Annotated in this window: 50 protein-coding genes (2 of these 50 only partly in view); 21 read left to right on the top strand and 29 right to left on the bottom strand. The window is 74.8% G+C overall.

Going from position 1 to position 56,896, the window contains the following annotated elements; all coding sequences use genetic code 11:
* The 6 genes from ACGFSC_RS28440 to ACGFSC_RS28415 form a co-directional block, all read right to left on the bottom strand.
* Positions 1–150, bottom strand: partial view of a GntR family transcriptional regulator gene (locus ACGFSC_RS28440; protein WP_359915373.1) — the beginning only. 690 nt of this gene lie to the left of the window's left edge; the window shows 150 of its 840 coding nt (coding positions 1–150); its start codon is at positions 148–150; its stop codon lies off the left edge, out of view.
* A gap of 267 nt (positions 151–417) precedes the next feature.
* The gene (gene nudC, locus ACGFSC_RS28435; RefSeq protein ID WP_359915374.1) at positions 418–1,359 is read right to left on the bottom strand and encodes an NAD(+) diphosphatase; all 942 of its coding nucleotides are present in this window, start codon (positions 1,357–1,359) and stop codon (positions 418–420) included.
* A gap of 70 nt (positions 1,360–1,429) precedes the next feature.
* On the bottom strand, positions 1,430–2,833 hold the full coding sequence (locus ACGFSC_RS28430; RefSeq protein WP_359915376.1) for a dipeptidase: 1,404 nt from the start codon (positions 2,831–2,833) through the stop codon (positions 1,430–1,432).
* Between the two features lie 218 nt (positions 2,834–3,051).
* Positions 3,052–5,910: an ABC transporter permease gene (locus ACGFSC_RS28425; RefSeq protein ID WP_359903471.1), complete on the bottom strand. Its 2,859-nt coding sequence runs from the start codon at positions 5,908–5,910 to the stop codon at positions 3,052–3,054.
* Entirely contained in the window at positions 5,907–6,671 is a 765-nt protein-coding gene (locus ACGFSC_RS28420) for an ABC transporter ATP-binding protein (protein ID WP_359903474.1), read from the bottom strand. The genes ACGFSC_RS28425 and ACGFSC_RS28420 overlap by 4 nt, the downstream gene beginning before the upstream one ends.
* Before the next feature lie 71 nt (positions 6,672–6,742).
* On the bottom strand, positions 6,743–7,369 hold the full coding sequence (locus tag ACGFSC_RS28415; protein ID WP_359903477.1) for a PadR family transcriptional regulator: 627 nt from the start codon (positions 7,367–7,369) through the stop codon (positions 6,743–6,745).
* Positions 7,370–7,448: 79 nt separating this feature from the next.
* Between ACGFSC_RS28415 and ACGFSC_RS28410 the strand changes: the two genes are divergently transcribed.
* Entirely contained in the window at positions 7,449–8,420 is a 972-nt protein-coding gene (locus ACGFSC_RS28410; RefSeq protein WP_359903480.1) for an endonuclease/exonuclease/phosphatase family protein, read from the top strand.
* A 16-nt stretch (positions 8,421–8,436) separates the two neighbouring features.
* Here ACGFSC_RS28410 and ACGFSC_RS28405 read toward each other — a convergent pair whose 3' ends face one another.
* The 4 genes from ACGFSC_RS28405 to ACGFSC_RS28390 all read right to left on the bottom strand — a co-directional run bounded on the left by ACGFSC_RS28405 (position 8,437) and on the right by ACGFSC_RS28390 (position 17,030).
* Entirely contained in the window at positions 8,437–9,648 is a 1,212-nt protein-coding gene (locus ACGFSC_RS28405; RefSeq protein WP_359903483.1) for a PP2C family protein-serine/threonine phosphatase, read from the bottom strand.
* A 191-nt stretch (positions 9,649–9,839) separates the two neighbouring features.
* Positions 9,840–13,106 carry an ATP-dependent DNA helicase gene (locus ACGFSC_RS28400; protein WP_359903486.1) on the bottom strand — a complete coding sequence of 1,089 codons (3,267 nt, stop codon included), beginning with the start codon at positions 13,104–13,106 and terminating at the stop codon, positions 9,840–9,842.
* Positions 13,107–13,164: 58 nt separating this feature from the next.
* Positions 13,165–16,545 (bottom strand): ATP-dependent DNA helicase, encoded by a 3,381-nt coding sequence (locus tag ACGFSC_RS28395; RefSeq protein ID WP_359903489.1) that lies wholly within the window; start codon positions 16,543–16,545, stop codon positions 13,165–13,167.
* Positions 16,546–16,679: 134 nt separating this feature from the next.
* Positions 16,680–17,030 (bottom strand): MGMT family protein, encoded by a 351-nt coding sequence (locus tag ACGFSC_RS28390; protein ID WP_380350175.1) that lies wholly within the window; start codon positions 17,028–17,030, stop codon positions 16,680–16,682.
* A 135-nt stretch (positions 17,031–17,165) separates the two neighbouring features.
* Here ACGFSC_RS28390 and ACGFSC_RS28385 point away from each other — a divergent pair, with 135 nt between their 5' ends.
* The gene (locus tag ACGFSC_RS28385) at positions 17,166–19,958 is read left to right on the top strand and encodes a flippase-like domain-containing protein (protein WP_359903495.1); all 2,793 of its coding nucleotides are present in this window, start codon (positions 17,166–17,168) and stop codon (positions 19,956–19,958) included.
* Positions 19,959–20,049: 91 nt separating this feature from the next.
* Here the strand turns inward: ACGFSC_RS28385 and moeZ are convergent, their stop codons facing one another.
* From moeZ to ACGFSC_RS28360, 5 genes are all read right to left on the bottom strand, one after another.
* Positions 20,050–21,228, bottom strand: a complete 1,179-nt coding sequence (gene moeZ, locus ACGFSC_RS28380; RefSeq protein ID WP_359903497.1) for an adenylyltransferase/sulfurtransferase MoeZ — start codon at positions 21,226–21,228, stop codon at positions 20,050–20,052.
* A 228-nt stretch (positions 21,229–21,456) separates the two neighbouring features.
* Positions 21,457–22,446 (bottom strand): NAD-dependent epimerase/dehydratase family protein, encoded by a 990-nt coding sequence (locus ACGFSC_RS28375; protein WP_359903500.1) that lies wholly within the window; start codon positions 22,444–22,446, stop codon positions 21,457–21,459.
* A gap of 136 nt (positions 22,447–22,582) precedes the next feature.
* Positions 22,583–23,686, bottom strand: coding sequence for a hypothetical protein (locus ACGFSC_RS28370; RefSeq protein ID WP_359903502.1), 1,104 nt, complete (start codon positions 23,684–23,686; stop codon positions 22,583–22,585).
* Entirely contained in the window at positions 23,686–25,317 is a 1,632-nt protein-coding gene (locus ACGFSC_RS28365; protein ID WP_359903504.1) for a DUF3492 domain-containing protein, read from the bottom strand. The genes ACGFSC_RS28370 and ACGFSC_RS28365 overlap by 1 nt, the downstream gene beginning before the upstream one ends.
* Before the next feature lie 543 nt (positions 25,318–25,860).
* Positions 25,861–26,763 (bottom strand): alpha/beta hydrolase, encoded by a 903-nt coding sequence (locus ACGFSC_RS28360; RefSeq protein WP_359903506.1) that lies wholly within the window; start codon positions 26,761–26,763, stop codon positions 25,861–25,863.
* A gap of 221 nt (positions 26,764–26,984) precedes the next feature.
* Here ACGFSC_RS28360 and ACGFSC_RS28355 point away from each other — a divergent pair, with 221 nt between their 5' ends.
* The 3 genes from ACGFSC_RS28355 to ACGFSC_RS28345 all read left to right on the top strand — a co-directional run bounded on the left by ACGFSC_RS28355 (position 26,985) and on the right by ACGFSC_RS28345 (position 28,469).
* Positions 26,985–27,647: a TetR/AcrR family transcriptional regulator gene (locus ACGFSC_RS28355; protein ID WP_359903508.1), complete on the top strand. Its 663-nt coding sequence runs from the start codon at positions 26,985–26,987 to the stop codon at positions 27,645–27,647.
* A 131-nt stretch (positions 27,648–27,778) separates the two neighbouring features.
* Positions 27,779–28,006: a DUF3107 domain-containing protein gene (locus ACGFSC_RS28350; protein ID WP_359903510.1), complete on the top strand. Its 228-nt coding sequence runs from the start codon at positions 27,779–27,781 to the stop codon at positions 28,004–28,006.
* 136 nt (positions 28,007–28,142) lie between these two features.
* Positions 28,143–28,469 (top strand): hypothetical protein, encoded by a 327-nt coding sequence (locus ACGFSC_RS28345; RefSeq protein ID WP_359903512.1) that lies wholly within the window; start codon positions 28,143–28,145, stop codon positions 28,467–28,469.
* Positions 28,470–28,513: 44 nt separating this feature from the next.
* Here ACGFSC_RS28345 and ACGFSC_RS28340 read toward each other — a convergent pair whose 3' ends face one another.
* On the bottom strand, positions 28,514–29,242 hold the full coding sequence (locus ACGFSC_RS28340; protein ID WP_049660234.1) for a ferritin-like fold-containing protein: 729 nt from the start codon (positions 29,240–29,242) through the stop codon (positions 28,514–28,516).
* Between the two features lie 689 nt (positions 29,243–29,931).
* Here ACGFSC_RS28340 and ACGFSC_RS28335 point away from each other — a divergent pair.
* From ACGFSC_RS28335 to ACGFSC_RS28315, 5 genes are all read left to right on the top strand, one after another.
* Complete coding sequence (locus tag ACGFSC_RS28335) at positions 29,932–32,085, top strand: DEAD/DEAH box helicase (RefSeq protein WP_392864098.1); 2,154 nt, start codon at positions 29,932–29,934, stop codon at positions 32,083–32,085.
* 199 nt (positions 32,086–32,284) lie between these two features.
* Complete coding sequence (locus ACGFSC_RS28330; RefSeq protein WP_359903518.1) at positions 32,285–33,160, top strand: alpha/beta fold hydrolase; 876 nt, start codon at positions 32,285–32,287, stop codon at positions 33,158–33,160.
* Between the two features lie 409 nt (positions 33,161–33,569).
* The gene (locus ACGFSC_RS28325) at positions 33,570–33,728 is read left to right on the top strand and encodes a hypothetical protein (RefSeq protein WP_359903649.1); all 159 of its coding nucleotides are present in this window, start codon (positions 33,570–33,572) and stop codon (positions 33,726–33,728) included.
* A gap of 307 nt (positions 33,729–34,035) precedes the next feature.
* On the top strand, positions 34,036–34,674 hold the full coding sequence (locus ACGFSC_RS28320; protein ID WP_359903520.1) for a DUF6758 family protein: 639 nt from the start codon (positions 34,036–34,038) through the stop codon (positions 34,672–34,674).
* 49 nt (positions 34,675–34,723) lie between these two features.
* On the top strand, positions 34,724–35,584 hold the full coding sequence (locus ACGFSC_RS28315; RefSeq protein ID WP_359903523.1) for a PHP domain-containing protein: 861 nt from the start codon (positions 34,724–34,726) through the stop codon (positions 35,582–35,584).
* Positions 35,585–35,674: 90 nt separating this feature from the next.
* On the opposite strand, the gene ACGFSC_RS28310 is transcribed toward ACGFSC_RS28315, so the two are convergent.
* Entirely contained in the window at positions 35,675–36,316 is a 642-nt protein-coding gene (locus ACGFSC_RS28310; RefSeq protein WP_359903526.1) for a suppressor of fused domain protein, read from the bottom strand.
* A gap of 453 nt (positions 36,317–36,769) precedes the next feature.
* On the opposite strand from ACGFSC_RS28310, the gene corA reads away from it, so the two are divergent.
* Positions 36,770–37,891 carry a magnesium/cobalt transporter CorA gene (gene corA, locus ACGFSC_RS28305; protein WP_359903528.1) on the top strand — a complete coding sequence of 374 codons (1,122 nt, stop codon included), beginning with the start codon at positions 36,770–36,772 and terminating at the stop codon, positions 37,889–37,891.
* 27 nt (positions 37,892–37,918) lie between these two features.
* Here corA and ACGFSC_RS28300 read toward each other — a convergent pair whose 3' ends face one another.
* Positions 37,919–38,866: a DMT family transporter gene (locus ACGFSC_RS28300; protein ID WP_380350144.1), complete on the bottom strand. Its 948-nt coding sequence runs from the start codon at positions 38,864–38,866 to the stop codon at positions 37,919–37,921.
* Between the two features lie 145 nt (positions 38,867–39,011).
* Here ACGFSC_RS28300 and ACGFSC_RS28295 point away from each other — a divergent pair, with 145 nt between their 5' ends.
* From ACGFSC_RS28295 to ACGFSC_RS28280, 4 genes are all read left to right on the top strand, one after another.
* Positions 39,012–39,551, top strand: coding sequence for a hypothetical protein (locus ACGFSC_RS28295; RefSeq protein WP_359903531.1), 540 nt, complete (start codon positions 39,012–39,014; stop codon positions 39,549–39,551).
* A gap of 128 nt (positions 39,552–39,679) precedes the next feature.
* The gene (locus tag ACGFSC_RS28290) at positions 39,680–40,978 is read left to right on the top strand and encodes a magnesium transporter MgtE N-terminal domain-containing protein (RefSeq protein ID WP_359903533.1); all 1,299 of its coding nucleotides are present in this window, start codon (positions 39,680–39,682) and stop codon (positions 40,976–40,978) included.
* Positions 40,979–41,054: 76 nt separating this feature from the next.
* Positions 41,055–41,603: a DUF1003 domain-containing protein gene (locus ACGFSC_RS28285; protein ID WP_380350196.1), complete on the top strand. Its 549-nt coding sequence runs from the start codon at positions 41,055–41,057 to the stop codon at positions 41,601–41,603.
* Positions 41,604–41,659: 56 nt separating this feature from the next.
* Entirely contained in the window at positions 41,660–42,820 is a 1,161-nt protein-coding gene (locus ACGFSC_RS28280) for an Mrp/NBP35 family ATP-binding protein (protein WP_359903536.1), read from the top strand.
* Positions 42,821–42,892: 72 nt separating this feature from the next.
* Here ACGFSC_RS28280 and ACGFSC_RS28275 read toward each other — a convergent pair whose 3' ends face one another.
* The 4 genes from ACGFSC_RS28275 to sigE form a co-directional block, all read right to left on the bottom strand.
* Entirely contained in the window at positions 42,893–43,561 is a 669-nt protein-coding gene (locus tag ACGFSC_RS28275) for a hypothetical protein (RefSeq protein WP_359903538.1), read from the bottom strand.
* Between the two features lie 244 nt (positions 43,562–43,805).
* Positions 43,806–44,240: a sec-independent translocase gene (locus ACGFSC_RS28270; protein WP_359903540.1), complete on the bottom strand. Its 435-nt coding sequence runs from the start codon at positions 44,238–44,240 to the stop codon at positions 43,806–43,808.
* Positions 44,241–44,388: 148 nt separating this feature from the next.
* Positions 44,389–45,273 (bottom strand): zf-HC2 domain-containing protein, encoded by an 885-nt coding sequence (locus tag ACGFSC_RS28265; protein WP_359903543.1) that lies wholly within the window; start codon positions 45,271–45,273, stop codon positions 44,389–44,391.
* Positions 45,274–45,395: 122 nt separating this feature from the next.
* Positions 45,396–46,127, bottom strand: coding sequence for an RNA polymerase sigma factor SigE (gene sigE, locus ACGFSC_RS28260; protein ID WP_380350193.1), 732 nt, complete (start codon positions 46,125–46,127; stop codon positions 45,396–45,398).
* A gap of 258 nt (positions 46,128–46,385) precedes the next feature.
* Here sigE and ACGFSC_RS28255 point away from each other — a divergent pair, with 258 nt between their 5' ends.
* On the top strand, positions 46,386–47,048 hold the full coding sequence (locus tag ACGFSC_RS28255; protein ID WP_359903646.1) for a class I SAM-dependent methyltransferase: 663 nt from the start codon (positions 46,386–46,388) through the stop codon (positions 47,046–47,048).
* A gap of 133 nt (positions 47,049–47,181) precedes the next feature.
* On the opposite strand, the gene ACGFSC_RS28250 is transcribed toward ACGFSC_RS28255, so the two are convergent.
* Positions 47,182–47,349, bottom strand: coding sequence for a DUF3117 domain-containing protein (locus ACGFSC_RS28250; RefSeq protein ID WP_014137929.1), 168 nt, complete (start codon positions 47,347–47,349; stop codon positions 47,182–47,184).
* Between the two features lie 297 nt (positions 47,350–47,646).
* Between ACGFSC_RS28250 and ACGFSC_RS28245 the strand changes: the two genes are divergently transcribed.
* Positions 47,647–48,447 carry an enoyl-CoA hydratase-related protein gene (locus ACGFSC_RS28245; RefSeq protein WP_359903545.1) on the top strand — a complete coding sequence of 267 codons (801 nt, stop codon included), beginning with the start codon at positions 47,647–47,649 and terminating at the stop codon, positions 48,445–48,447.
* 38 nt (positions 48,448–48,485) lie between these two features.
* Here the strand turns inward: ACGFSC_RS28245 and ACGFSC_RS28240 are convergent, their stop codons facing one another.
* A complete protein-coding gene (locus tag ACGFSC_RS28240; protein ID WP_359903548.1) occupies positions 48,486–49,079 on the bottom strand; it encodes a DNA-3-methyladenine glycosylase I in 594 nt (197 codons plus the stop codon).
* A 10-nt stretch (positions 49,080–49,089) separates the two neighbouring features.
* Positions 49,090–49,530 (bottom strand): DivIVA domain-containing protein, encoded by a 441-nt coding sequence (locus tag ACGFSC_RS28235; protein ID WP_359903551.1) that lies wholly within the window; start codon positions 49,528–49,530, stop codon positions 49,090–49,092.
* 181 nt (positions 49,531–49,711) lie between these two features.
* Here ACGFSC_RS28235 and folP point away from each other — a divergent pair, with 181 nt between their 5' ends.
* Complete coding sequence (gene folP / locus ACGFSC_RS28230; RefSeq protein WP_359903648.1) at positions 49,712–50,524, top strand: dihydropteroate synthase; 813 nt, start codon at positions 49,712–49,714, stop codon at positions 50,522–50,524.
* A 55-nt stretch (positions 50,525–50,579) separates the two neighbouring features.
* Here folP and ACGFSC_RS28225 read toward each other — a convergent pair whose 3' ends face one another.
* Together ACGFSC_RS28225 and dapE are read right to left on the bottom strand one after the other, a co-directional pair.
* The gene (locus ACGFSC_RS28225) at positions 50,580–51,389 is read right to left on the bottom strand and encodes a TIGR00730 family Rossman fold protein (protein WP_359903553.1); all 810 of its coding nucleotides are present in this window, start codon (positions 51,387–51,389) and stop codon (positions 50,580–50,582) included.
* A 111-nt stretch (positions 51,390–51,500) separates the two neighbouring features.
* On the bottom strand, positions 51,501–52,577 hold the full coding sequence (dapE, locus tag ACGFSC_RS28220) for a succinyl-diaminopimelate desuccinylase (RefSeq protein ID WP_359903555.1): 1,077 nt from the start codon (positions 52,575–52,577) through the stop codon (positions 51,501–51,503).
* Between the two features lie 198 nt (positions 52,578–52,775).
* Here dapE and ACGFSC_RS28215 point away from each other — a divergent pair, with 198 nt between their 5' ends.
* Positions 52,776–53,846, top strand: coding sequence for a hypothetical protein (locus ACGFSC_RS28215; RefSeq protein ID WP_359903558.1), 1,071 nt, complete (start codon positions 52,776–52,778; stop codon positions 53,844–53,846).
* 304 nt (positions 53,847–54,150) lie between these two features.
* Positions 54,151–54,951 (top strand): hypothetical protein, encoded by an 801-nt coding sequence (locus ACGFSC_RS28210; RefSeq protein ID WP_359903560.1) that lies wholly within the window; start codon positions 54,151–54,153, stop codon positions 54,949–54,951.
* 81 nt (positions 54,952–55,032) lie between these two features.
* Here ACGFSC_RS28210 and dapC read toward each other — a convergent pair whose 3' ends face one another.
* Positions 55,033–56,181 (bottom strand): succinyldiaminopimelate transaminase, encoded by a 1,149-nt coding sequence (gene dapC, locus ACGFSC_RS28205; protein ID WP_359903563.1) that lies wholly within the window; start codon positions 56,179–56,181, stop codon positions 55,033–55,035.
* Positions 56,182–56,201: 20 nt separating this feature from the next.
* Positions 56,202–56,528: a ferredoxin gene (gene fdxA / locus ACGFSC_RS28200; protein WP_030061559.1), complete on the bottom strand. Its 327-nt coding sequence runs from the start codon at positions 56,526–56,528 to the stop codon at positions 56,202–56,204.
* Positions 56,529–56,727: 199 nt separating this feature from the next.
* Between fdxA and ACGFSC_RS28195 the strand changes: the two genes are divergently transcribed.
* Positions 56,728–56,896, top strand: partial view of a GNAT family N-acetyltransferase gene (locus ACGFSC_RS28195; RefSeq protein WP_359903566.1) — the start only. 776 nt of this gene lie beyond the right edge of the window; 169 of the gene's 945 nt are visible here — the first part of the coding sequence; its start codon is at positions 56,728–56,730; the stop codon falls past the right edge of the window.

The raw sequence follows: 56,896 nt of genomic DNA, 5'->3' as shown, positions 1-56,896 counted from the left end.
GTTGCGGGCGACGCCGTACTGGCGCTCCAGTTCGCTCTCGACCGGCAGGGCCGCGTCGGCGGTGAACTCGCCCTCGGCGATCCGGCGGCGCAGGTCGGCGGCGAGGCGCTGGTATTTGGGGGATTGGGCGGTGCCCCGGGGGATTGTCACCCTCGTGAATGTAGCGAGCACGGCGAGCCGGTTTCAGCCGTTTCCGGCAATATCGTCCGCGCGGGTTGACTTCGGAGCCCTGCGAGCCCCTCCCGGTAGCAGAACTGGCCCGTCCGGATACGAACAGCTGGTCGTGGCGAATTCGGGAAGGGATTGCGTAGTAAAAGGGGGGCGCGCGGAATTCTCCACGCGCCCCCTTGGTCCGGGCACCATTCGGGCGGGCCGCTTTCGGGCCGACCGCTTCGTACGGACCGCTTTACCGCAGGGCTACCAGCGCGCCGCCGAGGGCAGCGGCTCCCCGTACCAGAGCTCGACCAGGTGCCGGGCGATCGAGATGCCGGACGGCGGCAGGATCTCGCCCGCCTCCATCCCGGCCCGCAGCTCCTCGCGGGAGAACCAGCGCGCCTCGGCCAGTTCCTCGCCGTCCACGGTGATCTCGGTGCCGCCGGGCAGCGCCCGGCCCAGGAAGCCGAGCATCAGGCTGGACGGGAACGGCCAGGGCTGGCTGGCGACGTAGCGCACCTCGCCGACCCGCACGCCCGCCTCCTCCTGCACCTCGCGGGCCACCGCCTGCTCGATCGACTCCCCCGGCTCGACGAAGCCGGCCAGCGTGGACCAGCGGCCCTCCGGCCACAGCGCCTGGCGGCCGAGCAGGCAGCGGTCCTGCTCGTCGGTGATCACCATGATCACCGCCGGGTCGGTGCGCGGGTAGTGCTCGGCCGCGCAGGAGGTGCAGCGCCGCACGTGCCCGGCGCCGGCCTTCTCGGTCGGGTGCCCGCAGCGCGAGCAGAAGCTGTGCAGCCGGTGCCAGTGCTCCAGCGCCACCGCGTGCACCAGCAGCCCGGCGTCCCGGTCGGACAGCAGCCCGCCGACCTCGCGCAGCCCGGCCGGGCGGGCGTCGCCGTCCAGGCGCCCGGGCAGGCTCTCGCCGGCCAGCGCGAAGTACGAGACGCCGTCCTCGTCGGTGCCCAGGAAGTACCGGTCGCCGGTCTGCGGCGCCTCGAAGGAGGGCATCAGCACGAGTTCGGTGCCCTGCGCGGTGTCGACCACGAAGGCCTCGCCGCCCGCGATCGGCAGGACCCGGGTGCTCGGGTGGCTCCAGGCCGCCGCCAGCCAGGGCTCGTCGAGGCGGTGCTCGGCCGCCCGGTCCACCCCGGACCGGGCCAGTGCCAGGTGCAACGGGCGCTCGGTCTCAGGCACGGTGCTCACGTCTGTTCCATCCCCACGTGGTGAATCATCCGGATGAGTGATCTGGCTGCCATGGTGCTCGAACCCGGGGTCATGCCCCCGGCCGGAAGTTCTCCGCCAGGTCGCCCCAGAGGTACGCGGCCGTCTCCACGCCCTTGGCCAGCAGGTCCAGCTCGACCTTCTCGTTGACCGAGTGCCAGCCGTCCGAGGGCACCGAGATGCCGAGGAACAGCACCGGCGCGCCCAGCACGTCCTGGAGGTCGGCGGCGGGGCCGGAACCGCCCTCGCGGGTGAAGAGGATCTTCTGGCCGAAGGCCCGCCCCATCGCCCGGACGGTGGACCGGAGCGCCGGGTGGTCCAGCGGGGTCAGGCAGGGCCGGGTCGCGCCCGGGAAGACCAGTTCGTACCGGACGCCCGCGGGCACCCGCTCGGCCACCCAGGCCCGCACCGCCTCGCGGACCTTCTCCACCTCCTGTCCGGCGACCAGCCGGAAGGACAGCTTGAGGTGCGCCGAGGCGGGGACGATGGTCTTGCCGCCGGGGCCGGTGTAGCCGCCCCAGATGCCGTTGACCTCGGCGGTCGGGCGGGCCCAGATCCGCTCCAGGGTGGAGTAGCCGGCCTCGCCGCGGGTGCCGTACGACTTGGCGACCCGCAGCCACTGCTCCTCGTCGAAGGGCAGCTCGGCGAACAGCTCGCGCTCGGTATCGGTCAGTTCGACGACGCCGTCGTAGAAGCCCGGGATCGCGACCCTGCGGTCGGCGTCGTGCAGGCCGGCGGCCAGCTCCGCCGCGACCTGGGCCGGGTTGGGGACCGCGCCGCCGAAGGAGCCGGAGTGGATGTCGGTGTCCGGCCCGTACAGGTCGATCTGGGCGTCGGCCAGGCCGCGCATGCCGGTGCAGACGGTCGGCGTGGTCGCGGACCACATGCCGGTGTCCGAGATGACCACCACGTCGGCGGCCAGCCGCCCGGCCTCGCGCCGGACCAGCTCGGCGAAGTTCGGCGAGCCGGACTCCTCCTCGCCCTCGATCAGCAGCTTGAGGTTGACGGCCGGCGCGGTGCGGCCGGTGGCGGCCAGGTGGGCGCGCACGCCCAGGGTGTGGAAGAACACCTGGCCCTTGTCGTCGGCGGCGCCGCGCGCGTACAGCCGGCCGTCGACCACGGTCGGGGTGAACGGCTCGGTCTCCCAGCCGTCCTCCCGCGCCGCGGGCTGCACGTCGTGGTGCCCGTAGACCAGGACGGTCGGCGCGGACGGGTCCCCGGAGGGCCACTCGGCGAACACCGCGGGCAGGCCTTCGGTCTCCCACACCTCGGTCACCGGGAAGCCGGTCTCGCCGAGCTTGGCGGCCAGCCACTCGGCCGAGCGCCGCACGTCGCCGGCCCGGTCCGGATCGGCCGAGACCGAGGGGATGGCCAGCCACTCGGCGAGGTCGGCGAGGAAGGCGGCCTGGTGCCGGTCGATGTAGGAGCGGACGGCGCTGTCCGGGGTTCTCGTCATACCGACGACTGTAGTTCGCCCGTGCGGGTGCCCGCCCCGGCCGTCCGGCTGCCGGGCGCCGTCCGGGCTGTAACCTCCGTCACCCCCGCCGCGACGAGGACGCGGACGGGGGTGACACGGACGGGGGCGGGGCGGGCGGGCGCGGGGCCCCGGGGCCGACGCGGGCCCCGGGGCCCCGGGGCCGACGCGGGCCCCGGGGCCCCGGGGCGGCGCGGGCCTCAGCCCGAGCGGCGCAGCAGGGTGATCCGCGAGCGGGTCATCAGCGCCGCGAGCCCGGCCGCGAGCACCGGCAGCAGCAGCACGGTGGCGGCGATGGTGGGCCACGGGAAGACCAGGGCCGCCTTGCTGGCGATCTCCTCGGGGCTCATCCCGGGGTAGCTGCTCGCCGCGGCCTCGACCTTGCGCAGCGCCACTCCCGGCACCACGCCGCAGACCACACCGAGCAGGGCGCCCATCGCGGCGATCACCCCGCACTGGAAGCCGGACAGCGAGCGCCGGATGCGGGGCTCGGCGCCGACCGCCGCGAGGGTGGTCAGGTCGCGCTGGGAGTCGGCGGCCGCCAGTCCGGTCGCGATGCCGGCCGCGCCGAGGGCGACGATGCCGGCGAAGACGTTCAGACCGAACTGGATCAGCCCGGCCGGGGACTCGTAGCCGCGCTCGATCTTGAGCACGTCGTGGTCGACGAGCTTGGCCAGCGCGCCGTCGGCCTTCTGCTGGGCGGTGTCCGAGGGCATGGCGCCGGGCAGCCAGACGGAGCCGGCCGGGGCGGTGGAGAAGCCGAGCCGGGTGGCGGTGTCCTGGCTGACCACGGCCTGGGCCGCGGCGGGCAGCGCGGACTCGGCGAGGACGGCGTCCACGGTGATCTCGGTGATGACGGGCTTGCTCGCGGGGCCGTTCCCGCCGCCGATCACCGGACTGCTGTACCGGAGGAACGCCTTGCCGTCCTTGAGGTAGCGGGCGTCGAAGACCACGGCCTTGCCGGCGGCGAGGGCCCGGCCCGGGGCCGGGTCGGTGACTCCGAAGAGGTTGTGCAGCAGGGTGGCGTCCCCGGCCGTGACCTGGCTGAACGGGTTGCCCCGGCGGTGGTCCACCTGGCAGCGCTTGTCGGTGCTCATGACGTGCTCGCTCTCGGCCAGCGAGAGGGTGCCGCCCGTGTCCGTGAGCGGGCAGCGGTCCTCCTTGGGCAGCTCGACGCTGACGTAGCCGCAGTAGCTGCCCTCGGAGCAGTCGACCTTCGGCTGGACGCGCCGGACGTCGGCGCGCGGGCCGAGGTCGGGGATGCTGCGTTCGACGGCCTCGCGCATCTGCGGCAGCAGCTTGGCGTCGGACAGCCAGCCGTTGCCGAGGATGACGGCCCCGGACGGACCGGAGGCGGTGTACTCCAGCCGGTACTGCTCCTCGAAGCTGGCGATGTAGACGCTGACGGCCACGGAGCCGGCGACGGCGGCCATCACGGCGGCCACCGCGGGCGCGGTGCGGCCGCGGTGGCGCACCGAGTCGCGCAGGGCGAGCCGGGGGCCGAGCGGGAGCCAGCGGCCGAGCCGGCCGAACAGGCCGACCAGGTAGGGCACGAGGGCGACCATGCCGAGCTCGGCGAGGGCCGAGCCGCCGAGGACGGCGAAGCTGCGGTTGCCGACGCCGCTGGTGGCACCGGCCAGGGCGAGGGCGGCGCCGCCACCGAGGGTCAGCAGTCCCGCGACGGCGAGCCTGCGGCTCGGCGGCTTGAGGGTGTCGCGGCCGGTGAGCGCGGCGACGACGTCCTGCCGGGAGGCCTGGACGGCGGGCACGACGGCGGCCAGCAGGCCGGTGACGAGCCCGACCATGAGGACGCCGAGCAGGTCGAGCGGCGGCAGGGCGAAGTGGGCGAAGCGCTGGCCGGAGCGCTCCTCGGCGGCGGTGCGCAGCAGGGCGACCAGGCCGATGCCGAGGCCCAGGCCGATCACGGCGCCGGTGATGCCGAGGACGATGCCGCCGCCGAGCACGACCGCGCGGACGTTGGCGCGCTCACCGCCGGCGGCGGCGAGCAGCCCGAGCTGCCGCCGGGAGCGCCGGGCGCCGACGGCGAAGGCGGGGCCCGCGAGGAGGACGATCTCCAGCAGGGCCATGCCGACGACGGTGGCGAGGATGACGATGTCGGTCCGGTTGAAGTAGCTGGGGCCGCTGCCGTCCTGCTTCTGGTCGACGAAGTAGGGGACGTCGGCACGGGCCGGCGGGTCGGCCAGCACGGCGCGCGAGGTCACCTGGAAGCCGTACCCGTTGAACTCCTTGACCTTCTGCCAGTCGATCGAGGCCCCGGCCGGGAGCTTGACCAGCCAGCGGGTGGTCCCGCCGGGGTCCTCGGTCGAGGCGTCGGAGCCGCCCGACGGCTTGGGGAGGCGGTCGAGCACGGTGCCGGGGCGGGCGGTGAGCTCGGTGGCCCGCAGTTCGCCGGGGTACTCGTAGACGCCGGTGATGGTGAAGGGGCTGTTCTCCAGACCGCGGACGGCGGTCCTGTCGCCGATCCTGAGCCCGGAGCGTTTGAGGAAGTCCCGGGTGACGGCGGCCTCGGTGTCGGCGGTGGGGGCCCGGCCCTGGAGGAGGTCGATCCGGCCCCGCCAGACCGGGTCGGTCAGGTCGGCCTCGCTGACCCGGGTGCTGATCAGGCCCTCGGAGCTGCTCGCGGCGGTGAACGGGCCGGTGAGCTCGGGCACCAGGGTGGCGCCGGCCGGGAGCAGTTGGCGGGCCAGCTCGTCGGGCGCGGTGTCGAGGGAGCGCTGCTGCGCGGGGGTGTACGTGGGGGCTTCGCCGGCCTTGGCGTCGTCCTTGGGGCTCTGGATGGTGAGCCCCTTCTCGGGGTCGGGCGCCTGCTTGACGGAGGAGCCGCGTTCGACGATGTGCACTTCGCCGACCGCCTGGCCCATGACCCGCGTCGCGTGTTCGGCGGGGGTGAGCTCGGCGCTGCGGAAGACCACGTCGGCACCGGTGACGCCGAGGACGGGCAGGGCGACCATGGCGATGACGAGGGCGCTGCGGCCCTTGGCGCGCAGGGCGTCACGGCGGGCGATGCGCAGGGCCACCCGCCAGGCGCTGAGCTTCACTCGTCCACCTTCAGGCTGTTGGTGGCGGCGCTGACGAGCAGGCTGGCGGCGTCCTGGCTGACGGACTCGTCGACCATCCGGCCGTCGCGCAGGAAGACGACCCGGTCGGCCCAGGCGGCGTGCCGGGCCTCGTGGGTGACCATCATGGCGGCGGCGCCGGCGTCGCAGCGGGCGCGCAGGACGGCGAGGACGGCCTCGCCGGTGGTGGAGTCGAGGGCGCCGGTGGGTTCGTCGGCGAGGACCAGGCGGCGGTCGCCGATCAGGGCGCGGGCGATGGCGACGCGCTGCTGCTGGCCGCCGGACATGTCGTCGGGGAAGCGGTCGGCGAGTTCGGGGATGCCGAGCTCCTCCAGGGCGGCGAGGGCCTCGCGGCGGGCGGCGCGGGTGGACAGCCCGTCGAGTTCGCGCGGCAGCGAGATGTTCTCGGCGGCGGTGAGCGCCGGTATCAGGTTGTAGTCCTGGAAGACGTAGCCGACGGAGCGGCGGCGGACCCGGGCGAGCTTCTTGCGGTCGAGCTCGCCCAGGGCGACGCCCTCGACCAGGACCCGGCCGCCGCTCGGGGTGTCCAGGCCGCCGGCCAGGGTGAGCAGGGTCGACTTGCCGGAGCCGGAGGGGCCCATGACGGCGACGAACTCGCCGGGGTGGACCTTGAGGTCGACGCCGCGCAGGGCCTGGACCTCGGCGGCGCCGTGGCCGTGGACGCGGGTGACGTTCTCCAGGTGGAGCACCGGCGTCTGCCGGGCCTCTTGGGTGTGGGACATGGATTCCCCCCTCGTACTGGGTGTGCGCTCGGCGTCGGGGCCGAGCATGGTGGTTCGGTTGCCGCGGGGGCTCAGGCGCGCAGGCGGCGCCCGCGCCTGGCGGGCGCGGCGCCGTCGCGGGCGGCCTCGGCGGTGCGGGTCTGCAGGAGTTCGGCCTGCTGGGCGAGCCGGGTCTCGCAGTGGTCGAGCCAGCGGATCTCGGCTTCGGTCTGGAAGATGAGCTGGTCGAGGACGAGCAGCCAGGCCAGGTCGTTGCTGGCGGAGGGCGTGGCGCCGGGGCGCTTCTCCCCCGCGAGGGCGCGGCCCTTGAGCCGGGTGTAGTCCTGGAGCGCCTTGATGCTGTGCCGGCGCTGGCCCTGGACGACGGCGGAGACGTCGACCCCGGGGACGGTCACCGCCATGGCGAGCTTGATCGCCAGTTCGTCGCGCGGGGGGTTGGTCCGGGGCACCGGGGTGTCGAACCAGGTCCGCAGCTCTTCCCGGCCGGCGTCGGTGGCGGCGTAGAACTGGTGGCCCTCACCGTCCTCCCCTGCGGGCTCGACCAGCCCGTCGCGCTCCAGCCGCGACAGCGTGGTGTAGACCTGCCCGACGTTGAGCGGCCAGGTGGCGCCGGTGCGCGCCTCGAACTCGGTGCGCAGCTGGTAGCCGTAGCGAGGGCCCTGGTCGAGCAGGGCGAGCAGACCGTGACGGATGGACATACCGAGTATGTATACCCGGTATGCCCTACCGTCTCAAGCCGCGCCCACCCGGTCGGGGGAGCGGGTACCGTCGTGCGGTGTGAGCCACTTGCGCATCGCCACCTTCAACCTCCTGCACGGCCAGCCGCTCGCCCCGGACGGCACCCCGCGGCCCTACCCGTCCGACGCCGGCGAGCCGTTGGCCGACGCGGTGGCCGCGCTGGACGCCGACGTGCTGGCACTCCAGGAGGTCGACCGGTACCAGGCGCGCTCCGGCGGCACCGACCAGGCGGCGGTGGCCGCCGCGGCCATGGGCGCCAAGGACTGGCGCTTCGCCGCCGCCCTGCACGGCCGCCCGGCGCCGGTCGCGGGCTGGGTGCCGGAGCCGTCCGGGCCGGGAGGCCTGCGGGTGTACGGGCCCGGCGAGATGGGCGACGGCGCCCCGCCCTCGTACGGGACGGCACTGCTGACGCGGCTCCCGGTGCGGCACTGGCGCGCCCGGCGCTTCGCCCCGGCGCCGTTCGGGCTGCCGCTGCGGGTGGCCGGGCGGCGCGGACTGACCCCGGTGCCGGACGAGCCGCGGGCGGCGCTGGCGGCCGTCCTGGAGGGCGACCGCGGGCCGTTCACCGTGGTGGCGGCGCACCTGTCCTTCGTCCCCGGCTGGAACATGGCGCAGCTGGCCGGCATCCGGCGCTGGATCGCCGACCTGCCGCAGCCGTACCTGGTCCTGGGCGACTTCAACCTGGTCGGGGCCGTGCCCCGCACGGTGCTCGGCGGGGCGACGGCGCTGGAGCGCACCGCGCCGCGGGTGCGGGTGCGCGAGCTGCGGGCGGCCCGGCGGGCCCGGCCGGCCCTGACCGAGGCGCGCCGGCGCCGGGTGCGCGAGCCGCGCCCCCGCCTGCAGGGCTGGTACGACCTGGCGCGCACGCCGACCTACCCCTCGCACCGGCCCGCGGTGCAGTTCGACCACGTGCTGGGGATCGGTGTGCCGCGCACGGCGGTCGGGCCGGCGGCGGCGCCGCGCGCGACGGTGTCGGACCACCGCCCGCTGCTGGTCGAGGTGTCGTTGTAAGGGCGGCCCCGGACGCCTACTGGCGCGCCAGGACCCCGGCCTGCTGCGGGAGGTGGACGGCGGTGGCGGCCCGGGGCTCCCCCGGCCCGAGCGCGTGCGGGGGGTCGAACTGGAGCAGCAGCATGGCCGCGTCGTCGCCGAGCTGGCGCCCGACGTGGCGCACCACGTCCTCGTGCAGCCGCTGCAGGACGTCGGCCGGGCGGCCGGCCGCGCAGTGCGGGAAGCGTTCGGCGAGCGGGTAGAAGACGCCCGCGCGGTCACGGGCCTCGATCACCCCGTCGGTGAACAGCAGCACCCGGTCGTCGCCCTGGAGCAGCAGCCGGTGCACCGGCGGGCGGACGTCGACCGGGTCGAGGACGCCCAGCGGCGGTACGGTCTCGGCGAGTTCGAGCGGCCGGACCTCCCCGCCGCGCAGCAGCAGCGGGGCGGGATGACCGCAGTTGACGATCTCCGCGGCGCCGTCGGGCCCGACGCCGATCAGCACCAGGGTGACGAACTCCTCCTCCACGCCCGGGTGGTCGTTCTCGTGCAGGGCGCGGTCGAGGCTGACGGCCAGCCAGCCGGCCACCCGGTCCAGGGCGGCCTCCTGGTGGGCGGCCTCGCGGAAGGCCCCGAGCACGGCGGCGGCCGTCTCCACCGCGCCGAGGCCCTTGCCGCGCACGTCCCCGACCACCGCCCGCACCCCGTGCCGGGTGTTGACCACCTCGTAGAGGTCGCCGCCGATCCGGGCGTGCGCGGCGGCGGCCTCGTAGTGGACGGCCGCCCGGACGGTGCCGACCCGCTCGGGGACGGGCCGCAGCAGCACCCGGCGGGCGATCGAGGCGACCAGCTGGGCGTCGGCCAGCGCCCGTTCCTGGCGCAGCCTCAGGGTGGCGCTGACCCAGCCGATCGCGGCGACGAGCAGGATCGCGAAGACGCTGGCGGCGTGCACGGACTCGCCGAGCGTGTCGCCGCGGAAGGCCATCAGGAAGGCCGCCGCCTCGGTGCCCAGACCGATGGCGAGCGGGTACCAGGTTCGGCGGCTGACCACGGCGGCCAGCGCGGGTACGGCGGTGAGGGCCGGTTCGACCGTCACCTCGGTGCCGCTGAGGTAGTCGAGGGCGACGATCAGCACCATGCCGAGGAACGGCAGCGCCAGCGCCGTCCTCGGCCAGGTGCCGGTCGCGCGCGGAGCGGGCCCCGGTGTCGGCCCGGTGAACCGCTCTCTGATCCATCCGGTCGCGCTCAACTTCGGTCTCTCCAGCAGAAGACGCCGATGCCCGAGGGCACCTGCGGTGATGACTGAGGGTCAGGGAATGCGGGCCTCGCTGGCGGCCGGAGTACGGGGGTTGACCGGTTACCGACCCCACAATAGGCGCGAAACGTGCATGACGCACAGGTTTCGGGCACTGGAATGATGACTTGGATGCTCTGCGTGACTCAATAGTCACTGTTCCCGATCAGGAGCCGTTCCAACTCTTTTCGGTCGGGAAGTCCTGCCGGACGGACGATCCGGCCACTGCGGACGTACAGGAACGACGCCGTGACCTGCTCGGGATCGACGCCCGCGTGCTCGGCCCAGGCCAGCCGGTAGACCGCGAGCTGCAACGGGTCGGCGGTCTCCTCCCGATGGGTTTTCCAGTCCACCACTTCGTAGCGTGACGCACCACCGGATTCCGACAACGCGTCATCCTCCCGGTAGACCGCGTCGATCCGTCCCCGCACCACCCGACCCGCCAGCACCAGCTGGAACGGCACCTCCACCCGGTGGGGCTTGCGCCGGGCGTACGGGGTGCGCAGGAACGCCTCCTTGAGCCGCTCCAGGTCCTGCTCGTCCTCGATGCCGTCGTCGTCGGCGCCGGGCAGCGCGCCGGGCTCGACCAGCAGCAGCGGCTCGATCCGGGACTGCACCCAGGCGTGGAAGCGGGTGCCGCGCCGGGCCGCCGGCTGCGGGGGGCGCGGCATCGGGCGGGCCAGCTCGTGCGCGAAGCCGTCCGGGTCCGCGGCCAGCCGCAGCAGCTGGGTGGCGGACAGCGCGGCGGGCAGCGGCACGTCCCGCGCGGTGCGCCGGGACCGCTCCAACTCGCCCAGCAGCGCCGTCAGATCGCGGTCCCAGGAGGCGACCTGACGCTGGTCCTCGGGGGCCGTCTCCTCGGCTTCGGGGGCGGGCGCCCCCGCCACCCGGGCGCGCACCACCCCGGCGACCCGGCGGCGGGCGTGCTGGGCGGCCGGGTCCAGCGGCAGCGGCCAGGGCCGCTCGACGGGGGCGGCCAGCGCCGGGTTCTCGGCGCCCTTCTCCGGCTGCTCGGCCCAGTGCTCGACCTCGCCCGCGCCGGGCCGCTCGCAGTGCTCGCGCAGCCGCTCCAGGAAGTCGGACGGGCCGCGGACGGTCTTCTGGCTCGGCCCCCACCAGTGCCCGGAGGCCAGCAGCAGCGACCTGGGCCGGGTGAACGCCACGTAGCCCAGGCGCAGTTCCTCGACGCCGGAGTGGTCGGCCAGCTCCTTCTTGAACGCCGCCATCGACTTCCCGTTCCACCCGCCGCGGACGTCGGGCAGAGTTTCGGCGTCGCCGCGCAGGGCGTGCGGGAGCACCCGCTTGGTGCTCGTCCAGCGTTCGCGCGGGCTCGACGAGGGGAACGCGCCCCGCACCAGACCGGGGACGGCCACCACGTCCCACTCCAGGCCCTTGGACTTGTGCGCGGTGAGCACCTTCACGGTGTCCTCGCCGCCGGGCAGGCTGCTGTCCAGGCCGCGGTCGTACTCCTGGGCGGCGCGCAGGAAGCCGAGGAAGGCGGCCAGGCCCGGGTCGCCGTCGAGGTCGGCGAAGGAGGCGGCGACGTCCAGGAAGGCGTACAGGGTCTCCCGCCGCCGGGCGGCCAGGGCCTGCGGGGAGGCGGCGAGTTCGACCTCCAGCCCGGTGACGGACAGCACCCGGTGCAGCACGTCCATCAGCGGGTCGGCGAGCGAGCGCCGCAGTTCGCGCAGCTCGACGGCGAGCCGGGCGAAACGCACCCGGGCCTCGGCGGAGAACGGCAGCTCGTCCGGCTTCCCCTCCTCACCGGCCGAGGGGTCCAGGAAGGTCTCCACCGCGTCGGCCAGCGAGACCACCTCGGTCGGATCGGCCTCGGCGACCGCCGCGGCCAGCGCCTCGACGCCCTCCGGCCGGTCGGTGCGCACCAGGTCGGCGGCCCGGCGGCCGAGCAGCGCGAGGTCGCGCGGGCCGATCCGCCAGCGCGGGCCGATCAGCAGGCGCACCAGCGCCGCGTTGGCGGTCGGGTCCTGCAGCACCTCGCAGACCGCCACCAGGTCGGCCACCTCGGGCAGCTGCAGCAGCCCGCCCAGGCCCACCACCTCGACCGGCACCTCCCGGGCGACCAGCGCGGCGTGGATGTCCGGGAAGGCCGCGCCGCCGCGGCACAGCACGGCGATCCGGCCGGGCGCGGTGCCGGTGCGCACCAGGTGCGCGATCGAGTCGGCCAGCCAGTCGACCTCCTCGGCGTGGGTGGGCAGCAGCGCCGCCCGCACGAAGCCGTCCCGCTCGGCGCCGGGGGCCGGGCGCAGCGCCTCCACGCCCTCGTGCATCTCCCGCAGCGGGGCGGCGAGTTCGTTGGCGAAGGCGAGCAGCCGGCCGCCGCTGCGGCGGTTCTCGCTGAGCGCGTAGCGGGCGGCGGGGCGGCCGTCGGCCTTCGGGAAGTGCCGGGGGAACTCGTCGAGGTTGGCCACGGAGGCGCCGCGCCAGCCGTAGATCGCCTGACAGGGGTCGCCGACGGCGGTCACCGGGTGGCCGCTGCCGGTGCGGGCGCCGTCGGAGGGGGCGCCGAACAGGCCCGCGAGCATCAGCCGCTGGGCGACCGAGGTGTCCTGGTACTCGTCCAGCAGCACCACCTTGAACTGGTCGCGCAGCAGCTCGCCGACCTCCGGGCGCTGCTGGGCCAGGCGGGCGGCGGCGGCGATCTGGTCGCCGAAGTCCATCAGCCCGGCGGAGCGCTTGCGGCGCCGGTAGTCCTCGACGAGGCGCAGCAGCTCCAGCCGGGCCCGGGCGGTGACCGGGACGGCCCGCAGGTCGTCGTTGGTCAACTTGACGGTGGCGAGGGTGTCCAGCAGCCGCTCGTCGAACTCGCGCAGGGTCTGCGGCTCGACCAGGTGCTCGGCGAGTTCGCCGTCCAGTGCGGCCAGGTCGGCGACCAGGTTGGAGAAGGTGCCGGTGAGGGCGGGGAACGGGCCGCGGGCGGTGCGCAGCACCTTGGCGGCGAGCTGGAAGCGGGTGGCGTCGGCGAGCAGCCGGACGTCCGGCTCGATGCCGATCCGCAGGCCGTGCTCCTTGAGCAGGCGCCCGGCGAAGGCGTGGTAGGTGGAGATCTCCGGGTCGCCGAGCGGCTCGGCGGCGGCCCGGTCGGCCGCCCTCCCCCAGTCCTCGTCCGGGGGCGCCCCCTGCCCGCCGAGACGCAGCGAGGCCCGCACGCGCTCGGAGAGCTCGCCGGCGGCCTTGTTGGTGAAGGTGAGGCCGAGCACCTCCTCGGGCCGTACGGCACCGGAGCCGACCAGCCAGACCACGCGGGCGGCCATCACCGTGGTCTTGCCGGAGCCGGCGCCGGCCACGATCACGGCCGGTTCCAGGGGGGCGCCGATGGCCGCCATCTGCTCCCGGTTGAACGGGATCCCCAGCAGCTCCTTGAGCTGGTCGGGATGGCTGAGCACGGCGGTCACCCCGCAACCGTAACCGGAGCGACGGACAAACCCCGCCCGGCCGTTCCCCGCCCGCCCCCTACTCGACGAGTTGGGTGCCGTCGCGCTGGGCGGAGCAGCTGCGGCGGAAGGCGCAGCGGTCGCAGCCCGCGCCGGTCCGCGGGACGAAGCGCTCGGCGAGGACCTTCCCGGCCGCCTCGGCGAGCAGGTTCTCGATCCAGGGCTCGCCCTCCGGCGGCTCCTGCCGCTGCACCTTGGGGGCGTCCGAGGCGGCCTTGGCGGCGGGCTCGCGCAGGTGGACCAGTTCGGCGCCGCCGGTGTCCGGCGGGTGCCCGGTGAAGCCGGGCAGCTCGTTCAGGGCGCCGGCCCGGACGGCGAGCTGGTAGACGGCGAGCTGCTTGTGCTCGGGCAGCGACTTGTCGGTGGGTATCTGCTTGCCGGTCTTGAAGTCGACCACGTAGGCGCGCCCGGCCGCGTCCTTCTCCACCCGGTCCATCGAGCCGCGAATGCGCACCGCGACGCCGCCGACGTCGAGGGTGACGTCGAAGCCGTGCTCGGTGGCGACGAGGTCCCGGCCGCGCTCCAGGACGTGCCAGTTGAGGAAGCGCTCCAGGGCGGCGCGGGCCTCGGTCTTCTCCTGCTGGGACTTCCAGGGCGCGTCGAAGGCCAGCGCGTCCCAGACGGTGTCCAGCCGCTCCATGAGCACGGCGAGGTCGGCCGGGGTGCGGCCGGAGCCGACCTCGTCTGCGAGGGCGTGCACCACGTTGCCGAAGCCCTGGGCGGCCGAGCCCGCGCCGCGCGCCTTGACCTCCTTGTCCAGGAACCACTGCAGGGAGCAGCTCTCCAGCTGTTCCAGCCCGCTGCCGGACAGCCGGACCGGCACGTCGGCGCTGCGCAGCGGTTCGGGGGCGGTGGTGGGGTCGTCCAGGCCCCACCACCGCTCGGGCTGGGCGGCGGGCACCAGCGGCAGCCCGTCCTCGTCGGTGGCGGCGGCCAGGGTGGCGAGCCGTTCGGCGGCGGCGCGGCGCAGTTCGGGCGAGCGGGCGGGGTCGACGGTGACGGCGCGCAGTTCGGCGACCAGTGCGGCGACGGACAGCGGGCGGCGCGGGCGGTGGGTGACGTCCTCGACGGTGACCGGCGGGGTGCGGCGGACCACCTTGCCGGTCCGGGGGTCGACGTCCTCGCGGTAGAGCTCGCGCAGGAAGCGGGACGGTTCGTCGCCGTCGTCGGCGGGAGCCTTGACGGCGGTGACGATCAGCCGCTCCTTGGCGCGGGTCGCGGCGACGTAGAAGAGCCGGCGCTCCTCGCCGAGCAGGGCGCCCGGGGAGAGCGGTTCGGCGAGGCCGTCGCGGCCGATCCGGTCGGCCTCCAGCAGGGAGCCGCGGCGGCGCAGGTCGGGCCAGAGGCCGTCCTGGACCCCGGCCACCACGACCAGGCGCCACTCCAGGCCCTTGGAGCGGTGGGCCGTCATCAGGCGCACCGCCTCGGGGCGCACCGCCCGGACGGTGAGGGTGTCGGCGGCGATGTCCTGGGCTTCGAGTTCGGCGAGCAGGTCCAGGGCGCTGCGGTGGCCGGTGACCTGCTCCTCGGCCCGGGCGGCGGTCTCGAACAGGGCGCACAGCGCGTCCAGGTCGCGGTCGGCGTTGCGGCCGGCCGCGCCGCCGCGCAGGGCGGCCCGTTCCAGCCGCTCGCGCCAGCGCCGGCTGCCGTCCCACAGCTCCCAGAGCGCCTCCTCGGCGGTGCAGCCGCCGGCCAGCTGTTCGCGGACCTTGCGCAGCAGGGTGCCGAGGTCGCGGGCGCGGCGGGCGTGCGCGGGGTCGAGGGCGACGAGGCGCTCGGGTTCGGCGAGGGCCTCGCGGATCAGTTCGGCGGCCGGGCGCGGGACGGCGGCGGCGCGGGGGCCTGTCTTCAACCGCCCGTCGTCCGCCCCGCAGGCGGGAGTTTGAAGACGGGCCCCGGCGTCGGCGCGCAGCGCGGCGCGTTCCTCCTCGCGCAGGGCGCGGCCGAGCCGGCGCAGGTCGGAGCCGTCGAGGCCGCCGAGCGGGCCGGTGAGCAGGGCGTGCGCCACGTCGGTGGTGAGCGGGTCGGGGGCGTCCGGGTCGCCCTGCTTGTCCCGGGCGGCCTGCTCGGCGCAGGCCCGCAGGGCGAGCAGCAGCTGGGCGACGGCCGGCTCCTCGCGCAGCGGCAGGTCGTCGCCGTCGATCTCCAGCGGGACGCCGGCCGCGCCGAGCGCCCGCCGCACGCCGGGGATGGAGCGGGCGCCGGCCCGGACGAGCACGGCCATCTCGCCCCAGGGCACGCCGTCCTCCAGGTGGGCGCGGCGCAGCAGGTCGGCGATCGAGTCCAGCTCGGCGCCGGGGGTCGGGTAGGTGTAGACCTCGACCCTGCCGCCCTCGCGGGAGGGCAGCAGGGCGCGGTGCTGGGCGAGCTTGTCGGCGGGCAGCCGGCCCATCGGCATCCGGCGGGCGACTTCCCGGGAGGCGGCGAGCAGCACGGCGCCGGAGCGGCGGGACACCCGCAGCACCTTGACGTCGGCGGGGCTGCCGTCGGCCCGCCGGAAGGCCTGCGGGAAGTCGAGGATGCCGTTGATGTCGGCGCCGCGGAAGGCGTAGATCGACTGGTCCGGGTCGCCGACCGCGACGAGGTCGCGCCCGCCGCCGGCCAGCTGGCGCAGCAGCCGGACCTGGGAGGGGTCGGTGTCCTGGTACTCGTCGACGAAGACGACCTCGTAGCGCCGCCGCAGCTGCTCGCCGACCTCGGGGCGCTCGGCGAGCAGCACGGCGCGGTGGACGAGTTCGGCGTAGTCGAGGACGCCGCGCAGGTCGAGGACGTCGAGGTAGTCGGCCAGGAAGTGCGCGGCGGCGGCCCAGTCGGGGCGCTGGACGCCCTGCGCGAAGCGTTCCAGTTCGGCTTCGCCGAGGCCGAGTTCGCGGCTGCGGGCGAGGACGGCGCGGACCTCGTCGGCGAAGCCGCGGGTGGTCAGGCAGGCCCGCAGGTCCAGCGGCCACTCGATGCGGGTGCTGCCGTGCTTGGCGTCCTCGGCGCCGCCGGCCAGCAGCTCGCGGACCATGACGTCCTGCTCGGGGCCGGAGAGCAGCCGCAGCGGCTCGGCGTAGTCCGCCGGGTCCTGGTGGGCGCGCAGCAGGGCGTAGCAGAAGGAGTGGAAGGTGGTGGCCTGCGGGGCGGCGGCCGAGCCGCCGAGCCGGCCGGACATCCGGTCGCGCAGCTCGGTGGCGGCCTTGCGGCTGAAGGTGAGGACGAGGATCCGCTCGGGGTCGGTGCCGTCCTCGATCCGCCGGGCGACCGCCTCGACCAGGGTGGTGGTCTTGCCCGTGCCCGGTCCGGCCAGCACCAGCAGCGGCCCGCCGGTGTGCTCGACCACGGCGCGCTGGTAGGCGTCCAGCACGGGTGGGTCGGGCTGGACGAGCGGGCTGCGCACGAGCCGGTAGGGGGAGCTCACGAACTGGTCCTGGGGGTCGAACGGTGGGGCACGGCGGAGGCGGACCCGTCGGGCCCGCCCGTACCGAGCCTACGATCCTGCCCCGTCATTCCCGTCCGCGCGGCGGTTTCGGCACAATGCGACCCGGGCCGGGCCTACGCCTGCGCGCCGTCCCAGCGGGCCCGCTTCAGGTCGACCCGGGGCGGGTCGGCGAGTTCGCGCAGCGGGGTGCCCTCGTCGCCGTAGTGGGCGAGGGCGCGCTGCTCGTGCCCGGGCAGCAGGCGGCCGTCCGCGCGGATCACCCGCCACCAGGGCACCGAGCCGCCGTACAGTGCCATCACCCGGCCGACCTGCCGGGGGCCGCCCTGGCCGAGGTACTCGGCGACGTCGCCGTAGGTCATCACCCTGCCGGGTGGAATCCGCTCGGTCAGGTCGAGCACCAGTTCGGCGAACGGCGGCAGGGCGTCCGGAAGACCGTCGTGTGTTGCGTCCGTCACCTGCGGCATTCTTCCTTACAGGGGCGCGTCCGTGGCCCGGTGCGTACGATCCGCCGCGCCCGATCCGCCCCCTGTCCCGCACGGGACGCCGGGGCATGCCACCATCTTCCGGGGCGGTGAGTGGTGATACGAGGACAAGACCAGATGACCGGGACGGCTGACGTGGGCGTGGACAAGGACTCCGACGAGTCCGCCTCCGCCGTGCCGTCGACGCCCGGGAACGAGAGCGAAGGCCGGCCCGAACCGGGCCCGACGCCGGAAGTCTCCCTGATCAAGGACCGAACGATCAAGACCCCCGCGCCCGCGAAGGCCCCCGAACAGCCCGGCCCTCCCGCGGCCGAGACCACCTCGGCCCCGGAGCCGGCGCTCCCGACGACCCCTGCCGTCCCGTCCGAGGACACCCGGCCGCCGGACCACGAGCCGGCGGACCACGAGCCGGCGGACCACGACCCGCTGGACGAGGCCCCGCACCTGGACGTCGACGAGCCGCTGCTCGCCGCCCGCGCGCACCGCCCGTCCGACCTGATCCGCTTCCTGGCCGGCGTCCTCGGGATAGTCGCCGTCTTCGTGCTGGCCGGCATCGCCACCGGGACCACCAGCGGCATCGAACAGGACATCGCCTCCAACGCGCCGCACTTCTCCGCGGTGTTCTCCACCATCACCGGCCTGCTCTCCAGCGTCGCGGTGCTCGCCGTGCCGCTGGCCTTCGCCGTCGAACGGCTGATCAAACGCGACGGCCTGCGGGTCGCCGACGGCGTGCTCGCCTCGGTGCTGGCGTACGGCGTCTCGCTCGGCATCGACTGGTGGGTGGCCGAGGGCGCCTCCGAGCACACCCGGGACGCGCTGACCAGGCTGCCCCTGGACAGCAACGGCACCCTCACCGACCCGGTGCACGGCTACCTCGCCCCGGTGATCGCCTACATGACCGCCGTCGGCATGTCGAGCAGACCCCGCTGGCGGGTCGCCCTGTGGGTGGTGGTGGTCTTCAGCGGGGTCACCGAGCTGCTCGGCGGCTACACCACCCCGCTGTCGCTGATGCTCACCGTGCTGATCGGCTGGTCCGTCGCCTACGGCACGCTGTACGCGATCGGCTCCCCCAACATCCGGCCCACCGGCCAGCACCTGATGATCGGCCTGCGCAAGGTCGGCTTCACCCCGGCCGGCGCCGTGCGCGCCCCCGACGCCCCCGGCGGCACCCGCCGCTACCACGTCACCCAGCAGGGCGGGCCCCCGCTGGACGTGCACATCATCGACCGCGAGCAGCAGGCCTCCGGCTTCTTCTACCGGGCCTGGCGACGGCTGCGGCTGCGCTCGGTCGCGGTGCGCCGCAGCCCCCAGTCGCTGCGCCAGGCGCTGGAGCAGGAGGCCCTGATCGCGTACGCGGCGGCCGCCTCGGGCGCCCGCGCGCCGCAGCTGGTCGCCACCTCCGAGCTCGGCCCGGACGCCGCGATCCTGGTGTACGAGAACGTCGAGGGCCGCACCCTGGACGAGCTGGCCGACGAGGAGGTCACCGACCCGGTGATGGCCTCGGTCTGGCAGTCGGTGGCCGCCCTGCACGAGCGCCGGATCGCCCACCGCCGGCTGACCGGCGAGTCGCTGCTGGTGGTGGACGAGCGCACCGGCTGCCTGGTCAACCTCTCCGGCGGCGACATCGCCGCCACCGACCTGACGCTGCGCATCGACGTCGCCCAGCTGCTCACCACCTTCGCGCTGCGGATCGGCCCGGAGCGCGCCGTCGCCACCGCCAACGCGGTGCTCGGCGCCGAGCGGGTCGCCCAGGCGCTGCCGCTGCTCCAGCCGGTCGGGATGAGCCGCTCCACCCGGGTCGACCTCGCCAAGCTCACCAAGGAGCGCAAGACCGCCGCCCGGGCCAGGGCGCTGGAGCAGGTCGCCGCCGGCGAGCGCACCCAGCAGCAGGCCGAGGAGGACATCGCGGTGGCCGGCGAGGACCTGCTGAGCCGCATCCGCGGCCAGATCCTCCAGATCGCCCCCGAGGCCCCGATGGCCCCGGTCAAGCTGGAACGGCTGAAGCCGAAGAGCCTGATCATGGTGATCGCGCTGACCTTCGCCGCGTACCTGGCCCTGACCACCATCAAGCCGGCCCAGCTGAAGCTCTCCCAGATGAACTGGGCCTGGGCCGCGGCCGCCCTGCTCGCCGCCGCCTTCAGCTACGTCGCCGCCGCGATGAGCCTGACCGGCTTCGTCCCCGAGCGGCTGCCGTTCCGGCGCACCGTCGCCGCCCAGCTGGCCGGCTCCTTCGTCAAGCTGGTCGCCCCCGCCGCGATCGGCGGCATCGCGCTCAACACCCGGTACCTGCAGCGGGCCGGCATCCGCTCCGGCCAGGCGGTGGCCTCGGTCGGCGCCTCCCAACTGGCGGGCCTGGCCGGGCACCTGCTGCTGCTGTTCAGCTTCGGCCTGATCACCGGCAGCCAGACCAACGGCGACCTCTCCGCCTCCCGCGCGGTGATCATCGGCGTGCTGAGCGCCGCCGTGCTCGCCCTGGTGGTGGCCGCCGTCGCGCCGCTGCGCCGGTTCGTGCTGGGCCGGCTGCGCTCGCTGTTCTTCGGCGTGGTGCCGCGGATGCTCGACCTGATGCAGACGCCCAGCAAGCTCGTCACCGGCTTCGGCGGCATCCTGCTGCTGACCCTCTCCTTCACCGCCTGCCTGGACTTCTCGGTGCAGGCCTTCGGCGGCGACGTCAGCTTCTCGGCCGTCGCGGTGGTCTTCCTGACCGCCAACGCGGCCGGCTCGGCGATCCCCACCCCCGGCGGCATCGGCCCGGTCGAGGTCGCCCTGATCGGCGCCCTGACCGTCGCCGACGTCTCCCCCACGATCGCCACCCCGGCGGTCTTCCTCTACCGGGCGCTCACCTTCTGGCTGCCGGTGCTGCCGGGCTGGATCGCCTACAACGTGCTCCAGCGCAAGAAGGCGCTCTGAGCCGCCCCGGGCGCCGCCGACCTCCCCGCGCGCACCGGAGCACGGAAAAGGGCCCGCCGGACGGCGGGCCCTTCCACGGTGGGGGCGTCGGTCAGTAGACCGGCTTGTGCGGCTCGATCTGGTTCACCCAGCCGAGCACGCCGCCGCCCAGGTGCACGGCGTTGCCGAAGCCGGCGGCCTTCACCACGGCCAGCACCTCGGCCGAGCGCACGCCCGACTTGCAGTGCAGCACGATCTTCCGGTCCTGCGGCAGCTTCTCCAGCGCGTCGCCCATCAGGAACTCGTTCTTCGGGATCAGCACCGCGCCGGGGATGTTGACGATCTCGTACTCGCCGGGCTCGCGGACGTCGATGAGGTAGATGTCCTCCTTGTCGTCCTGCCACTGCTTGAGCTGCTGCGAGGTGATGGTCGAACCGGCGGCGGCGGCCTGCGCCTCCTCCGACACGACGCCGCAGAAGGCCTCGTAGTCGATCAGCTCGGTGACCGTCGGGTTCTCGCCGCAGACGGCGCAGTTCGGGTCCTTGCGGACCTTCACCTGGCGGTAGTTCATCTCCAGGGCGTCGTAGATCACCAGCCGGCCGACCAGCGGGTCGCCGATGCCGGCGAGCAGCTTGATCGCCTCGTTGACCTGGATCGAGCCGATGGACGCGCACAGCACGCCCAGCACGCCGCCCTCGGCGCAGGAGGGGACCATGCCCGCCGGCGGGGCCTCCGGGTAGAGGCAGCGGTAGCAGGGGCCGTGCTCGGCCCAGAACACGCTGGCCTGGCCGTCGAAGCGGTAGATCGAGCCCCACACGTACGGCTTGCCGAGCAGCACCGCGGCGTCGTTCACCAGGTAGCGGGTGGCGAAGTTGTCGGTGCCGTCCACGATCAGGTCGTAGCCGGAGAAGATCTCCATGACGTTGGAGTTGTCGAGGCGCTCCTCGTGCAGCACCACGTCGACGTACGGGTTGATCTCCTTGACCGAGTCGCGGGCCGACTCCGCCTTGGACCGGCCGACGTCCGACTGACCGTGGATCACCTGGCGCTGCAGGTTCGACTCGTCGACCACGTCGAACTCGACGATGCCCAGCGTGCCGACACCGGCGGCGGCCAGGTACAGCAGGGCCGGCGAGCCGAGGCCGCCGGCGCCGACGCACAGCACCTTGGCGTTCTTCAGCCGCTTCTGCCCCGCCATGCCCACGTCCGGGATGATCAGGTGGCGGGAGTACCGGCGGACCTCGTCAACGGTGAGCTCGGCGGCCGGCTCGACCAGGGGTGGCAACGACACGGGGACTCCGATGGGTCTTGTTCGGGTGGCCAGGGCCAACCGCGGTGCGGGTTGCTGCTCCGCCACTCGGGTGGCTGTCTAGGCCAACAGTGTCACGCCCCCTCGCTATTCCGAGACAGCCCGTCCGATGGGCGAGACGGGCGGCACCGGATCGTGGAACCGGCGGCGGGGCCCCGGAAAGGCGCCCCGAGCCCGTGGTTGACGGGCCCGGGGCACCGCTCGGCACGCTCACACCCGGCAGGCCGTCTCCAGCCACACGTCGCCCAGCGACTCCTCCAGCGGCACCTGCGTCCGCCATCCGAGACGGTCCCGGGCGGTGCGCACGTCCGCCTGCCGCCACGGCACCGGCTCGCCCGGCACCGCCCGGCCCTCCGGGCGGTGCCCCTCCGGCCGGTGACCCGGCAGGTGGTGGCCGGGCAGGTGGTCGCCGCCCGCCCCGGCGGCCTGCGCGGGCAGCAGGACCTGCCGGTTCTCCTCGACGATCTGCCCCTCGAAGCCCGAGGCCCGCACCAGCAGCTGGGCCGCGTCCCGGGCCCGCACGGCGTGCCCGCTGCCGATGTTGATCACCCCGGTGGCGGCCGACACCGCGGCCGCCCGGATGGCCCGCGCGACGTCCCGCACGTCCACGAAATCCCGGTATCCGGACAGGTCCGGCATCCGCACCTGGTGCTCGTCCCGCTCCAGTGCCCGCCGCAGGCCCTCGGCCAGCCGCCCGAACAGCGAGGCGGTCGGCGACCCCGGGCCCACCACGTCGAACACCCGCAGCACCGCCGCGTCCAGGCCGGAGGCCAGCACCAGCTCCGTCCCGGCCAGCTTGGACACCCCGTACGGGCCGACCGGCCGCGGCTCGGCCTGCTCGGACACCGGCACCCCGCCGGGCACCGGCCCGTACTCGGCGGCCGAGCCGACGTGCACCAGCCGGGCCGGCTCCCGGCTGCGCCGGATGGCCTCGCAGACGGTCGCGACGGCCAGCGTGTTCGACCGGATCAGGGTGCGCGAGCTGCCGTAGGTGGCGCCCGCGCAGTTGATCACCACCTGCGGCGCGACCGCGTCCAGGAACCGGGCCAGCGCGCCCGGGCTCCCCGTGGTCAGGTCGAAGCGGATGTCGGCCGAGTCGCGCCGGCCGAGCACCGTCACCTGCAACTCCTGGTCCATCAGCAGACGATCGGTGACCCGGCGGCCGATGAAGCCGTCGGCGCCCAGCAGCAGCACCCTCATCGGGGGTGTCCTTCCACGAAGCCAGTTCGGGACGACCTGGCGGACTGAGTTCAACGAACGGGACGAGAGCGGGGATCACGCGGCGGATCCCCGCGGTGGAGCGACGGAGCGGGTGGACGGTGTCGGCGGACGGCACTCAGCGGTGCGAGCCGGCCCGGCCGAGCACCGCCCCGGCGTACGCCAGCAGCGCCGCCGCGACGGTGCCGCCGCCGAGCAGCCAGGCCTCCGGGGCGGAGCGCCCCAGGGCGAGCGGCCCGAGCACCGCGGCGGCCCCGGCCGACGCCCCCGCCGCGGCGGCGGCCGTCCGGCCGCACCGCGCCAGCAGCACCGGCAGCACCAGCAGCAGGCCCAGCACGCCCTGCGCCGCCCACTGGGCGGGGCCGGCCCGCTCGACCGCCAGGTGCAGCGGCCCGCCGCCGTGGCCCGGCCCGGGGCGCGGCGCGACGACGGCCAGCACGGCCAGCGCGGCGAAGCTCAGCACCCCGAGCACCGCCAGGTGCAGGGCCAGCGCGACCGGGAGCACCGGCCGCATCCGGGCCCGGAACCCGGCCAGGGTGCCCGCCGTGCCCAGGTGGCCGCGGCCGACCTGCCGGTACCAGCGGGCCGTCCGCTCGGCCGCCCCGGCCGAGACCGCCGCCGCCAGCACCAGCGCGACGGCCTGCGGACGGTCCCCGCCCGGTACGGCCGAGGGGAGCAGCAGCAGCGCGGCCAGGCCCAGCCCGTGGCCCAGCGCCGCCGGGCGCAGCCGGGTGCCCGGGAGCGGCCGGGGCGCCGGTGCCCCGGCCGGCCCCGGCCCCAGGGCGTCCGGCGGGCGGACGGGTCCGGCGCACGGCGGGCCGGGATCGGCCGGGGACGGCGCGGTCAGCGCGGGCAGCAGCACCAGCGGGACGGCGGCGGACAGCAGCACCGGCCAGCGCGGCCCGAGCGCGGCCACCCCCGCGCAGGGCAGCGCGGCCAGCGCGGCGGCGGTCAGCGCGGCCCGGGCGGCGGCTCCGCCCGACCGCCGCTCCACCGGCCGGGGCGCCGGCGGGCGGCGGGGCACCCGGGCGTACAGCTCCTCGGCCAGCGAGAAGAGGTCGGCGTGCCGGCAGCGGGCGGCGGTGTCCGGGCCGAGCCCGGCCTCCTCCAGCCCGGCGGCGATCTCCAGCGGGTCGACGGCGCGCTCGCACAGCCCGCGGTGCTCCGCCATCACCTCGCGCACCGGGTCCGCGCTGCCGCCGAGCAGGGTCCCGCCCGGCATCAGCGGGCCTCCGCGAGTTCGGCCCGCCGCCCGGCCGGCTCCCGCACCCCGTCCGGGTTCGCGTTCCCCTCCTCCGGGGTGCCGCCCCCGCGCGGGCCGTCGGCCAGCCAGTACTCGGCGGGACGGGCGAACGGGCGCGGCGCGGGCCCGCCCTCCCCGCCGCCCCCGCCGCCGGGGAAGGCCGGGTACTGCGAGACCAGTTCCAGGTAGATCTCCCGGAACGCGCCGATCACCGGCTCCACGGCGAAGCGTTCCTGCGCCCGCAGCCGCCCGGCCAGCCCGAGCCGGCCCCGCCGCTCCTCGTCGCGCAGCAGCGCCAGGCAGGCGCCGGCCAGGGCGCGCGGATCGCGGGCGGGCACCAGCAGCCCGGTCGGCCCGACCACCTCGCGGGCCACCCCGACATCGGTGGAGACCACCGCCCGGCCGCTGAGCATCGCGTCCGCGAGCAGCCGGGGGCTGCGCTGGGAGAGCCCCGAGAAGACCGTCACCGTGCCCGCCTCCCAGGCCCCGGCGAGGGAGCCGGGCCGCCCGGCGAAGTCCACCGCCGGGGCCACTCCCAGCCGTTCGGCCACCGCCGCGCAGTGCGCCCGGTAGCCGGGCGCCGCCTCCTCGCCGTACACCGCCAGCCGGGCGCCGGGCAGTTCGGCGCGGACCCGGGCGAGGGCGTGCAGCGCGAGTTCGAGGTCCCGGCCCGGCTCCAGCGCGCCCGCCCACACCAGGGTCGGCGCCGCGGGCTCCGGCCCGGCGGCCGGGCGGTCCACCGCCGGCGTGCCCTCGTACACCACCCGGGTGCGCGCCGGGTCGGCACCGCAGCGGCGCTGCCACTGCTGGTCGTGGGCACTGCCGGGGGTGAGTATCGCGGCCTGGCGGTAGGTCTCCCCGGTGAGCGCCCGGAAGAAGGACAGCAGCAGGGCGCGGACCGGCCACCGGTACGACGCCTCGCGGTGGCCGAGGTACTGCTCGCGCAGGTGCAGGCCGTGCTCGGTGACCACGAACGGCACCCCGTGCAGGTGCCGGGCCACCAGGGCGGGCAGCGCGGCCGGACCGCCGCCGACCACGTGGCACAGGTCGGCCGCGCCGAGGCCGCCGGGGCCGGTGCCGTACCAGGGCGCGGACAGCGGGCGCAGGCACTGCTCCAGCAGGTCCGCCGCGACCAGCACGTCGCACACCAGCGGCTGCCCGGCCGAGGTGTCCGCGCCGGGCAGCCGCCAGATCAGCTCCAGCAGCCGGCGGGCGTGCGCGGAGGCCAGGAAGGCGGGCAGCCCGCCGTCCTCCCGGGCGAGCGCCGCCAGCCGGTACAGCCCGGGCCCGAAGCCGGCTCTCTCCGCGGGCAGCACCAGGGCCCGCACCAGTTGTTCGTACGCCCCGGCGTACCGGCGTCTGCGCACCGCGCCCGGCGCCCGGCCGCCCGGCCGGCGCCCCCACAGCGCCAGCTCGTGCGGGCCGCGCAGGACGGCCGGCAGCCGCTCCGCGGTGGCCGGGGCCCGCCGGACCGGCCCCGGCCGCGGGCCGGTCAGCAGGTACAGCTCGAACCCGTGCTCCGGCAGGCCCTCGGCCAGCCGCTCGCACCAGCCCCCGGCACCACGCCGGGAATGCGGACGGACACCCTCGGTGAGCAGGGCAACGCGCACGGGAGACCTCCAGGGCAGAGCTGATTCGCTGAGCGGGATCACGGACGGATCGACGGATTTCCGGGCGGCCCGGGCGGTCGCCCGGGGCGCCCCCGCACGACGGCGGGAACGGTCGGGGAAGGGAGGTCCGGTCGGCCCGGGTCGGCGCCGCGGTGCCTCCGTGCGGCCCGCCGGCGGCCCGGTCGCGGCCGCGCCGCGTTCCGTTCCCCCGGGCTCCCGCCCGCTTCGGCGGTCGGGCCCGGCCCGCCGGAACCCCTCGGCCGCGTCCGCCCTCCGGTTGCTCCGGCGGCCGCGGCTCCCCCACACCTGTTCGGTCCGACAGCAGAAAGGTAGGACCGGCCCCGGCCGATCCATCGGTCACATGCCTGCCTGCCACCTGATCGAGTGAACCGCCGTGACCTCGACCCGATCCGGGCCGTTACCGGGCGGTATGCGCGGCCGCCCGCGCGGCCCCGCCCGGGCGCGCGATCGGCCCGCCGCGGCTCGCGCCCCACCCGCGCCGTGCGCTCGGCCGGTGACGTCCGCTCAGCCGGTGGTGTGCGCTCAGCCGGTGGTGTGCGCGATCAGCTCCCGTACCGCCCGGGCGACCTCGTCGGGGTGCTCCATCATCGCCACGTGCCCGGATTCCGGCAGCACCAGCAGCCGGGCGTCCGCGAAGGCCGCGCAGGCGCGGCGGGCCGAGCGGTAGGAGACCAGCTTGTCGCGCAGCCCGTACACCAGCAGCACCGGCGCCCCGACCCGCTCGGCCTGCCGCCACAGCGCCTGGTCGCCGCGCTCGGTGTACGCCGAGACGATGCCGCGGGCCGAGCCGACCAGCGCCTGCATCGCGTGCGGCACCTCCAGCCGGCGCCGGTACTCGGCGACCGCCTGGGCCCGGGTCTCCGGGCTCAGGCTCTCCGGAGCGCCGTAGACCAGCCGCAGCAGGTCCTCGGTGGCCGCCTCCGCGTCGCGCCCGCCCGCGGACAGCCGGCGCAGCACCGCGGGCACGCCGGGCACCGCGAGCAGACCGGTCGGCCAGGCGGAGCGCTGCGGGGGCAGCTCGGGCAGCGCCGGGGAGACCAGGGTGAGGCTGCGCACCAGGTCCGGGCGCACGGCCGCCAGCCGGACGGCGACCGCGCCGCCCAGCGAGTTGCCGAACAGGTGGACCGGGCCGCGGCCGGAGGCCTCCAGGTAGCCGATCACCGCGCGGACGTGGCCGGAGACGGTGAGGTTGCCGTCGGTGGGCGGGTGGGAGCGGCCGAAGCCGGGCAGGTCCACGGCCTCGCCGTCGACGTGCCCGGAGAGCCGGCCCATCAGGGCCTCCCAGTTGGCGGCCGAGCCGCCGAGGCCGTGCACGAAGAGCCCGGGCTCGCGCCCGTCGGCGACGCCGTCGGCGGCGGGGCGGTGCACCGCGAGCACCGCGCCGGGAACCTCGACCGTACGTACCTGCTGCTCAGCGCTGCTCATGGTGGACGATGGTAGTGAGCCCCGCCCCGGAAGCGCCGGGGTGGTCGGGCCGTGGGCCGCCTCCGTCCCACCACTGCCGAGGCCGAGGTCAGCGCCGTATTGTGGGCTCCTGACAACCAGGCCGATCGTCTTTTCTCGCCTTCGCCGAACGCGGGCGCGGTTACCGAAAAGTAGAATCGGCCATCCTGCAGCAGCGAACAGACCCCGAAGTGAGGAGCGCCGTGACGGCCATCCAGGAGGCGCAGGAGCGCCCGCGCGGTGCCCGCCTGCCGCGAAGCGCCCGCCGTGAACAACTGCTCGGTGCCGCCCAGGAGGTGTTCGTCGCGCAGGGCTACCACGCGGCCGCCATGGACGACATCGCCGACCGCGCCGGGGTGAGCAAGCCGGTGCTCTACCAGCACTTCCCCGGGAAGCTGGAGCTCTACCTGGCGCTGCTGGACAAGCACTGCGACGCCCTGGTCGAGTCGACCCGCGAGGCGCTGTCGGCGACCAACGACAACAAGCAGCGGGTGGCCAACACCATGGAGGCGTACTTCAACTACGTCTCCAGCGAGTCCGGCGCCTTCCGGCTGGTCTTCGAGTCGGACCTGACCAACGAGCCGGCCGTGCGCGAGCGCGTCGAGCGGGCCTCCGAGGCGAGCGCGACGCTGGTCAGCAAGGTGATCCAGGAGGACACCGACCTGCCCGAGGCGGAGTCCAAGCTGCTCGCCGCCGGGGTCTGCGGCCTGGCCCAGATCACCGCCCGGTACTGGCTCTCGCAGGGCCTGGAGATCCCCCGCGACGAGGCGGTGCGGCTGGTCGCCAGCCTGTCCTGGCGCGGCCTGAAGGGCTTCCCGATGCACCCGGGCGAGCAGTCCGGCGAGGGTGCCGCCCACCAGGGCTGATCCACCGACCTTCGTCGGGCCGGGGATCCGGTGCTCTATGGTGAAGCCGTACGGCACGGTCGCCGCGAACGCTTGTCCCAGGCGGTCCGGTGCCCGTGCGTGGAGGCTGCAACCCCGGAGGGACGGAAGCCGTGGAGGTCAAGATCGGCGTGCAGAACGCGCCTCGCGAGATCGTGATCGAGAGCTCGCAGACTGCCGATGAGGTCCAGAGCGCGGTCGCGAAGGCACTGGAGGGCTCGGAGAAGATCTTCGCGCTGTCCGACGAGCACGGCCGTCGCATCATCGTCCCGGCCGAGCGCCTGGCGTACGTGGAGATCGGCGAGTCGGCCTCCCGCAAGGTCGGCTTCGGCACCGCCTGAGGCGTCGCCGCACAGGATCGTCCGGTGCCCCGTTCCCGCGAGGGAGCGGGGCACCGTCGCGTGTACGACCGGGTGGGGCGGGGTACGGCGAGGGTGCGGCGCCGGTGCCGCACGCCCGTTCCCCCGGGAGGCAGCCTTGCTGGTCGAGTCGATCGCCTTCGCCCTCGTCGGCCTGGTCACGGGCGGCGCCGCCCTGCTGGCCCTGCCCGCGTACTTCCGCGCCGCCCGGGCCCTGACACTGGGCACCGCGCTGGCGGCGGCGCTGGTCGGCGGGGTGGTCGCGCACTTCGGCGTGGACGGGCGCCAGCCCGCGGTGTCCGTCGCGGCCGCGGCGGTGGCCGCGGGCGTGCTCACCTCGCTGCTGGCCCGGCCGGACCTCGCCGCCGGGCGCGCCCCGGCGCACCGGCACCACCCGCACCGGCCCGGCGCCCACCGCGCGTCGCGGCGGCACCGGGCGGCCTGAGGAACCCGCCGGCGGCCCGAGGCCCCCCTGACGCCCGAGGACTCCTAGGACGCCAGGCCGAGGGCGGCCATCCGCTTGGTGTGCGCCTCGGTGATCCGGTTGAACATCTTGCCGACCTCGACCAGGTCGAAGCCCTGCACCTGCACGCCGCCGACCAGCAGGTTGGACAGCGCGTCGCGCTCGGCGACGACCCGCTGGGCCTGGCTGAGCGCCTCGCCCATCAGCCGCCGGCCCCACAGGGCGAGCCGGCCGCCGGCCCGCGGGTCGGCCTCGATGGCCTGGCGGACCTTGTCCACGGCGAACTGGGCGTGGCCGGTGTCGGACATCACGCTCAGCACCAGGTCACGGGTGTCGTCGTCCAGCCGGACGGCCACCTCGCGGTAGAAGTCGGTCGCGATGGCGTCGCCGACGTAGGCCTTGACCAGGCCCTCCAGCCAGTCCGAGGGCGCCGTCATCCGGTGGAACAGCTCCAGCGGCTCGACGAAGGGCCGCATCGCTTCCTGCGGGTCGGCGCCGACCTCGGCGAGCCGGTCGTGCAGCCGCTGGTAGTGCTGGAACTCGGCGGAGGCCATCCGGGCGAGCGCCGCCTTGTCGGCGAGGTCGGGCGCCAGCTTGGCGTCCTCGGCGAGCCGCTCGAAGGCGCTGAGCTCGCCGTACGCGAGCGCGCCGAGCAGGTCCAGCACCGCCGCCCGGTAGCCGGGGTCGGCCGAGCACGCGGCCCAGTCCCCGATCGAGCCGGCCGCCGCGTCCTGCGTCTCACCATGGGTCTCCATGACCCGCAACTTTAGTCCCGCCCCGCCGCCCCGTGCCCGGGCACGCCCGGTGACCGGCCGGACCGGCCGCTCCGGTGGCAGTTGCCGGGGGCAATGTCAGACGCGTCACGTGTTCGAGTCGTCGCCTGACTGTATGGTGGTACGGAGCCCGTCGTGTTCGCATGGTGTCACCGCCGTCTCGGTACCCCGCGCGAACCCTCCGTAGTGGCACCGTCCAGCCGGACGTGTCCGCACCGGAGGCACGGGTACTCACGTACGCGGATGCCCGGTCGGAGAGCCGATCGGCTCCGACCATGGCTTGGACTTCAAGCCTTGGCACCGCATCAGTGGCCGAGCGAGGGCCGCCGAGACCACGCCCCGAGGCGGAGGTCCCGCGCAGGTCCCTCACGGGAATCCTCCCCGACGCCGCCGGCGACGCGCCCCGCACCAGGGCAGCGCGCACCGGCCGGCCGCAGGGACCGGCGCGGTTGTGCGTCCGCGCAGCTGTATCAGGGCCGCCCAGGCCCGTAGGCAGCCGCGCGGCTGCCCGCCCGCCGCTCGCTCTCGGCCCTTTCGAAAACGGAAGAGGCAGCACCCTGTCCACCACCGCTGAACCCATCAAGACGACGTTCCGGGAACTGGGGATCCTCCCGGAGACCGCCGAGGCGCTCGAGTCCGTCGGCATCGTCCACCCCTTCCCCATCCAGGAGATGACCCTGCCGGTCGCGCTGACCGGCCACGACGTCATCGGCCAGGCCAAGACCGGCACCGGCAAGACCCTCGGCTTCGGCCTCCCGCTGATCGAGCGGGCCATCGTGCGCGCCGACGTGGACGCCGGCCGGGCCACCGAGGACCAGCTCTCCGACTTCCCGCAGGCGCTGATCGTCGTCCCGACCCGCGAGCTGTGCACCCAGGTCACCAACGACCTGCAGACCGCCGGCAAGGTGCGCAACGTGCGCGTCCTCGCCGTCTACGGCGGCCGGGCGTACGAGCCGCAGGTGGAGGCGCTCACCAAGGGCGTCGACATCGTGGTCGGCACCCCGGGCCGCCTGCTGGACCTGGCCGGGCAGAAGAAGCTCAACCTGTCCAAGGTCCGCGCGCTGGTCCTGGACGAGGCCGACGAGATGCTCGACCTCGGCTTCCTGCCGGACGTCGAGAAGATCATCACCATGCTGCCGGCCAAGCGGCAGACCCTGCTGTTCTCGGCCACCATGCCGGGCCAGGTCATCAACCTCGCCCGCCGGTACATGAGCCAGCCGACCCACATCCGGGCCGCCGCGCCGGACGACACCGGCGCGACCGTCGCCAACATCGAGCAGCACATCTTCCGTGCGCACTCGCTGGACAAGGTCGAGATGGTCTCGCGCATCCTGCAGGCCGACGGCCGCGGGCTGGCGATGATCTTCTGCCGCACCAAGCGCACCGCCGCCGACGTCTCCGACCAGCTGACCCAGCGCGGCTTCGCGGCCGGCGCGGTCCACGGCGACCTCGGCCAGGGCGCCCGCGAGCAGGCCCTGCGGGCCTTCCGCAACGGCAAGGTCGACGTGCTGGTCTGCACCGACGTCGCGGCCCGCGGCATCGACGTCGAGGGCGTCACCCACGTCGTCAACTACCAGTGCCCCGAGGACGAGAAGACCTACCTGCACCGGATCGGCCGCACCGGCCGGGCCGGCGCCTCCGGCACCGCCGTCACCCTGGTCGACTGGGACGACATCCCGCGCTGGCAGCTGATCAACAAGGCGCTGGACCTGCCGTTCAACGACCCGGAGGAGACCTACTCCACCTCCGCGCACCTGTACGAGCTGCTGAAGATCGCGCCGGGCACCAAGGGTGTCCTGCCGCGATCGGAGCGGACCCGCGCCGGGCTCAACGCGGAGGAGGTCGAGGACCTCGGCGAGACCGGTGGACGCGGCGCCCGCTCGGGCCGCGGCGGTCGCGGTGAGCGCGGTGACCGCAGTGAGCGCGGTGACCGTGGTGGACGCGGCGGCCAGGGCGGCTCCGGCCGTCCGGGCGCCGGCCCCGCCACGGCCGAGACCGAGGAGCAGCAGCCGCGCCGCACCCGCGAGCGCCGCCGCACCCGCCGGGGCACGGCGGTCGGCGCCGAGGGCGAGGCCGCTGCCGTCGTGACCGGTGCCGCCGTGGCGGCCCCGGCCGTCGAGGGCGCCGAGGGCGAGGCCGCTCCGCGCCGTCGCCGTCGCCGCTCGCGCGGCGGTGCCGCCTCGGCCGAGGCCGCGGTGGCGGTCGAGTCGACCCCGGTCGCCGAGGCCGTCGTGGCCGTCGTCGCCGAGGCCGCCGCAGTGGTCGAGGCCGCCGCCGAGGCGGTCGCCGAGGCGGTCGCCGAGGCCCCGGCCCCGGCGAAGAAGGCCACCCGCACCCGGACCCGCAAGCCGAAGGCGGAGACCACCGAGACGGCTCCGGCCGCCGAGGCCGTCGTCGCCGAGGCCACCGCGGTCGTCGAGGCCGCCGCCGAGGCGGTCGCCGAGGCCCCGGCCCCGGCGAAGAAGGCCACCCGCACCCGGACCCGCAAGCCGAAGGCGGAGACCACCGAGACGGCTCCGGCCGCCGAGGCCGTCGTCGCCGAGGCCACCGCGGTCGTCGAGGCCCCCGCTCCGGTGAAGAAGGCGACCCGGGCCCGCAAGCCGAAGGCGGAGGCCGTCGAGACGGCTCCGGCCGCCGAGGCCGACGCCACCGAGGCCCCGGCCCCGGCCAAGAAGGCCACCCGGGCCCGCAAGCCGAAGGCCGTCGCCGAGACCGCCCCGGAGGCTCCGGCCGCCGAGGCCGACGCCACCGAGGTCCCGGCCCCGCGCAAGCGCACCCGCGCCCGCAAGGTCGCCGCGCCGGTGGAGGCCACCCCGGAGAGCTGACACTCCGTGTCTCCCCCCGAGGGGGCGGGCCAGGCCACCCGGCCGGGCCCGCCCCCTCGGGCGTTCCACGCCGCGGTCCCGTCCCGCCGATCGTTCCCGGGGCCCCGCCCCGCCTCCGCCTCAGGTCACTAGGCTCGGGGCGCCGGGGAGTCCCCGGCGGACCGGCGGGTCGCCGGCAGGACAGCAGGGAGAGCAGCCCATGAGCACGCCGCCGTTTCTGACGCTGCCCCGGTGCGCGCGGGCCGAGCGGGTGGTGACCGGGCGCGGGGAGTTCGCGGCGCTGCGGGCGGAGCCGGCCGGGCCGGTGCGCGGCTCGGCACTGCTGGTGCCGGGGTTCACCGGCAGCAAGGAGGACTTCATCGCGCTGCTGGAGCCGCTGGCGGCGGCCGGGTACCGGGTGACGGCCGTGGACCAGCGCGGGCAGTACGAGACCGGCGGCCCGGACGACCCGGCGGCGTACGGCGTCGGGGCGCTCGGCGCGGACGTACGGGCGCTGACCGGGGCGCTGACCGCCGACGGCACCCCCTTGCACCTGCTGGGGCACTCCTTCGGCGGCCAGGTGGTGCGCGAGGCGGTGCTCGCCGCGGCCGCCGAGGGCCCGCTGCCCTGGCGGTCGCTGACCCTGGTGTCCACCGGCCCGGGCGCGATCGATCCGGCCGAGGCGGCCCGCACCGAGCTGCTGCTGGACGCCCTGCGGGGCATGGACCTGGAGCAGATCTGGCAGGTCATGCGGCAGCTGGAGGCGGAGAGCGGGCAGCCGCGGCCGAACCTGGAGCCGGCCGTCGCGGAGTTCCTGCACCGGCGCTGGCTGGCCAACGTGCCGCGGGCACTGTCCGTCACCGGCGGCCATCTGGTGACCGCGCCGGACCGGGTGGCGGAGCTGGCCGCCGCCACCGCCGGGCTGCCGCTGCTGGTGCTGTCCGGCGTGCGGGACCACGCCTGGCCGGTCCCGGAGCAGACCGCGATGGCCGAGCGGCTGGGTGCCCGCCGGGTGGTGGTCGCGGACGCCGGCCACTCCCCGAACGCCGAGCGGCCGGCCGCCACGGCCGAGGCGCTGGCGGCTTTCTGGGGCTGACGCGGCCGGCGCCGACGCCCGCCGGACCGGTCCGGTTCCCCCGGTTCACCGAAAGTGGTCTGTACCACTTCTGCAACTTCGACCGGCTTCAACACAGGACAAAATTCGTTAGTTACGGTAATCTTTGATTCTGTCCGGGAATCATCGCCGGCCTCCGCTCGGCGCCAATCTCCCGAAACCTGGACTTTACGGACGGGCAACGGCCCGGTAGCACCGCCACGTCACCGTGGTTCACGAGGCACTGGACGCACCAGGCAAGCAAGGGGGGCCCTTGCCGCAGCAGACCGCCGCACCCGCGACTACGACCCGCCCGGTCCGGTCTCACCGCCGGATCCGCAGGACCCCGAAAGGGCTGATACCGACTCAGCCGCGACCGCCCCGCCCCGCGGGGTCAGGAAAGGAGACGCCCATGACGAAGACCATGCGCTTCGAGATCGTCCGGCTCGACGACACCAACGGCTCCGCCGCCGACCGCCTGATCGCCGACGCCGCCACCGTGCGCGAGGTCGTCGACGCCGCCGCCCGCACCGGCGAGCGCCTGCTCATCCGCCCGTGCCCGACCGTCTGACCCGGCGCGGCGCCTCCGACCCGGAGCCCACACCCGCCGCCGACGACCCGGGAGCGTCCGATCCGGACGTTCCGATACCCGACTGACGCCCCGTCACCGCATTCGCCGATGACGGGGCGTCAGTGCGTTCGGGGTCGGAGCCGGAACGTTTGCCGCCGCCCGGGACGGGACATCCCCCAACGGGAACCGCCCGCGCCGCGCCCACCCGGTGCCGGTCCGGGCGTCCGCCACCGACAGGTGCCGCCGAGCCCTCCGTACGGGTGATCGTCCTTGACGCGGCGGTCCGGAGGGAGGAGCGTTGACGGCTATGAGGGGCGAGCCAAGCTGCCCGAGGTGCGCCGGTCGGGTCCGCGCCCCCGGTCTGTTCTCAGACACCTGGCAGTGCGACCGGCACGGAGCCGTGCACCCGATGCAGCCCGTGCTGCCCCCGAGTGTGGAGGCCCTCGGCGTCGCAGTCGCCCGCTCCCAGGTCCCGGTCTGGCTGCCCTGGCCGCTCCCGGTCGGCTGGCTCTACACCGGCATCGCCCACGTCGGTGACGACGTTTCGGGAGCCCGGGCCACCGCCGTCGCCTGCTCCGGACCGGCCCCGCTCGGCGGCTTCGGCGAGCTGGTGCTGATCGCCGAGGAGCTGGGCGTCGGCCTCGGTGCCCGCTACGCGGGCCTGCCCGGGCCTGACCCGGGCGACTCCGTCGGCCTCTACAAGCCCGCCGACGCCAAGCTGATGGCCGCCGGGCGGCCCACTCCGATGTTCCACGTCCCGGACGCCCCGGCCGACCGCGCGGTGTTCGCCGGCGAGGCCCGCGGACTCTGGCTCTGGGCGGTCGCCTGGCCCGAGCAGTCCGCGCTGGTGATGTACGACGAGCTGGTGCTGACCGACCTTCGCGAGGCGGGCGCCGAACTGGACCTGCTGCCCTGCGGGGCACTCTCCCCCCGGCTGCTCGGCTGACCGCTGGCCTATCCTGGGCGGCACCCACGAGCCCCCAGGAGCCCGACCCGTGCGCATCGACCTGCACGCCCACAGCAACGCCTCCGACGGCACCGACAGCCCGGCCGAGCTGGTCGCCGCGGCCGTCGCCGCGGACCTCGACGTGGTGGCGCTGACCGACCACGACACCGTGGCCGGCCACGCCGAGGCCGCCGGGGCGGTGCGCGCACTGCCCGCCGGCAGCCGGCTGACCGTCGTCCCGGGCGCCGAGCTGTCCTGTGCCGTGGACGGCATCAGCATGCACCTGCTGGCGTACCTGTTCGACCCCGAGGAGCCGGAGTTCGCGCGCGAGCGGGACCTGGTGCGCACCGACCGGTTCCGGCGCGGGCGGGCGATCGTGGAGCGCTGCCGGGAGCTCGGCGCGGACATCAGCTGGGAGCAGGTGCGGCGGATCGCCGGGGCCGGCTCGGTCGGGCGGCCGCACATCGCCAGCGCGCTGGTCGAGGCGGGCGTGGTGGCCACCGTCTCGGACGCCTTCACCGCCGACTGGCTGGCCAACGGCGGGCGGGCGGACGTGCGCAAGCACGAGACCGACCCGGTCGCGGCGGTCCGGCTGGTCCGGGCGGCCGGCGGGGTGCCGGTGTTCGCCCACCCGGGCGCGGTCAAGCGCGGCCGGACGGTCTCCGACCAGGTGATCGCCGACCTCGCGGCGGCCGGGCTGGCCGGGCTGGAGGTCGACCACACCGACCACGACGAGGACACCAGGGTCCGGCTGCGCGGCCTGGCCGGCGAGCTCGGCCTGCTGGTCACCGGCTCCAGCGACTACCACGGCACCCGCAAGACCGTCCGGCTCGGCGAACACACCACCGACCCCGAGGTGTACGGGGCGCTGCTGGCGCAGGCCACCGGCGCCAAGCCGATCGAGCGCTGAGCGGGGGCGGACGCGGACGCGGGGGCAGGGGACCCGTAATCCCTTGCCCCGGGGTTCGACGCCGCCGCACCCCGTCCGATCGCGCGGCGGTCAGTCCAGCCGGACGCCGCGGCGGTTCGGGTCGCGCAGGTCGGCGCCCTGGTCGAGCCAGCGCTCCTGCAGCGCGGCCGCGCCGTGCACCCGCTTCCAGCCCGCCTCGTTGGGCGTCATCGGCAGCAGCGGCAGGAAGCGGACCGGATCGGCCGGCTCGGCCAGTTCCAGGTCCTCGACCAGGCCGCCCGGTTCGGCCGCGAGCACCGAGGTGAAGGGCGCGCCGTCCCAGAGCGGGGAGCCGAGGTCCAGCGAGCCGCCCGGCGCCACCACCAGGCCCTCGACCTGCGGGGTGGCGGCGAAGGTGGCCAGGGTGCGCAGCACGCTGTCGCGCCCGCCCCGGACGGTCAGCACCAGTTCGGCGCGCGGGCCGCGCACCTGGTCGGCGACCGGCGCGGTCGGGTCGGCCATCGGCGCGGCGGACATGCCGAGCGTGGCGTACCGCACGAGGTCCTCGGTGTCCGGGCCGAAGCGCAGCACCTCGATCCGGTCGGCACCGAGGAAGGTGACCGCGGCGCGGCCGCCCGGCTCGCCGAAGGTGGAGATCAGCCTGGCCTCGACGGCGGCCAGCACCGCCTCCCGGGAGAGCTCCGGGGAGGTGCCGCCGTGGGGGTCGCCGAAGAGCGGGAAGTCGTGCGCCATGCCGGTGAGCGTAACCCCCGGGGGTTCGCGGGCCGCGTGCGGGCGGGTGTGCGGGCGCTCGCGGCGGGGCCGCACAAGGATCCCGTAAAGCCTTCGGAAACCTCCGGGAAACCGCACGGCTTCGACGCCCGGTCAGATGTTAGGGTGAGCGACTGGCCACCGGGATCGTTTCGTCCCGGGGCGGCGGCGCGAAGGAGGTGGTTGCGGTGGATACCGGCCGACCATGCAGTACCGGCAGCTCTACCCGGCCCCGACTCCCCCGTACCCCGCGCCCCGCAGGCCCAACCGGCTGAATCAGCCGCGGTAGCCCCGGGCACAGGCCCCACGGCGGACGGACCGGCCGGGAGAGCACTTTCATCCCCCGTTCCACCGGTGTTCTCCGCCGTCGTACCGCGGCCGAACGTTTTTCCTTCCGCGCCGCCGCGCGACGGTTCCTGCCTCTGGGAGCCTGCCATGTCGATGATCAACAGCCTGCGCGCCGCCGTCCGCACCAACCGCCGCCGCGGTGCGTCCGGCGTCTACGACGTCCTGCCCGAGGACGCCGGTTCGGCGGTCGTGGACTGCGCGGTCTACCAGCACGGCAAGCGCAGGGGCGAGACGTGCAGCCCCCGCGAGGCCGCCCGCCGGGTCAAGGCCGCCCACCAACTCCCCGAGGGCGAGGGCTCGTTCAGCTGGATCGGGCTGCACGAGCCGACCGAGGCCGAGTTCGAGGGGATCGCCCAGCGCTTCGGCCTGCACCCGCTCGCGGTCGAGGACGCGGTGCACGCGCACCAGCGCCCCAAGGTCGAGCGCTACGACAGCGTGCTGTTCGCCGTCTTCAAGACCATCCGCTACGTGGAGCACGACCAGCTCACGCCCACCAGCGAGGTGGTGGAGACCGGCGAGCTGATGGTCTTCGCCGGCCGGGACTTCGTCATCACCGTCCGGCACGGCGGCCACGGCTCGCTGCAGGAGCTGCGCCACCGGCTGGAGGCCGACGCGGACGAGAGCGGGCTGCTCTCCAAGGGCCCGGCGGCGGTGCTGCACGCGATCGCCGACCACGTGGTGGACAACTACCTGCTGGTCGCCGAGCGGCTCCAGAACGACGTGGACGAGATCGAGTACGGCGTCTTCTCGGCCAAGGGCGGGCGCAGCGCCGATGTCGGCCGGGTCTACCAACTCAAGCGCGAGGTACTGGAGTTCAAGCGTGCCGTGGTGCCGCTGCTGCGCCCGATGCAGCAGCTGTCCGAGCCGCTCCAGCGGCTGGTCGACCCGGACATCCAGAAGTACTTCCGGGACGTCGCCGACCACCTGGCCCGGGTCGCCGAGCAGGTGCACGGCTTCGACGAGCTGCTGAACTCGCTGCTGCAGGCGAACCTGGCGCAGGTCTCGGTGGCGCAGAACGAGGACATGCGCAAGATCACCGCCTGGGCGGCGATCTTCGCGGTGCCCACCATGATCACCGGCGTGTACGGCATGAACTTCGATTACATGCCCGAGCTGCACCACGAGTACGGCTACCCGATGGTGCTCGGCGCGATCGTGCTGATCTGCGTCGGGATGTACCGGGGCTTCCGCCGCAACGGCTGGCTCTGACCGCCGCGGCCGGCTCCGGTCCGACGGTCAGCGCCGCCCGCCGCGGGCGACCAGGACCAGGCCGAGCAGGATCAGCACCACCGCCGGGTAGGCGGCCGCCGGGGGCCACTGGCCCAGCCAGAGAGCGGCGATCAGCGCCGCGCCCGGGGTCTCCAGCAGGATCGCGGTGGAGGTGATCGACGGCCCGAGGTTGCGCACCACGCGGTTGCTCAGCGAGTGGCCGAGCAGTTGGGCGGCGACCATCAGCAGCACGATCTGCCACCACACCCCGGCCGGCCATCCGGCCAGCGGCGTTCCGGCCACCAGGCAGATCCCCAGCAGCACGGCCGCCGTGGTGGCGTAGCAGACCAGGGTGTAGGCGGTGGTGCTGACGGTCCTGCGGACCTCGGCGCCCAGCAGCATGTACCCGGCCGCGGCCAGGCCCGCGCCGAGCGCGAGGGCGTCGCCGAGCAGCGCGCGCGGGGAGAGCGAGAGGTCCACGCCGGTCAGCACCAGCACGCCGGCGAAGGCGACGATCGTGCCGGTCCAGACCGCTCGCGGCGCCCGGACGCCCATCAGCCGCATCAGCACGATGGTCCACAGCGGGGTGGTGGTGACCAGGGCGGTGGCCGAGGCCACCGAGGTCATCCGCAGGCTGGGCATCCAGAGCGCGAAGTGCACGCCGAGCAGCACTCCCGCGGCCACCGCGAGCAGCAGTGCCCGCCGGCCGATCCCGCGCAGTTCGGCGCGGTGGCGCAGCAGCGCGTACGGGCCGAGGACGCCGACCGACATGACGTTGCGCCAGAAGGCGATCGCCAGCGCGGGCGCGGCGGTGGCGCTGATCAGCGGACCGGACAGCGAGATGCCGCCGATCGAGACGGCGAGCAGCAGCAGGTCGAGGGTGGGGAGCGGGTGCGCCGGCCCCGGGCCGGCGGTCGCGGTCGCGGGGGCGGTCGGGGCGGCGGAGGGGGCGGTCGCGGGCCGGGCGGCGGACACGGCGCTCCTTGCTGGTCGCGGGGGTGGGGCGGTCATACGGTAAGGCCCGTGGCGGCGCAATGGAACTGTCGCCCGGAGGCTGAGACGTCCGACCGGCTCCGGACCGCTCCGCCGGAGGGCCCCCGGTGGCCGTACGCTGTCCGCCATGGACCGTACGCCCGCCGCCGCGACCGCCGACGACTTCCTCGACCAGGCCCTGCTGGAGGAGGCCGCGAAGAAGTCCGGCCTGCTCTGGGTGCGCGCGGACGGGCAGGAGCACGCCCGGCCGCTGTGGCACGCCTGGCACGACGGCGCCGTCGTGGTGGTCGGCGGGGGCGGCGAGCAGCCGCTGCACGGCCTGGAACCCGGCGCCGGGGCCGTGGTCACCGTCCGCAGCAAGGACAAGGGCGGCCGACTGACCGGCTGGAACGCCCGGGTGGTCGAACCGGCCCCGAACAGCGAGGCCTGGCTGGGCGCCGTCGAGGAGCTCAAGGGCAAGCGGCTGAACGCGCCCGACACCGACGCCATCACCACCCGCTGGGCCCGCGAGTGCCGGGTGCTGCGGCTGGAGCCGACCGGCCCGCTCACCGAGCACCCCGGGGCGATGCCGGACGGCTCGCACGCCGCGCAGCCGGTGCCCACCCCGGCCACCACCCGCCGCCCGATCCCGGCCGGCCTGCCCAAACTGCTGTTCAAGCGCCGTTAAAGGTTCATGCCCGGGACTCGTCCGACGGCTACCGTGCCTCCCGGCCGGGCCCGGAACACGCGGGTAGCCTTGGCCGCGGACGCGCCCCCGGCGCGTCCGGTACGGCATCGAGCGAGTCGAGGGAGTCCATGGCAGGGCCAGGCACCCGGGTCTTCATCTCCCATCTGTCCGCCATCGCGGTCTTCGACCCGAACGGCGACCAGGTCGGGCGGGTCCGGGACGTGGTCGTGTCGCTGCGGCTCGGCGGCCGCCCGCCGCGCGTGCTCGGCCTGGTGGTCGAGGTGGTCGGCCGGCGCCGGATCTTCCTGCCGATGACCCGGGTGACCAGCCTGGAGTCCGGCCAGGTGCTCACCACCGGCGTGATCAACATGCGCCGCTTCGAGCAGCGCCCGTCCGAGACCCTGGTGCTCGCCGAACTGCTGGACCGCACCGTCACCTGGTCCAAGACCGGTGAGCAGGTCACCGTGCTGGACGTCGGCATGGTGCAGAGCCGGCTGCGCGAGTGGGAGATCAGCAAGGTCTTCGTCCAGCTCGGCCGGGCCGGCCGGCTGCGCAAGGGCAAGGGCGAACGGCTCACCCTGGACTGGCAGGACGTCACCGGCTTCTCGCTGACCGAACAGGACCAGGGCGCGGCCAACCTGCTCGCCACCTTCGAGCAGCTGCGCCCCGCCGACCTCGCCAGCGTGCTGCACCACCTGTCCGCCAAGCGCCGGGCCGAGGTCGCCGCCGCCCTCGACGACGAGCGGCTGGCCGACGTCCTGGAGGAGCTGCCCGAGGACGACCAGGTCGAGATCATCGGCAAGCTCCAGGAGGAGCGCGCCGCCGACGTCCTGGAGGCGATGGACCCGGACGACGCCGCCGACCTGCTCTCCGAGCTGCCCGGCGACGAGGCCGAGCGGCTGCTCCAGCTGATGGAGCCGGACGAGGCCGCGCCGGTGCGCCGCCTGCTGACCTACGAGGAGGACACCGCCGGCGGTCTGATGACCACCGAGCCGGTCGTGCTGGAGCCGGACGCGACCGTCGCCGAGGCGCTGGCCCGGGTCCGGGTCAGCGACCACAAGCCCGCGCTGGCCGCGCAGGTCTTCGTCTGCCGCCCGCCGAACGAGACCCCGACCGGCCGCTACCTGGGCACCGTGCACTTCCAGCGGCTGCTGCGCGAACCCCCGTACGTCCTGGTCGGCTCGCTGGTGGACGACGACCTGGACCCGCTGCCGCCGGACACCCCGCTGTCGCTGATCACCAGCTACCTGGCGACCTACAACCTGGTCGCCGCACCGGTCGTGGACGACGCGGACCACCTGCTCGGCGCGGTGACCGTCGACGACGTGCTCGACCACCTGCTGCCGGACGACTGGCGCGACGCCGCGCTGCACGCCCACGACGAGGACCGCGACGACGAGAGCGAAGGGGTGACCGGTGGACGGTGACCGCAGCGGACGGCCGGACGACTCCGCGCGCCGACGCCTCCAGGGAGAACTGCGCCAGCTGCGTCAGCTGCGCGAGCTGCGCACCCGCGAGGGCGGCCGGGACCGGCGCTCGGACACCGCGCCGATCACCGGCACCGGCCGCGCCCGGCTCGACCAGCCGCGCACCGCGCGGCCCGGCCTGCTCTCGCTGCCCTCCTACGACCCGGAGGCCTTCGGCGTCCTGTCCGAGCGGATCGCCCGCTTCCTCGGCACCGGTCGGTTCATCGTCTGGATGACGGTGGTGGTCGTCGTCTGGATAGCGTGGAACACCCTGCTGCCGGCGAACGTGCGCTTCGACGAGTACCCGTTCATCTTCCTGACCCTGGCGCTGTCCCTGCAGGCCTCGTACGCGGCCCCGCTGATCCTGCTGGCGCAGAACCGCCAGGACAACCGGGACCGGGTCAACATGGAGCAGGACCGCGCCCGCAGCGACCGCAACATCGCCGACACCGAGTACCTGACCCGCGAGGTCGCGGCCCTGCGGCACGGGCTCGGCGAGGTGGCCACGCGGGACTTCATCCGGTCCGAACTCCAGTCCCTGCTCAAGGAGATCGACGAGCGCCGGGAGTCCTCCGACGCCCTGTGACCCTCGGCACGCTACCGGCGAGTCAAGGGAATCCGTCGGCGCCGTACCATCAAGGCATGGCCAACGAGACAGAGGTCGCGGCCGGCGTCACGGAGGAGTCCGTACGCCAGGCGCTGGCGACCGTCAACGACCCGGAGATCAACCGCCCGATCACCGAGATCGGCATGGTGAAATCGGTCGGGATCGCCGAGGGCGGCGCGGTGCGCGTCGCGGTCTACCTGACGGTCTCCGGCTGCCCGATGCGCGACACCATCGTCACCCGGGTGCGCGAGGCGGTCGGGAAGGTCCCCGGCGTGACCGGCGTCGAGGTCGAGCTCGACGTGATGAGCGACGAGCAGCGCAAGGAACTGTCCCAGCTGCTGCGCGGCGGCGCCCCCGAGCGGGAGATCCCGTTCGCCAAGCCGGGCACGCTGACCAGGGTCTACGCCGTCGCCTCCGGCAAGGGCGGCGTCGGCAAGTCCTCGGTGACCGTCAACCTGGCGGCCGCGATGGCCGCCGACGGTCTGAAGGTCGCCGTGGTGGACGCCGACATCTACGGCCACAGCGTGCCGCGCATGCTGGGCGTCGAGGGCCGGCCGACCCAGGTCCAGGACATGATCATGCCGCCGCAGGCGAACGGCGTGAAGGTCATCTCGATCGGCATGTTCACCCCGGGCAACGCGCCGGTGGTCTGGCGCGGCCCGATGCTGCACCGCGCGCTCCAGCAGTTCCTCGCCGACGTGTACTGGGGCGACCTGGACGTGCTGCTGCTGGACCTGCCGCCCGGCACCGGCGACATCGCGATCTCGGTGGCCCAGCTGGTCCCCAACGCGGAGATCCTGATCGTCACCACCCCGCAGATGGCCGCCGCCGAGGTGGCCGAGCGGGCCGGCACCATCGCGGTGCAGACCCACCAGAAGATCGTCGGCGTGATCGAGAACATGTCCGGCATGCCGTGCCCGCACTGCGACGAGATGATCGACGTCTTCGGGACCGGCGGCGGCCGGACCGTCGCGGACGCGCTCACCCGCACCGTCGGCGCGACCGTCCCGGTGCTCGGCTCGATCCCGATCGACGTGCGGCTGCGCGAGGGCGGCGACGACGGCCGCCCGGTCGTGCTCGCCGCGCCCGACTCCCCGGCCGGCGCCGCCCTGCGCGCCGTGGCCGGCAAGCTCGGCGGCCGCCAGCGCGGGCTGTCCGGCATGTCGCTGGGCCTGACGCCCAGGAACAAGTTCTGAGACCGTGACCGACGAAGGGCCGGGTGGCCGGACCACCCGGCCCTTCGTCGTACCGTCGCGCCCCCCGGGGCGCTACGGCCGGGTGTAGGCGGCCAGCTCCGGAACGGTGGAGAAGCCGATGCCGTAGGCGCTGACGCCGCGGCCGTAGGCGCCGAGCAGGACGCCGGGGGCCTCGCCGGCCAGCACCCAGCCGTACTCGGACTCGCGGTAGCGGAAGGGCTGCGGCAGCCCGTTGACGGGCAGGCTGAGGGTGGACCAGCCGGGGCCCGCCAGGTCGTCGGCGAGGTCCCAGGCGAGGCTGCTCTGCTGGTCCAGCCAGTCCTGGCGCAGCGCCCGGTCCAGCTGCCCGGGCCAGGTCCCGGCGAGCAGGCCGGAGCCGGCCAGCCAGGCCGCGGAGGAGGCGGAGGTCGCCTCCAGGGTGCCGGTGTTGTCGGCACTGCGGCGGCTGTCCCGGCGGGCCACCGTGACCACGACGGCGAACTTCCGCACGTCTCGCGGCTCGTACCGCTGGGCCGGCTCCTCGCCGTGGCCGAGCGAGCCGTAGTCGACGCTGCCCGCGGTGCGGGGGCCGGCGCCGGCCTGCACCAGGAAGCGCCGGCCGGTCCAGCCCTCGTCCAGCCCGTACCAGGGGAAGTCTGCGGACAGGTAGGGCACCAGCGGGTCCACCGGGCCGGCCTGTCCGCCGACCACCGGGCCGCCGGCCGTGGCCGTCGCCCCTCCCGCCTGACTCGTCGCGTCCATCCCCGGGCCTCCTCAAACACACGTTTGCCTGCCGTGGCGCGCTCCCATGGTGGCGCACCGCGGCGCTCCCCGGGGCCGTTCCTGGTACGCGACGGGGCGCGTTGTGACGGACGGCTCAGCGGGAACAATCAGCACAATAGCGGCGCACGCGCCACCGCCCCGCTCAGCCGGTGGCCGGGCGGGGCGGTGGCGCGGAGCCGGAGGCGCCGTACGCGGTGCGGATCGACCGGCGTACGCGGCGTGATCAGGTGGCGTCGGGGTCGAACGGGGGGCGCTCGCCGGGCGCCAGCGGGGCGCCGGTGGAGGCGGCGGCCGGCTCGGACTTCTCGAAGCTGACGCTGCCGCTGCGGCCGTTGACCGGCGCCGCGGGCTTGTCGTCCAGGACCGAGCGGATGTCCAGCGAGTCCTTCATCTCCTTGAGGCCCAGCGGGTCGTCCTGGCCGCCCATGAGCTGCTTGCGGACGAAGGTCTTGGGGTTCAGGTCCTCGAACTCGAAGTCCTGGAACTCGGGGCCGAGCTCGCTGCGGATGTCCTCCTTCGCGTTGTCGGCGAAGGAACGGATCTTCCGGATGAAGCCCATGGTGTCCTGGATCAATTTCGGCAGTTTGTCCGGGCCGAAGATGATGATCGCCATCACGGCAAGCGTCAGGAGCTCCAGCCCACCCACGTCGCTGAACACCTTTGCTCCCTAGCTCGTCGGACGACGGTTCCTACAGGGTAATGGCCACCGGCGAGTCCCTGGTCCACGCTGGGATGAAGCCGTGGTAAAGACCTGCCGGTGGCCGAGGCCGTCCGGACCGGAACACCGGTGTCCGTCGAGGGCCGCTCTAGCGGGTCTGCTGGCGCAGTGCGGCGGGGCCCCCGGGGTAGCGCTCCGGGTAGCCCGGCGGGGTCGCCTCGCGGGTCGCGGCGACCGGGCGGCCCGGGAAGTCCACCGGGACCTGCGCGTTCATCGGGACGAGTCCGCCGCCCCGGCCGGTGCCGGCACCGGGCGGGCTGACGGTGGTGCCGTGGCGCTCCTCGCCCTGGGTGCTGAGCCCGCCGACGCCGCCGAGCGTCACCGCGGCGACGGAGAAGGCGCCCGCGGCCGCGAACACCAGTCGGCGTCCGCGCGCGGGAGGGCGCACGACGGCCGCGGAGGGCTGCGGACGGGCCGGGGCGGCGGTGGGCTCGGGACGGGCCGCGCGCCGGCCCATGAGCGGCCGCAGCACCGCGCCGCGCCCGAAGGCGCGCGGGTCCACCCCGGGCAGCGGGGCGCCGGCGCCGAGCGCGCCCGCGCCGAAGGAGGCCCCGGCACCGCGGCCGAAGGAGCCGCCGTCGAGCCGGCTGCCGCCGAGCGTGCCGGTGGCCGCGACCCCGCCACCGGGCAGGTCGTCGTCGTCATCGCGGCGGCCGCGTCCGGTCGGCCGGTCGCGGTCCGCCGGGGCGTCCTCGGGGAGGTTTCCGACGGCCATCAGGCGGGCCATCAGCGCGGAGGACGGGCCGGGGGTGCCGGTGCGGGTCAGCATGTGCTTGACGGCGCGGCCCTCGTCGGCCTCGGCGAGGCACTGGGGGCAGGTCGCCAGGTGGGCCTGGACGCGGTCGCGCGAGTCGTGGCCGAGTTCGCCGTCCAGGAAGGCGGAGAGGCGCTCGCCCAGGTGGTGCTCCTCGGCGGCGGGCGCGGTGGGGCGGACGGGAAGCGCGTGCAGCGCCGTGTCCGCGGGCAGTGCCACCGCGGGCAGCACGGGCTCACCGGGTTCGTCGGCTCCGCGACGGCCCGGCAGGGCCCAGCCCCGTCGGGTCAGGGACCGGTCGGACGCATCCGAACGATCCGAACCGGACCGGCTGGTTCCGCTCACGATCGCCTCCGTCCGCGCCCACCGGGCGCGACCGCGGCCTCGACCACACCGACGCCGACCGGCACCGGCTCCTCCGAGCCGCCGCGGCGCTCACGGCCGGGGGCCGAGCCGGGGGCGCGGTGCTTGAGCGCGGCGCGCAGGTGCGAGCGGCCGCGGTGGATGCGGCTGCGGACGGTGCCGAGCTTGACGCCCAGCGTGGCGGCGATCTCCTCGTAGGACAGGCCCTCGATGTCGCAGAGCACCACGGCGGCCCGGAACTCCGGCGCGAGGGTGTCCAGCGCCTGCTGGACGTCGGCGTCGAAGTGGGTGTCGCTGAAGTGCTGGGCCGGGCTGGGCTCGCGGGAGGCGAGCCGCTCGGCCGCGTCCTCGCCGAGCGCGTCGAAGCGGATGCGCTGGCGGCGGCGGACCATGTCCAGGAAGAGGTTGGTGGTGATCCGGTGCAGCCAGCCCTCGAACGTGCCGGGGGTGTAGGTCGACAGCGAACGGAACACCCGGACGAAGACCTCCTGGGTGAGGTCCTCGGCGTCGTGCTGGTTGCCCGTCAGACGGTAGGCGAGCCGGTAGACGCGGGCGCTGTGCGCCTCGACGATCTCCTCCCAGGTGGGCGGAGTCCAGGTCTGCGCGTCGGGACCTTCGGTGAAGGTCGCGAGGGCGGGGGCCTCGGTGGCACCGTCGGTCGGCGTGGCGGCCGCGGGCTGGTCCAGGTCGGAGTGCGCAGGCTGGTTCATCACGGGCTTCGGCGTACGGGCCGACGCGGTGCCGCGGGAGTGCCGCCGCACAGGGACGTCGCCCTCGGCCACACCTCCTCGGTCGGCTCTTCTGCCCAGCAGGGCCACCACCATATCCACCTCACCCGTCAAGCCCGGATAAAAGTGCCCGGGAGGCCTTCCGCACCCGGTCCGTCCTGACAACGGCCCGCCGCCGTACGCGGTTCCCGGTCGGCCAGTAATCTGTGCCAGGAAATATCGACATCCCTCGGCACCGGGCTGCCGCCCGGCGCTCCGAAAGAGGCAGCCATCAGCGAATTCGGGCCCGCACGTGCGGCCCTCGCCGACACCTTCGTGAGCGAGGACGCGGTGCTGACCTACGCCCGGGCCCAGTCCGCGCGGACCGGGATAAAGGCGATCGGGCCGAGCGGCGGGGCGTGCCTGCGGCTGCTGGCCGCCGCGCTGGACGCCAAGGCGGTCGCCGAGATCGGCACCGGCACCGGGGTATCGGGGGTCTACCTGCTGCGCGGGATGCGGCCGGACGGCGTGCTCACCACGGTGGACTCCGAACCGGTGCGCCAGCAGCTGGCCCGCGAGGCGTACCAGGCGGCCGGGTTCGCGGCCAACCGCTCCCGGTTCATACCGGGCCGGGCCCTGGAGGTGCTGCCCCGGCTCGCCGACGGCCAGTACGACCTGGTGTTCTGCGACGGCGACCCGGTCGAGTCCTGCGAGTACCTGCTGGAGGCGCTGCGGCTGCTGCGGCCGGGCGGGATGGTCTGCTTCGAGGGGGTCTTCCAGGAGGGCAGGCTGGCCGAACCGGAGCTCCAGGACCCGCAGACCGGCGCCGTCCGGGACCTGGTCCGGGACGTGCGGGAGAGCGAGGCCCTGCTGCCGGCCCTGCTGCCGGTGTCGGACGGGCTGCTCTGCGCCATCAAGCGCTGAGCCCGGCGCCATCGAGCGCCGAGCCCGGCGCCCCGCGGGGACCGGGCCCGGAAAACGTGCGGACCCGGGCCGACATGACGTCGTACCCGGGCCCGGCAGCACATCTCCAGGAGATGGCGAGCACCTGCTGCGGTCAGCCGCAGGCCTTCTTCAGGGCCTCGCCGAGGGCGTCGGCCTCGTCAGGCGTGAGCTCCACCACAAGGCGTCCGCCGCCTTCGAGCGGAACGCGCATGATGATGCCCCGCCCCTCTTTGGTGACTTCGAGCGGGCCGTCACCCGTCCGCGGCTTCATGGCCGCCATGCTCGTTCCCCTTCCTGCAACCGCTCAGCTACGCACCGGCAGTCCGTCCACCGCCGGTATCGAACGCATTGATCGGAAGCCATTATCCCGCATGCCACGGGCTGATGACCAACATCACTCTCGGTGCAACCACGGCCGGACCGCCCCCAACCGCCGCAAACCGCGTCATAAGCCCCGGCGTGGCGGCGGCACGGACAGCACCGGAAGGTGCGATACCTCACACTCCCCAGGCCCCCGTGTGCTCCGGCATCCTGACACACACGACCGACACCGCCTCGACCCCGGGAGCCCTCACCCATGTCCGATTCCGTGCTGTACGAGCTGGACGGCGGCCTGGCCGTCCTCACCATCAACCGCCCGGAGGCGATGAACGCGCTCGACGTCGCCACCAAGATCGCGCTGCGCGACGCCGTGACCGCCGCGGCCGCGGACCCGGCGGTGCGGGCCGTCCTGCTGACCGGGGCGGGCGAGCGGGCCTTCTGCGTCGGCCAGGACCTGAACGAGCACCTGACCCTGCTGAAGCGGGCCGAGGAGACCGGCGAGGGCGCGCTGCGGACCGTCGCCGAGCACTACAACCCGCTGGTGCGGGCGCTGGCCGGAATGCGCAAGCCGACCGTCGCCGCGGTCGGCGGGGTGGCGGCCGGAGCCGGCGCCTCGCTCGCCTTCGCCTGCGACTTCCGCTTCCTGTCCGACCGGGCCGGCTTCAACACCGCCTTCGCCGGGATCGGGCTGACCGCCGACTCGGGCGCCTCCTGGACGCTGCCCCGGCTGGTCGGGCACGCCAGGGCCACCGAGCTGCTGATGCTTCCCCGGACGGTCAAGGCCGCCGAGGCGATGGAGCTGGGCCTGGCCACCAAGGTGGTGCCGGCCGAGGAACTCGCCGCCACCGCCCGGGCCTTCGCCCGCGAGCTGGCCGAGGGCCCGACCGTCGCCTACGGCGCCATCAAGGAGTCGCTGGCGTACGGCGCCTCCCACTCGCTGGACGAACTCCTCGACAAGGAGGACGAGTTGCAGACGCTGGCGGGCGAGAGCGAGGACCACCGGATCGCGGTGCGCGCCTTCATCGCCAAGGAGAAGCCGAAGTACCTGGGCCGCTGAGGCGCGCGGGGGCCGACCACCCGGCCCCGCGCCGGCGGTCAGCCCTTGGCGCCGGTGCGGACGTGGCAGTCCGCCAGGTGGTCGTCGACCAGCCCGCAGGCCTGCATCAGGGCGTAGGCGGTGGTCGGGCCGACGAAGCGGAAGCCCTCCTTCTTCAGCGCCTTCGCCAGCGCCGTCGACTCCGGCGTGACGGCCGGCACCTCGCTCAGCGTGCGGGGGGCCGGCCGGTCCGGCTCGGCGGCGAACCGCCAGATCAGCGCGTCCAGGCCGCCCTCCAGATCGCGGGCGACCCGCGCGTTGGCGATCGCCGCCTCGATCTTGGCCCGGTTGCGGATGATGCCGGCGTCGGCGAGCAGGCGCTCCTTGTCCGCCTCGCCGAACTCGGCGACCTCGGCGATCTCGAAGCCCGCGAACGCGGCCCGGAAGCCCTCGCGGCGGCGCAGGATGGTCAGCCAGGACAGGCCGGACTGGAAGGCCTCCAGGCAGACCCGCTCGAACAGCGCGTCGTCGCCGTGCACCGGTCGGCCCCACTCGGTGTCGTGGTAGACCCGGTAGTCGTCGGTGGAATCGCCCCAGGCGCAGCGGCGCAGCCCGTCCGCACCGAGCACCGCGCCCTCGACCTCACCACTCATGCGCACCCGTTCACTTGTCGGCCCCCGGCTTCGCGTCCTCGGGGGTCTGCTCCCCGGCCGGCTGCTTGGCGAGCACCACGGCCGGCTCGACCACCTGGGCGAACTGCTCCAGGCCGGGCAGCGGCTCGGCCGCCGGGTCGGGGGCGGTGGTCGCCTCGACCGCGCCGCGCAGGTGGGCGGCGGCCTCCAGCTCGGCGATCCGCGCGTCGCGGTAGGCGAGTTCGGCGCCGAGGCGGTCCAGGACGTCGTCCACCTCGTCCATCCGGTAGCCGCGCAGCGCCATCGGCAGGCGCAGCTCGTCCACGTCCGCCTTGCCCAGCGGGCGGTCCTGCGGCAGTCGCGCGGAGATGCGGTCCGGTACCGCCTCCGGCATCGACCCACCCCCACCCAGCGCCACCAGGGCGGCACCACCGACCACCACGGCCATGGCGACCACGATCACCCAGAACACGAGCTGTCCTCCCGAACTCCCGGCCGGTCCGCTATGTGGTGGCAGGTAACCACACTGATCATGACAGCATGGTCCCTTAGTGAGGCCGGGGGCCATCATCGCACCCGCAGGAGCTGTGGAGGAGACATCGGTGGCACTGCGCCTGGGACCGCGGGAATTCGGTGACGACGAGCTGGTGATCATGGCGATCGTCAACCGGACGCCGGACTCGTTCTTCGACAAGGGCGCGACCTTCGCCGACCAGGCCGCCTTCGCCGCCGCGGACCGGGCGATGGCCGAGGGCGCGGCGATCCTGGACATCGGCGGGGTGAAGGCCGGGCCGGGAGACGAGGTCACGGTCGAGGAGGAACTGCGGCGCACCGTGCCCTTCGTGGCCGAGCTGCGCAAGCGCCACCCCGAGGCGGTCATCAGCGTGGACACCTGGCGGCACGAGGTCGGCGAGGCGGTCTGCGAGGTGGGCGCGGACCTGCTGAACGACGCCTGGGGCGGGGTGGACCCGGAGCTCGCCGAGGTGGCCGCCCGGTACGACGCCGGGCTGGTCTGCACCCACGCCGGCGGCGCCGAACCCCGCACCCGGCCGCACCGGGTCGGGTACGAGGACGTGATGGCGGACATCCTGCGGGTGACCGTGGGACTGGCCGAGCGCGCGGTGGAGCTCGGCGTGCGGCGGGACGCGGTGGTCATCGACCCGGGGCACGACTTCGGCAAGAACACCCGGCACTCGCTGGAGGCCACCCGGCGGCTGCCGGAGATGACCGCGACCGGCTTCCCGGTGCTGGTCTCGCTCTCCAACAAGGACTTCGTCGGCGAGACCCTGGACAAGCCGGTGAACGAGCGGCTGCTCGGCACCCTCGCCACCACCGCGGTCTCGGCCTGGCTGGGCGCGCGGATCTACCGGGTGCACCAGGTCGCGGAGACCCGCCAGGTGCTGGACATGGTCGCCTCGATCCGGGGCACCCGCGCCCCGGCGGTCGCCCGCCGGGGGCTGGCCTAGACCCGGGGCCTGCCCGCTGGTCCGGCCGACGGGGCGGGGCGGCCGGGCGGCGGGGCTAGATCTCGCCGGCGGGCCGGCGGGCGTCGGCGAGGATCTTCATGACCTCGTCGATCTCGTCGGTGATGTGGAACAGCTCCAGGTCGTGCGGGGCCGCCTTGCCCTGCGCGACCAGGGTGTTCTTCAGCCACTCGTAGAGGCCGCCCCAGTAGGCGCTGCCGTAGAGGATCACCGGGAAGCGGGTGACCTTCTTCGTCTGCACCAGGGTGAGCGCCTCGAACAGCTCGTCCAGCGTGCCGAGGCCGCCGGGCAGGACCACGAAGCCCTGGGCGTACTTCACGAACATCGTCTTGCGGACGAAGAAGTAGCGGAAGTTCAGACCGAGGTCGACGAACTCGTTGAGGCCCTGCTCGAAGGGCAGCTCGATGCCGAGCCCGACGCTGAGGCCGCCGGCCTCGGAGGCGCCGCGGTTGGCGGCCTCCATCGCGCCCGGGCCGCCGCCGGTGATCACCGCGTAGCCGGCCTCGACGAGGGCCCGTCCGATCTCCACGCCCGCCTGGTACTCGGGCGAGTCGACCGGGGTCCGGGCGGAGCCGAAGACGCTGATCGCGGGCGGGAGTTCGGCGAGGGCGCCGAAGCCCTCGACGAACTCGGAGGTGATCCGCAGGACCCGCCACGGGTCGGTGTGCAGCCAGTCGGTGGGGCCGGTGGTGTCCAGCAGGCGCTGGTCCGTGGTGCTCGTGCCGACCTGGTCCCGGCGCACCAGCACCGGGCCCTTCTGCTTCTCGGGCCAGGCCTTCTTCTTCCGCGGCACCCCGACCTGCTCGGGACCGTGACCGTAGTGCTTCTCGTCTCCTGTGCCTGTCATGACGAAACCCTACGCCGATCTTCCCCCGTTTTCAGGCAACGGGGGAAGGTCGGTTGAGCAACCGGAAGGTGGCGTTCGGCCGCTGATCGTACGAGCTGAGCCGCGCGCGGCTCAGCTGGTCAGCCAGGCGCGCAGCCGCTCCTCGACCTCGGCGATGGCGCTCAGCGAGCAGTGCTCCTCGCGCTTGTGCGCCAGGTTCGGGTCCCCGGGGCCGTAGTTGACGGCCGGGACGCCGAGCGCGCTGAAGCGGGCGACGTCGGTCCAGCCGAACTTGGCCCGGGCCTGGCCGCCGGTGGCCGCCAGGAAGGCCTGGGCGGCCGGCTGGGCGAGTCCGGGCAGGGCGCCAGCGGCGAAGTCGGTGACGGTGAGCTCGAAGCCGTCGAAGACCTCGCGCACGTGCTTCTCCGCGTCGGCCTCGCTGCGGTCCGGCGCGTAGCGGAAGTTGACCGTGACGACGCACTCGTCCGGGATCACGTTGCCGGCCACGCCGCCGTCGATCCGGACCGCGTTCAGGCCCTCGCGGTACTCCAGGCCGTCGATCTCCACCCGGCGCGGCCGGTAGTCCGCGAGCCGGGTGAGCACCTCGGCGGCGTGGTGGATGGCGTTGTCGCCGAGCCAGCTGCGGGCCGCGTGGGCGCGCACGCCGGTGAGCCGCACCTGCGCCCGCAGGGTGCCCTGGCAGCCGCCCTCGACCATGCCGCCGCTGGGCTCCATCAGCACCGCGAAGTCGCCGGCCAGCCACTGCGGGTGGTCCTCGGCGAGGTGGCCCAGGCCGTTGCGGTGGGCCTCCACCTCCTCGCAGTCGTAGAAGACGAAGGTGAGGTCGCGGTTGGGCTCGGCGAGCGTGGCGGCCAGACGCAGCTGGACGGCCACGCCGGACTTCATGTCCGAGGTGCCGCAGCCGTAGAGCAGGTCGCCCTCGACGTACGAGGGGAGGTTGTCGGCGATCGGCACGGTGTCCAGGTGGCCGGCCAGGACGACGCGCTCGGCCCGGCCCAGGTTCGTCCGGGCGACCACGTTGTTGCCGTGGCGGTCCACGGTGAGGTGCGGGTAGCCGCGCAGCGCGGCCTCCACGGCGTCGGCGAGCGCCTGCTCGTCGCCGCTCACCGAGGGGAAGTCGACGAGGCGGGCGGTCAGCGCGCCGCCGTCGAGAGTGAGGTCCAGGGGCGTCGGGTTCGGGCTGCTCATGGGCGCCAGCCTAGTCCGCGGCCCGGTGCGGGCCGGTGCGGCCGCCCGGTGACACGGAGCGGCCCCCGCCGTCCCCGGGGGCGGCGCCCTGACGGCGAGTGGGCGGCGAGTGGGCGGGCAACGGCAACCGGGAGGCGCCGCACATCCGTCCGAGTGGGTACGGTGTCGGATCAAGGAGCAGGCGCGAGAGGGGCGACGGTGGCCAGGAGAAGGAGCAGCGAGGAGCTGGGCGACGAAGAGGAGCCCACTCGCCGCCGCGGGCCGCTGCGCGCCCTGCTGATGGTGATCGTCGGGCTGCTCGGCCTGGCCCTGGTCGCCGGTCTGGCCGTGGTCGGGATCTGGTGGTTCGGCTTCAAGCCGGGCGCGTCCGAGGAGTGCACGGTGAAGACCGCGGCGGGCAGCGGCACGCTGGAGCTGCCGCAGGCCGCCAACGCCGCGACGATCGCCGCGGTGGCGCGCTCGCGCGGGCTGCCGGACCGGGCCACCACGATCTCGCTGGCGACCGCCATGCAGGAGTCCAAGCTGCGCAACCTGGCGGGCGGCGACCGGGACTCGATCGGCCTCTTCCAGCAGCGGCCGTCGATGGGCTGGGGCACCCCGGCGCAGATCTCGGACCCGGTGTACGCGACCAACAAGTTCCTGGACGGCCTGGTCAAGGTCCCCGGCTACACCCGGATGCCGCTGACCGACGCCGCGCAGACGGTGCAGAAGAGCGGCTACCCGCAGGCCTACGCCAAGCACGAGACCAAGGCGACCCTGCTCACCTCGGCGCTGGCCGGCCGGGAGCCCGCCTCGTTCTCCTGCGTGGTGCACGACTACGCCAAGCCGGATCCGGCGGACTCCGCCTCCGCCTCCCCGGGCGCGACCCCGGGCGCCACCGCGACCCCGGCCGCGGCGCCGGACCGGGCCCAGGTGCTGTCCGACCGGGTGCGCCGGGAGTTCGGCCGCACGGTGACGCCGGCGACCGGCTACACCTCGACCATCAAGGGCGCCGAGAACGCCGTCTCGCTGACCCCGGACCCGGCCACCGCCGCGCTGACCTCCTCCTCGGACGCGGGGGCGGACGGCGGAGCGGTCGCCGAGCGGGCGAGCGGCTGGGAGGTCGCCCACTGGGCGGTCGCCCAGGCCCAGCAGCTGGGCATCGCGACGGTCGCCTACGACGGGAAGATCTGGCGCAAGTCCAAGTCCGAGGACGGCTGGCAGAGCCAGACCTCGGGCACCTCGACCAAGCTCGTCCAGGTCACTCTGGCCCCGGCCGACAAGGGCTGACGCACTGGTGTTCGGGTTGCCGCCGGTCGGGTGATTCCGGTCAACCCCGGTGGACCGACCCCCCGTTCCGGCGAACCGGGATGGAGAACCGTCACTGCCCTTGGCCGGGGCCGGTTCGGCGACGTCCGACCGGGCCCGGCGGGCACCCCTGTCGTGGTCGTACGATCCGATGATCGGCCAGGAAGCTTCCTTGCACCGGCCGAAACCTTCTGGCTTCTCAAGCGGTAACAACGTCGTCCGCCCGATCGGCCACACCCGGCCCCCGGGGCGGACGGGACGGACCCAGACCCCTTCGAGGAGCCCCATGTCTCACCCCCTCACGCGCCGGATCGCCCAGGCCGCGCTCGTCGTGGCCGCCGGAGCGACCCCGCTGCTCGCCGCCGGCTCCGCGTCCGCCCTGGGCGGAGACGCCCTGCTGCCCAAGAGCGACCTCGCGGCACCGCTGGGCCAGCTGACCAACACCGACACCGGCTCCACCCTCCAGCACACCACCCACCAGCTCGGCCAGGCCGCCGGCACCACCGGTGCGGCCACCGTCGCCGCGGGCGTACCGGCCTCCGCCGACGCCGCCGGCAACATCGTCGCCCAGCAGCTGCCCGAGGCCAACGAGAAGGCCGGCTCGCTGACCGCCCCGGTCGACCAGACCGCCGCGACGGCCGGCCAGCTCTCCTCGGTCACCCCGAAGGTCACCTCGGCCCTGGCCGGCAAGCTCGGCGAGGCCGTCACCGGCAAGAGCACGGCCACCCGCAGCGCCACCGCCGGCACCGGCCCGCTCGACGGGCTCACCTCGGGCCCGGTCACCCAGACCCTGCCGGCCGCCGGGACCCTCACCGGCGCCGTCCCCGGCGGCACCGCCGTCGCCGACGCCCTGCCCGTCGGCGCGGTGCAGCGCGCGCTGCCGCTCGGCTCCGTCGAGCAGGCCCTGCCGGCCGACCTGCCCGCCACCGACGTGCTCGGCCTGGCCGAGCACGGGTCGGCCAACCGCCTCGGCGGTGCCGACCTCGGCTCGAACAGCCCGCTGTCCGGCCTGACCGGCGCGCTCGGCCCGCTCGGCGGCCTGCTGGGCAGCCTCAACGGCGGCGGCCTCAACGGCCTGCCGCTGTAACCCCCGCCTCCGCGGAGAACCCCGAAGGGGGCCGGTGTCCGTGACACCGGCCCCCTTCGCCGTACAGTCGTCCGGGTGCGGTCAGCGCGCCGCGCCCAGCCGCTCCACGGCCGCGGCGACCCGCTCGTCGGTCGCCGTGAACGCGACCCGCACGAAGCGGTCGCCGGCCGGCCCGTAGAAGTCGCCGGGCGCCACCAGGATGCCCAGCCCGGCCAGTTCGGCCACCGTCTCCCAGCACGGGCGGTCCTGGGTCGCCCACAGGTAGAGGCTCGCCTCGGAGTGCTCGATCCGGAAGCCGTACGCCTCCAGCGCCGCCCGCAGGGCCGAGCGCCGGGCCGCGTACCGCTCGCGCTGCTCGGCCACGTGCGCGTCGTCCGCGAGCGCGGCGACCGTCGCCGCCTGGACCGGCGCCGGCACGATCATGCCGCCGTGCTTGCGCACCTCCAGCAGCTCCTTGACCACCACCGGGTCGCCCGCCACGAAGGAGGCGCGGTAGCCGGCCAGGTTGGAGCGCTTGGAGAGCGAGTGCACGGCCAGCAGGCCCTCGTGGCCGTCGCCGCAGACGTCCGGGTGCAGGACCGAGACCGGGTCGGCCTCCCAGCCCAGCTCCAGGTAGCACTCGTCGCTGACCAGCAGGGCCCGGTGCTCCCGGGCCCACTCGACGGCGCGGCGCAGCTCGTCCGCGCCCAGCACCCGGCCGGTCGGGTTGGACGGCGAGTTCACCCAGAGCAGGCGCACCCGGGAGCCGTCCAGCTCGTCCACCGAGTCGTACTCGACCGGCTCGGCGCCGCACAGCCGGGCGCCCACCTCGTAGGTCGGGTAGGCCAGGCGCGGGTAGGCGACCTGGTCGCCGGGGCCGAGGCCGAGCTGGGTCGGCAGCCAGGCCACCAGCTCCTTGGAGCCGACGGTCGGCAGCACGGCCTGCGGGCCGATCCGCGCGCCGAGCCGGCGGTGCAGCCAGCCGGCGATCGCCTCGCGCAGCTCCGACGGCCCCCAGACGGTCGGGTAGCCGGGGGTGTCGGTGTGCGCGGCCAGCGCCTTCTGGACGACCTCGGGGACCGGGTCCACCGGGGTGCCGACGGAGAAGTCGCAGAGCCCGCCCGGGTGGGCCAGGGCGGTCGCCTTGTACGGTTCCAGCTTGTCCCAGGGAAAGACCGGGAGCTTGTCCGAAACGCGACGCGCCGCCCCCGGGTGGCCCGGGAACGGCGCGCGCGTGCTGTTGGTGCTCACAGCTGTTCTGCCACCGATCGTCAGTGGTCGGCGTTCTGCGGCGGCAGAGCGGCGATGAACGGGTGGTCACGCTCGATCAGGCCGAGCTTCGAGGCGCCACCGGGCGAACCCAGGTCGTCGAAGAACTCGACGTTCGCCTTGTAGTAGTCCTTCCACTCCTCCGGAGTGTCGTCCTCGTAGAAGATCGCCTCGACCGGGCAGACCGGCTCGCACGCGCCACAGTCGACACACTCATCCGGGTGGATGTAGAGCGATCGCTCGCCCTCGTAGATGCAGTCAACCGGGCACTCTTCGATGCACGCCTTGTCCTTCACGTCGACACAAGGCTGCGCGATGACGTAGGTCACGCTGTCGTTCCTCCTCGGAAGGGCCTGGTGGCCCGTTCTGTTCTGCTGCCGTGCGCGGTGAGCGCGGCGTCGTCGATGCCCGCCCCTAGTATCGCGGGTCGGAGACCGCAAATGCACAGGAGGTGGCCAGATGGCGACGGTCAACCCGGTCGGCGACCGTCCGGAGGTCCGGATAGATCGCTCTGACGTGGGACGACGCGTGTCGGTCCGACGCCTCGCGGAGTTCGTGGACGACCGGCCGGTGTTCCGGGATTCGATCGGCGTGCTCACATCGTGGGACGATCATGGGCTGACGATCGCCCCGCGTTCCGGCGATCCGGTGCACTTGCCGGAGAAGCTGCTGGTCGCGGGCAAGGTCGTGCCGCCGT

Origin of the sequence: Kitasatospora sp. NPDC048715, assembly GCF_043198905.1 — a bacterium.
In the GTDB taxonomy this organism is placed as follows: Bacteria; Actinomycetota; Actinomycetes; order Streptomycetales; family Streptomycetaceae; genus Kitasatospora; species Kitasatospora lactacystinica.
The sequence above is the reverse complement of the archived record's forward strand: the minus strand, read 5'-3'. Positions and strand labels throughout refer to the sequence as shown.

Bases quoted from the DNA above. Each gene is read 5' to 3' on its own strand.
- ACGFSC_RS28240 (WP_359903548.1), bottom strand. From the start codon at position 49,079: ATGAGTGGTGAGGTCGAGGGCGCGGTGCTCGGTGCGGACGGGCTGCGC.
- ACGFSC_RS28385 (WP_359903495.1), top strand. From the start codon at position 17,166: ATGACCGGGACGGCTGACGTGGGCGTGGACAAGGACTCCGACGAGTCC.
- ACGFSC_RS28320 (WP_359903520.1), top strand. From the start codon at position 34,036: ATGAGGGGCGAGCCAAGCTGCCCGAGGTGCGCCGGTCGGGTCCGCGCC.
- ACGFSC_RS28370 (WP_359903502.1), bottom strand. From the start codon at position 23,686: ATGCCGGGCGGGACCCTGCTCGGCGGCAGCGCGGACCCGGTGCGCGAG.
- ACGFSC_RS28295 (WP_359903531.1), top strand. From the start codon at position 39,012: ATGGACCGTACGCCCGCCGCCGCGACCGCCGACGACTTCCTCGACCAG.
- ACGFSC_RS28250 (WP_014137929.1), bottom strand. From the start codon at position 47,349: ATGGCGGCCATGAAGCCGCGGACGGGTGACGGCCCGCTCGAAGTCACC.
- ACGFSC_RS28245 (WP_359903545.1), top strand. From the start codon at position 47,647: ATGTCCGATTCCGTGCTGTACGAGCTGGACGGCGGCCTGGCCGTCCTC.
- ACGFSC_RS28430 (WP_359915376.1), bottom strand. From the start codon at position 2,833: ATGACGAGAACCCCGGACAGCGCCGTCCGCTCCTACATCGACCGGCAC.
- ACGFSC_RS28280 (WP_359903536.1), top strand. From the start codon at position 41,660: ATGGCCAACGAGACAGAGGTCGCGGCCGGCGTCACGGAGGAGTCCGTA.
- ACGFSC_RS28325 (WP_359903649.1), top strand. From the start codon at position 33,570: ATGACGAAGACCATGCGCTTCGAGATCGTCCGGCTCGACGACACCAAC.
- ACGFSC_RS28420 (WP_359903474.1), bottom strand. From the start codon at position 6,671: ATGTCCCACACCCAAGAGGCCCGGCAGACGCCGGTGCTCCACCTGGAG.
- ACGFSC_RS28290 (WP_359903533.1), top strand. From the start codon at position 39,680: ATGGCAGGGCCAGGCACCCGGGTCTTCATCTCCCATCTGTCCGCCATC.
- dapE (WP_359903555.1), bottom strand. From the start codon at position 52,577: ATGAGCAGCCCGAACCCGACGCCCCTGGACCTCACTCTCGACGGCGGC.
- ACGFSC_RS28415 (WP_359903477.1), bottom strand. From the start codon at position 7,369: ATGTCCATCCGTCACGGTCTGCTCGCCCTGCTCGACCAGGGCCCTCGC.
- ACGFSC_RS28210 (WP_359903560.1), top strand. From the start codon at position 54,151: ATGTCTCACCCCCTCACGCGCCGGATCGCCCAGGCCGCGCTCGTCGTG.
- ACGFSC_RS28225 (WP_359903553.1), bottom strand. From the start codon at position 51,389: ATGACAGGCACAGGAGACGAGAAGCACTACGGTCACGGTCCCGAGCAG.
- ACGFSC_RS28390 (WP_380350175.1), bottom strand. From the start codon at position 17,030: ATGCCGCAGGTGACGGACGCAACACACGACGGTCTTCCGGACGCCCTG.
- ACGFSC_RS28310 (WP_359903526.1), bottom strand. From the start codon at position 36,316: ATGGCGCACGACTTCCCGCTCTTCGGCGACCCCCACGGCGGCACCTCC.
- ACGFSC_RS28375 (WP_359903500.1), bottom strand. From the start codon at position 22,446: ATGAGGGTGCTGCTGCTGGGCGCCGACGGCTTCATCGGCCGCCGGGTC.
- ACGFSC_RS28330 (WP_359903518.1), top strand. From the start codon at position 32,285: ATGAGCACGCCGCCGTTTCTGACGCTGCCCCGGTGCGCGCGGGCCGAG.
- folP (WP_359903648.1), top strand. From the start codon at position 49,712: ATGGCGATCGTCAACCGGACGCCGGACTCGTTCTTCGACAAGGGCGCG.
- sigE (WP_380350193.1), bottom strand. From the start codon at position 46,127: ATGAACCAGCCTGCGCACTCCGACCTGGACCAGCCCGCGGCCGCCACG.
- ACGFSC_RS28275 (WP_359903538.1), bottom strand. From the start codon at position 43,561: ATGGACGCGACGAGTCAGGCGGGAGGGGCGACGGCCACGGCCGGCGGC.
- ACGFSC_RS28340 (WP_049660234.1), bottom strand. From the start codon at position 29,242: ATGGAGACCCATGGTGAGACGCAGGACGCGGCGGCCGGCTCGATCGGG.
- corA (WP_359903528.1), top strand. From the start codon at position 36,770: ATGTCGATGATCAACAGCCTGCGCGCCGCCGTCCGCACCAACCGCCGC.
- ACGFSC_RS28360 (WP_359903506.1), bottom strand. From the start codon at position 26,763: ATGAGCAGCGCTGAGCAGCAGGTACGTACGGTCGAGGTTCCCGGCGCG.
- ACGFSC_RS28335 (WP_392864098.1), top strand. From the start codon at position 29,932: ATGACCCTGCCGGTCGCGCTGACCGGCCACGACGTCATCGGCCAGGCC.